The organism is Sphaerotilus natans (genome assembly GCF_900156335.1).
Classification (GTDB): Bacteria; Pseudomonadota; Gammaproteobacteria; order Burkholderiales; family Burkholderiaceae_C; genus Sphaerotilus; species Sphaerotilus natans.
In genome coordinates this window covers 1-46056 of record NZ_FTMZ01000031.1, presented here as the reverse complement: position 1 = coordinate 46056, position 46056 = coordinate 1, and the positions used below count along the sequence as shown (strand labels likewise).

Here is a 46056-nt window from a genome sequence, read left to right as displayed (position 1 = left end):
ACCAGCACATGCACTTCACCGAGCTGCGCCGCCGCAGTCACGGTGTTCAGCGTCGCGCCCTTGATGGACGCGTTGTCGTGTTCGGCAATGACGAGTGCAGCCATCTCAGATCACCTTCGCTTCGTTCTTCAGCTTGGCGACCAGCGTCGCCACATCCGCCACCTTGATGCCCGCGCTGCGCTTGGCCGGCTCGGCCACCTGCAGCGTCTTGATGCGCGGCGCCACGTCCACGCCCAGCGCCTCCGGCTTGACCGTCTCCAGCGGCTTCTTCTTCGCCTTCATGATGTTCGGCAGCGTCACGTACCGCGGCTCGTTCAGGCGCAGGTCGGTCGTCAGGATCGCCGGCAGCGCCACCGACACCGTCTCCAGACCGCCGTCCACCTCGCGCGTCACCACGGCGCGGCTATCCGCCACCTCGACCTTCGACGCAAACGTCGCCTGCGGCAGGTCCGCCAGCGCCGCCAGCATCTGCCCGGTCTGGTTGCAGTCGTCGTCGATCGCCTGCTTGCCCAGAATCACCAGGCCCGGCTGCTCCTTGTCGACCAGCGCCTTCAGCAGCTTGGCCACCGCCAGCGGCTGCAGCTCGGCGTCCGTCTCGACCAGGATGCCGCGGTCGGCACCGATCGCCATCGCCGTGCGCAGCGTCTCCTGGCACTGGCTCACGCCGCACGACACCGCCACGATCTCCGTGACGATGCCCTTCTCCTTCAGCCGCACCGCTTCCTCGACGGCAATCTCGTCGAACGGGTTCATGCTCATCTTCACGTTGGCGATGTCCACGCCGGTGCCATCACTCTTCACGCGGACCTTGACGTTGTAGTCAACGACCCGCTTCACAGGAACCAATGCTTTCATGAGCTGTCTCGAGATCGAGTGAGGGGAAACGCCGGATCAGGCGTTCAGGATGCTGACCGCGCGGGTGTTCAGATAGGCATCCATGGCTTCCGGACCGCCTTCCGTGCCGTACCCGGATTCCTTGATGCCACCAAAGGGCATTTCCGCCGAGGCCTGTGCGCCCATGTTGATCCACAGCATGCCCACCTCGACATGCCGGGTCAGCAGATCGGCGTTTCTCAGGCTGCGGGTAAATGCGTAGCCTGCCAGGCCATAAGGCAATCGATTGGCTTCAGTGATCGCGTCCTGCAAGTCATCAAACGACTGGATCAAAGCGAGGGGACCGAAAGGCTCCTCGTTGAACGCGCGGGCGTCTCCAGGCACGTCAGCCAGGACCGTAGGCAACCAGAAATTGCCCTGTTCACCGAGGCGATCTCCGCCGGTGAGCAGGCGCGCACCTCGCGTCACGGCATCGCGGGTGAGTTCGGCCATGGCCTGTTGCCGACGCACGTTGGCAAGCGGTCCCATCTGGGTGTCAGGGGCCATTCCTGCGCCCACACGCAACTGGCTTGCCTGCCGGGCCATCTCGGCCGCGAAATCATCGACCACACGCCGATGCACCAGGAAGCGTGTCGGGGAGATGCAGACCTGCCCCGCATTGCGGAACTTGTTCTGCACCGAGGTCCGCACGGCCAGATCAAGATCGGCGTCATCGCAGACGATCACAGGGGCATGGCCACCCAACTCCATGGTCGTGCGCTTCATGTGCTGCCCCGCGAGCGCCGCCAGATGCTTGCCCACCGCCGTCGATCCTGTGAACGTGATCTTGCGAATGACAGGATGAGGAATCAGATACCCGGAAATCTCGGCAGGATCGCCATAGACCAGTCCCAGCACCCCGGCAGGAAGGCCTGCATCCGCGAAAGCCCGGATCAGCGCCGCCGGACTGGCTGGCGTTTCCTCGGGCCCTTTGACCAGAACAGAGCATCCAGCCGCCAAGGCGGCACTCACCTTGCGAACCACCTGGTTGATCGGAAAGTTCCAGGGCGTGAAAGCCACCACCGGCCCGACAGGATCCTTGATGACCATCTGACGGATCGCCAGGTTGTGTCGAGAGGGCACCAGCCGGCCGTAGATTCGAAGTCCCTCGTCGGCGAACCAGTCGATGATGTCAGCTGCGGCAGCCGTCTCGGCCTTGGCCTCGGTCAGTGGCTTGCCTTGCTCCCGGGTCATCAGCGTGCTGATGAATTCAGCACGCTCGCGCAGCAAGGCCGCAGCCCGGTGCATGATGCCCGCGCGCGCAATCGGCGTCATGTGGCGCCAATGCTCGAAGCCGATCTGCGCAGCGGCAACCGCTTCGTCCAGATCGGATTTCTCGGCACAGGCCACCTGCCCGATGCCCTGACCTGTTGCAGGATCCAGAACGGGGCGGGTCCGGCCCAGTGCACCCTCGCGCCACTGGCCCAGAATGAAATGTCGAATGTCGTGATCACGCATGTCGGGCTCTCCTGAAGAGGGCATGGCGGTCAGTCAGGATGCCGACAGGTCGGCGGAGGCCAGACAGTCGCTGAACAGGCCGGTTCGCCCGGACTGCGCGACTGCCCTCTTCCAGTCATGGTTCACGCGCTGACTTCGATAGGTCACGAGGTCCGCGATCGAGATCATCACCAGGCCGTGCAGGCTGGCAAAAAGCTCGAGCTCAGGCCGGCGAGCCATCGTGCCATCGTCATTGACAATCTCAGCCAGCACCCCTCCAGGTCGCAACCCGGCCAGCCGGGTCAGATCGACCGACGCCTCGGTATGACCGGGACGGTGCAGCACGCCGCCCGGCACGGATCTCAGCGGAAAGACATGGCCCGGTCGGCTGAAGTCGGAGGGCTGCGCCGACGGATCCACCAGTGCGCGGATGGTCGCCGCGCGATCTGCCGCCGAAATGCCGGTCGTGGTGCCATGCCGGTAATCGACCGTGATGGTATAGGCCGTGCGCATCAAGTCGGTGTTGTGCTCGACCATCAACGGCAATCCCAGGTGATCGAGCCGAGCACCCGGCAGACCGACGCACAGCATCCCGCTGGTGTAGCGGACCATGAAGGCGATGGACTGCGGGGTCGCATATTCCGCGGCGAGGATCAGATCCCCTTCGTTCTCGCGGCCTTCATCGTCGACCACCACCACCATCTCGCCGCGTGAAAGTGCAGCCAGTGCATCTTCGATACGGTGCAAGGTCATTGTCTGTCTCCTGAGTTGAGCAGTCCTGCTGTGGCTGCTGTCGTCAGGATCTAGCGAGTGTCATGCCAACGGGACGTGAAAAATAAAATCAATATGAATCAAGTACTTGAAATCAATCCGTTCGCCATGCCAGACATTTCTGCGACACCTGGGGTGTCGCAGCAGCACTGTCCATTGCGACACAGGCTCAATGCGATCGATCCGGCCGATGCATGCTGAACTGGTTGAGACGCCGATGCAGCGTCGCCCGCGACACGCCCAGGCGCAGCGCGGCAGCCGACACATTCCAGCCGGTCTGCTCCATCAACGCCAGAAGAGACGTTCCATCGGAAACCTGCCGTGCAGCGGCAGGTTTCGCCTTCATGGGCGACGATTGGCGATCCGGCGTGAACTCGAGAAGGGATGCAGGCAAGGACTCCGTGCCGATCACTGATGCCTCATTGAGGGCCACCATGAACTTGGCGACATGCTGAAGTTCGCGCATGTTGCCGGGCCAGTGATGTCGGGTCAGAACGTCCAGCGCGGCCATCGACAAGGGCCTGCACTCGACGCCAGCATCGGCTGCGGCCTGGGTGAACGTGCTGTCGATGAGTGCCTCCAGATCCGTGCGAGCACGCAGCGCTGGCAGGGTGAGCGTGGCACCGCTCAGCCGGTAGTAGAGATCCTCGCGAAACTGTCCGGCCTGTACCAGCGACTTCAGATCATGCAGTGTCGCGGAAATCAGGGCAAAGCGAACCTTGACCGGCTCGGTCGCGCCGACAGGAACGAACTCGCCTTCCGACAGGACCTGCAGCAGTCGCCCTTGCAGGCTCAGTGGCATGTCTCCGATTTCATCGAGGAACAGGGTACCGCCGTGGGCGCCCAGCAGGCGTCCTGGCGAACCCTGCCGGGAGGCGCCCGTGAAGGCGCCCGCCCGATGTCCGAAAAGTTCGCTTTCGATCAGATCAGGCGGCAATGCAGCGCAATTGACGGTCACGAAATGTCCAGACCGATGCGGACCGGCCTGGTGCAGGGTGCGAGCCAGCTGGGTCTTGCCGCTGCCACTCTCGCCCTGAAGCAGCAGAGGCAGAGAGCGTGCGTGCAGCCGCTGCGCGATGCGAAGACGCTCGCGGACCGTCTCGTCGAGGCCGACCAGGTCCTGCAGCGACGGGGACTGGCCATCGTCTGCACGATCCTGTGCGGACACCGGCGCGCGCGGTGTCCGGGACGGCAGCGGCTCGCTGGCCATCCGCTTGGCAGACCAGCGACGGACAGGCTCCATCAGGCGCGCATGAAACCGACCGCCCTGCCGGTCGCGCAGCGGCGCCACCTCATGCAAGAGCCGGTCGATGTCGCCCACATCGATGACCGAGGTCAGGCGCCTGCCCAGCAGGCTGCGGGAAACATCATCATGCCCGGCACAGCCCAGCAGCTGGGACGCAAGTGGGGTTCCGTCGATGATGCAGCCACGCTCATCGATGGCGAGGCGCGCTTCCGTGGCGGTGTCGCAGAAATCGTCATGGCGCGACAGCCTCAGGATCCGAACTCGCGCGTGGCGCCGATCGAACAGGACATTCTCGATGCGGCGTGCCGAGCTGGCCACCATCTGGCGAATGATGCCCTGCAAGGCGTGGTCGGTGCTGCGCATCGCGGTCACGTTCAGGACCCCGAGGAGATGTCCCTGAGCGCCAAAGATGGGGGCCACGGTGCAGCTCAAGCCTGCCAGCCGAGAGGCGAAATGCTCCCCCATCACGATCGACAACGGCTTTCGCTCACGCAGGCAGAGCCCGACTCCCGTCGTGCCCTGCTTCTCCTCGCTCCAGATGGATCCGGGCAGTACCCTGAGAGACGTGCAGGTGTCGATCACCGTGGAGCTGCTGCGAAAGTTCATCACGGTGCCCTGGGCATCCGACAGCATCACCACCTGGGCGTGATCGCTCAAGTTCAGATAGAGGCGATCGATTTCGGCGGACGACACCTCCCCCATTTCGTCGATCCGTTCACGGCGCTCCTGCAGCTCTGCGTGCGTGAGCACGTCCGGATCGGGAATCCGATCCGGATCCAGTCCGTGATCAACGACGCTGCGCATCCAGGAAGCACGCAGTCCGGCGTCCAGCGGAGGAACGGCGACCGATCGGCGTCCTTCCAGCGCCGCCATGACAGCATGCGCGTGACTGTCCTTCACCACTGCTGACACTCCTTTTTCCATGACAGCACAACGAAGCGCAGGGTAAGAGCAGCGCCGAAGACCTGCCTATGGTGACAACCCGGCATGACAGGCACTCGCCGCTGGACCGAGGTGTCGCACGGGCCGGCACGAATGCGACACCCCTGTGTCGCAAGACACGGGCATGAGACAGACCGAATCCAGCACAAGTTGTTGATTCACAAGGTTTCTTGTCGTTGGCATGGTCTTGGCGTGATGAAGGCAGGAACCAGCAGATCAACAAGTTCCAGCACATCAGACCTGTGCTGCGACAAGGAGACAGAAACATGTGCACACCCCTTGCAGAGGAGGCGTCACGCCTCGACCTCGGCGCCGACCTGAAGACGGCGATGCGCCGCCTGGCAGGGTCCGTGTCCATCGTCACCAGCCGCGACGAGGAGGGTCAGCCTCATGGCATGGCGGCATCGGCCGTGATGCCGGTGTCGATAGATCCTCCTTCCATGCTGGTTGCGGTCAATCGCAGTGCCGGACTGCATGCCGTGCTGCAGCACAGCGGGCGCTACTGCATCAATCTGCTGGCCGATGACCAGCATGCACTGCTCGAGCCCTTTTCCCAGAGCACGCTGCGCGCCCAGCGTTTCCGTTCGGGGCCGTGGCGCGACGCCTGGTCAGAGCGTGCCTCGCCCCTGCCCTGGCTGGAAGGTGCGAGTGCGGTGATCGCGTGCATCGTCGATCAGGCGGTGGACTACGGATCGCACACGCTCTTCATCGGACGAGTCACCGACGTGCGCGTCGATCCGGCGCCGGTCGAGCTGCATCCGCCCCTGGTCTGGCTGGCTGGACACCGTGCCCGGCTGGACCTGCACAGCAGCTGAGCACGTCTCACATCACCGGCTCCGATTCCCGATTCATCCACCTGCGCCGGCACAGGCGCGCTCACCCCTCGAGGAGACACTGATCATGAAACTTGGTCTGTTTGGCATGCCCCTGCATCCGCCCAGCCGTCCTGCCGCAGAGACTTATGCGGAAGACGCGGACAAGGTGATCCATGCGGATGAACTCGGCTTCGACGAGGTCTGGTTCGGCGAGCACATGTCGTGCACGACCGAGCCCATCGCCTCGCCGCTGATGTTCATGGCCTCGCTGATCCAGCGCACTCGCCAGATCCGCTTCGGCACCGGCGTCATCGCGCTGCCCAACCATCATCCGGCGGTGGTGGCGGCTGAAGTGGCCCAGTTCGATCACATGAGTCAAGGCCGCCTGATGTTTGGCATCGGCCCGGGCGGTCTGGCCAGTGACATGGAGTTGTTCGATGTTCTCGACAACGCCTACCGCACCGAACGGATGATGGAGTCGATCGACACGATCATCCGGCTGTGGCGCCAGGACCCGCCCTACAACATCGAGGGCAAACACTGGAAGATAAAGTTGTCGCAGACCGTGATGCCGGAACTCGGCGTGGGCTACATCCCCAAGCCCTACCAACTGCCGCACCCGCCCATCATGATGACGGCGATGTCGCCGTTCTCGGACAGCGTCAAGACGGCCGGCATGCGCGGATGGGGGCCGATGAGCGCCAACTTCTGTCCGGAGTATGTGATCGCCAGCCACTGGAAGAAGTACCAGGAAGGCTGTGAACTGGCCCGGCGCCAGCCCGATGGCGACAACTGGCGCGTGGCCCGCAACATCGTGATTGCCCGCAGCGACGCAGAAGCGCGCGACCGGGTGATGGACCCCGAAGGCAGCAACTACTACTACTTCGAATACCTGTGGAAGGTTCTGCTGGCGGTGAACTACACCGCCGTGATGAAGGATGACCCAAAGCAGCCGGACGCCGACGTCACGATCGAGCAGCTCATCGACAGCATGGTGATCTACGGATCGCCCGAGACCGTCACGGAGAAGCTGTTGGCCTTCCGCGAGCGCACCGGACCGTTCGGCGGCTTGCTGATGGCCTCGATGGATGGAGCCGGCGTCAACCGCGCCCGTGAATGGGAAAGCATGACGCTGCTGGCCCGCGAGGTGATGCCCAGGATTCGCGAGGCACTGGCCCGCTGAGGTCGCCGGCCCGGACGACGACCTGACCAAGAACACCGTGCCGCAGCGGGTAATCACGCCCGCAGCGGACACCATGCAGGAGACAACGGACATGTCCGCAAGCACCATGGTCCGATCACGCCACTTCGGCGCGATCGGCGCCCTCACCCTCGCCGCCAGCCTGACCACCAGCCTGCCGGCCTCGGCCGCCACCGGCCCCGGCTACGACGACCCGACCAACTGGCCCCAGTACCACCGCAGCCACAACGCCTGGCGCTTCAGCCCGCTCGACCAGATCAACAAGCGCAACGTCCAGCGCATGCGCATGGCCTGGGTGCACCAGCCCGGCGCCATCACCCAGGGTCTGCAGGCCACGCCCATCGTGGTCGATGGCGTGATGTACACCATTGCCGCCGACAACAACGTCTTCGCCCTGAACGCCGCCACCGGTGAGGTGCTGTGGCGCTATACGCCCAAGCTCGACCCGGTCGTCAAGGAAGTCTTCTACGCATCGGCCAGCCGCGGCGTGACCGTCGGGCGCGGCAAGGTCTACATCGGATCGCTCGACGGCCGTTTCATCGCGCTTGACCAGAAGACCGGCAAGGAGTTGTGGAGCACCCAGCTCACCAACATGCGCGCCGAGGGCGGCGCGCTGTTCTCCTCGCCGCCGCAGCTCGCCGGCAACGTCCTGTTCGGTGGAACGACCGGCGGTGACCAGCCCATCATCGGCAAGATCTACGCCGTCAACGCCGACACCGGGGAGCGGACCTGGACCTTCGAGATCCCGCGCGACGACCCGAAGAGCTGGCCCGGCGACAGCCGCCAGCGCGGCGGCGGCTCGGCCTGGCTGCCGGGCACCTACGACCCCTCGACCGACACCATCTACATCGGCACCAGCAACGCCGCGCCCGACTTCAACCGCGAAGACCGCCTGGGCGACAACCTCTACACCGCCACGCTGCTGGCCCTGGACCCGAAGACCGGCCGCATCAAGTGGCACCGCCAGGAAGTGCCCAACGACACCTGGGACTTCGACGCGGCCTATGAAGCGCTGCTGGTGCCGCGCGGCAGCGGCAAGACCGCGCTCGTCCACCTGAACAAGAACGGCTTCGTCTACGTCATGGACAAGGACGACGGCGCGATGGTGAACGCTTGGCAGTACACCGAGAACATGAACTGGGCCAAGGGGGTGGACGTCAAGACCGGCCTGCCGATCGAGCCCAACTATCCCGAGACGGGCAAGACCAAGCTGCACTGCCCGAACCTGCTGGGCGCACGGAGCTGGAACCACGGCGCCTACAACCCCGGCACCCGGCTGTGGTATTCGCACGGCATGGAGGTCTGCAACCACGTCACCAGCGCCAAGCAGGAGCCGGTGGCGGGCATCAGCGCCCTGACGCTCGGCTTGTCCGACATCCGTCTGGTGGACCCACCCGGCAAGAAGGCCGATGGCTGGCTGGGCGCCTTCGATCCGCTCACCGGCAAGCAGGCCTGGAAGGTGCGCTTCGAGATGCCGCCGCTCAGCTCGGTGCTGGCCACGGGTGGCGGCCTGGTCATCACCGGCGACATGCGCGGCGTGCTCTACGCCTTCGACGCCGACAACGGCAAGGAACTGTGGCGCTTCAACGCGGGCTCCGGCGCCCGCGGCGGCCCGATCAGCTACGCAGTCAACGGCAAGCAGTACATCGCCATTCCGACCGGCCTGGGCTCGCACGCCCCCGGCTTCCTGACCGGCGCCTTCCCGCAGATCCGCGATCTGCCGGGCGGCTCGGCGCTGATGGTCTTCACGGTGGATTGAGTGATGCGCGCAGCGACTCTCCGCCAGAGCTTGGCGACGCTGTTGCTGGCGGCGGCAGGGGCAGCCGCCCATGCCGCCGCGCCCTTCGACCTGGACGACGTCGGGCGCATCGACGCCGGCAAGCGCCGCTTTGGCAGCACCTGCGCGGCTTACTGCCACGGCTCGGAGGGCGTGGGCGGCCGGGCGCCCGGCTTCAAGGGCAACACGCGCTTCCTGCCCGATGAGGCCTACCAGATCATCAGCGAGGGCCGGCGCGGGCAAGGTGTCATGCCTCCCTGGGGCAAGGTCTACACACCCGAGCAGATCTGGGAGCTGGTGGCCTATCTGCAGCACCTGTCGCGGCAGCCGGCCCCCTGAAACAGCACGCAAGAACAGCACGCAAGAAGGCCACAAGGTAGAACGATGCCACTGGACGATCAGACATTCACCCTGCTGAAGGACAGCGTTCAACGCTTCATCCGCGACCGGCTGGTGCCCGCCGAGAACCACGTCGAGGAACACGACGAGGTACCCGCCGACATCGTCGACGACATGAAGGATCTGGGGCTGTTCGGCATCTCGATTCCCGAGGAGTACGGCGGCATCGGTCTGTCGATGGCGCAGGAATGCGAGGTGGCCTACGCGCTGGGGCAGACCGCGCTGGCGTTCCGTTCCGTCGTGGGCACTAACATCGGGATCGGCTCGCAAGGCATCCTGATGGATGGCACCGACGCGCAGAAGGACGCCTATCTGCCGCGCATCGCCAGCGGCGAGCTGATCATCTCGTTCGCGCTGACCGAACCCGATGCGGGCTCCGACGCCGCTTCGCTGAAGACCCGCGGCGTGCGCGACGGCGACGACTATGTGCTCACCGGCAGCAAGCGCTACATCACCAACGCCACCCGCGCCGGAGCCTTCACGCTGATGGTCCGCACCGACGGCCCCGGTGCAGGCGGCATCTCTGCGTTCATCGTGCCGGCCGACAGCCCGGGGCTGACGCTGGGCAAGCCGGACAAGAAGATGGGTCAGCGCGGCACCAAGACCTGCGACGTCAACCTTGACGGCGTGCGCGTGCCGGCGGCCAACATCATCGGCGGCGTGCCGGGGCGCGGGTTCAAGACAGCCATGAAGGTGCTGGACCGCGGGCGCCTGCACGTCTCCGCGCTCGCCTGCGGCATGGCGCAGCGCATCCTGCAGGAAAGCATCGCCTACGCGCAGCAGCGCAAGCAGTTCGGCCAGCGCATCGGCGACTTCCAGCTCGTCCAGGCCATGCTCGCCGACAGCCAGGCCGAGCTGCTGGCCGGCTGGGCGATGGTGCAGGCCACGGCGCGCCGCTACGACGACCGGGCCGCCGGCCGCCACGACCCGGACGTCGGCATGCACGCCTCCTGCACCAAGCTCTTCACGACCGAGATGGTCGGGCGCGTGGCCGACCGTGGCGTGCAGATCCACGGCGGCGCGGGCTACATCAACGAGTACAAGGTCGAGCGTTTCTACCGCGATGTTCGCCTGCTGCGGCTGTACGAGGGCACCACCCAGATCCAGCAGCTCATCATCGGCAAGCACCTGATGCGCCAGGACTGAACCGAGATGCCGAACACCTCCACATCCCTCTCGGGTGGCGCGCTCGGCGGCCTGCGCGTCCTCGATCTCACCCGCGTGCTCGCCGGCCCCTGGTGCACCCAGGCCCTGGCCGACCTGGGCGCGGACGTCATCAAGATCGAGCGCCCCGGCGCCGGCGACGACACCCGCCACTGGGGCCCGCCCTACGCCAAGGATGCGACCGGCCAGGACACGCGCGAGGCGGCCTACTTCCTCGCCGTGAACCGCAACAAGCGCTCGGTCACGCTGGACATCGCCAGCCCTGAGGGCCAGGCCCTGATCCGCCAGTTGGTGCCGCAGTGCGACGTGCTGGTCGAGAACTACAAGGTCGGCGACATGGCTCGCTACGGGCTGGACTACGACAGCCTGCGCCAGATCCATCCCGGCCTGGTCTACTGTTCGATCACCGGCTTCGGCCAGACCGGACCGTACGCGCCCCGCCCGGGCTACGACTTCATCGTGCAGGGCATGGGTGGCTTCATGAGCGTCACAGGCGAGCGCGACGGAATGCCGGGCGGTGGGCCGCAGAAAGCCGGCGTGGCCATCGCCGATCTGGCGACCGGCGCCCATGCCGCCATCGCGATCCTGGCGGCGCTGCGCCACCGCGACCGCACTGGCCAAGGGCAGTATCTCGACATCAGCCTGCTTGACGTGCAGGTCTCGTTGATGGCCAACATGGCGAGCAATTACCTGGCGACCGAGCGTGCGCCGGCACGATGGGGCAATGCGCACCCGAACATCGTGCCCTACCAGGTCTTCAAGGCCGCTGACGGCTGGGTCATCGTGGCCTGTGGCAACGACCACCAGTTCGGCAAACTGGTCGATGCAGGCGGGCGACGCGAACTGGCCAGCGATCCACGCTTCGCCACCAATCCGGCACGCGTGCGTCATCGGGAGGAACTGGTGGCTCAGCTCGAACCCATGATGCTCGAACGCACTCGCGACGCCTGGATCGCGGTGCTGGAGGAGGTCGGCGTGCCCTGCGGCCCGATCAACGATCTGGCCGATGTCTTTGCCGATCCGCAGGTCATCGCCCGAGCGATGAGGCTGGACCTGCCGCATCCGACCGCCGGCCAGGTCAGCGTGGCCGCCAGCGCGCTGAAGCTGTCGGTCACGCCGGTGAGCTATCGCAGCGCGCCGCCGCTGCTGGGACAGCACACGGACGAGGTGCTGAAGGAACTGGCGGCCCTGACGGATGGGGATCTGCAGATTCTGAAATCTCGCGCGGTCATCTGATCACGGTGACCGCAGGCAACGCTTCGGTCTCGAAGACGACTGATTTCTGCGAAAGGAGTCCTTCATGAATCGCATGGAAGGGGGTTGCCTGTGCGGCGACGTGCGCTATCTCTGCACGACAGAGCCTGTCGTCGTGGCACTGTGCCACTGCACGCACTGCCAGCGCCAGTCCGGATCGGCTTTTTCCGTCAACGTCGGCGTCCCCAAAGGCAGCCTGCAACTGGTGTCAGGATCAACGCAGGTCTACCCTGACATCGGCCACAGTGGCCAGCCGGTGTATCGACATTTTTGCGGCCGATGCGGCTCCCCCATCTTCTCCGATGTCGTCTCCCGCCCTGGCCTGGACTGGTTGAAGGCCGGAACGCTCGACGATTCGACGGGGATTCATCCCACGCTGTCACTGTGGTGCGACTCTGCCCAGGACTGGTTCAGTCCCCCGGAGGGCATGACGATGTTCGCCCAAGGCCCGACCCCGTTGTGATGTTCATGGGCGCAGTACCCTGCGCGCATCATCTGATGCCCGGAAAAAACGATGTGCGGCCCGCCACCTGCAGGACCTGTTGTTCTCTTTCGGAACAGATCGGCACGGAGGGATAACCCGATGTTTTGGGCTGCGGCGGAGACCTCTAACGTGAGGTCATGTGATGCCTGGGTGCATCACGGAAGACACGAACCTCGTCCACCTTTCCACCGCCAGCATGAACGCTCCTCTCCATCCCTATTCGTCCGCACCGGATCATGACGGTCTGCTCGAGCGCCTCGAACAGGCCCTGATCGCCGGCCGGCTTGACCGGCGCGGCTTCATGAGGGCGGCGATGGCCGCCGGCCTGGCCTCGGCAGGCCTGCCGGCTCTGGCCGATGAGCTCGACACCATCCGAGCCAACCAGAACGAGCGTGCAGCGCGGCTCGAGAAGTCCTACGACTACATCGTCATCGGCACCGGCAGCGCCGGCTCGGCTCTGGTGGGCCGACTGGCCGCGGCCCGTCGCGGCGCCAGCATCCTGGTGCTGGAGGCTGGCGGCTGGGACAGCGCCTCGGCGGTCATGGATCCGGGGGTGTGGTTCACCAACCTGGGCACGGAGCGCGACTGGGGGGATGTGGCCATCGCCTCGCCGAGCACGAACGGGCGCGCCATCCCCGAGCACATGGGCCGGGTCGTGGGTGGGGGCAGCAGCATCAACGCCACCATCTGGGCTCGCCCCTTCAAGGCCGATCTCGATCACTGGGCGGCCGAGAGCGGTGACACCGCCTGGGGCTACGAGCATGGCCTGGGCATCTACCGACGCATGGAGAACTGGCAGGGCGCGCCCAGCGCACGCTACCGCGGCCAGGGTGGTCCGGTGTGGTGCCAGCCGGCCAAGGATCCGCATCCGGTGGCGCAAGCCATGCTCGCGGCCTGCCGCAGCCTCGGCCTGCCGGTGCTCGATGACCAGAACGGTGCCCGCGAGGAAAGCGCCGGGGGCTTTGCGCTGATGAACCAGATCATCCGCGAGGGTCGCCGGCAGAGCATGGCGCGCGCCTACCTGTATCCGGTGCTGTCGCAGCCGAACGTGACGCTGCTGGTCGATACCCATGTCGATCGACTGACCTTCGCCGGAACCCGGACCACCGGGGTCGAGATCCGCCGCAAGGGCGAGACGCATCGCATCGAAGCTCGCCAGGAAGTCATCGTCTGCGCGGGGGGCATCAACACGCCCAAGCTGCTGATGCTCAGCGGCATCGGTCCGGAGGCGCAGCTGCGCCAGCACGGCATCCGCACGCTGGTGAATGCCCCCGATGTCGGCCAGCACTTCCAGGACCACCTGCTGCACGGCGGCTGCCTCTGGGAGCCGCACGAGCATGTGCCGCACCGCAACAGCGGCGCCAACGTCGCCGGTTTCGTCAAGAGCCAGGCCACGCTGGCAGCGCCTGACGTGAACCTGGTCCAGATCGAACTGCCCTATGCCAGCGATGTGGTGGGCAAGCAGTTCAACCCGCCCAAGACCTCCTGGGCCCTGTGCGCCGGTCTGGTCGCGCCCAAGAGCCGCGGCGAGATCCGGCTGCGCTCGGCCGATCCGGCAGACCGGCCGATCGTCGATGCGCGCTTCCTCAGCCACCCGGACGATGTCAAGGCGCTGGCCCACGGCATCGAGCTGGCGCGCGAGATCGGCAACTCGCCGGCGATGAAGAGCTGGGTCAAGCGCGAGGTGGCTCCCGCCCGCAAGCTCGCAGGCCAGGAGATGGCGGACTTCGTGCGCAATGGCGCCACCACCTACTTCCACCAGTCGGGCACCTGCCGCATGGGCCGCGACAGCCAGGCCGTGGTCGATGCACGGCTGCGCGTCAACGGCGTGCAGAACCTGCGCATCGCCGACAGCTCGATCGCTCCGAGCATCCCGCGCGTGGCCACGATGGCCACCTGCGTGCTGATCGGCGAGCGCATGGCCGAGATCCTGGCGTCGGCCACCTGACGGCTCTCCCCGCTTCCCTCCCCCACCGCTTTTTTCTCGAGAGATTCTCACCATGCAAGCCCAGATCCTGATCGACAACGAACAGCGCGCCGCCCTCAGCGGCAAGACCTTCGAGCGCCGTCACCCTGTCAGCGACGAGGTGGTGACCCAAGTGGCCGCCGGTGGCGTGGCCGATGCGCTGGCGGCCGTGGAATCCGCCAGCCTCGCCTACCGCAGCTGGCGCCAGAGCGCGCCCTCCGAGCGCCGTCGCCTGCTGCTGAAGGCCGCGGACGCCCTGGAGGCTCGCACGCCCCAGTTCATCGAGGCGATGGCCGCCGAGGTCGGCGCACCGGCGCTGTGGGCCGGCTTCAACGTGATGCTGGCAGCCAACGTCTTCCGCGAGGCCGCCTCCCTGGCCACCCAGATCCAGGGCGAGACCCTGCCGACCGACAAGCCCGGTGCCCTGTCGATGACGGTGCGCCAGCCGGTGGGCGTGGTCCTGAGCATCGTGCCCTGGAACGGTCCGGTGGTTCTGGCTGCGCGTGCCATCGCCTATCCGCTGGTGTGCGGCAACACGGTGGTCTTCCGCGCTTCGGAAGCCAGCCCGCGCACGCATGCCCTGGTGGCCGAGGCGCTGGTGGAGGCGGGCTTCCCCGCCGGCACGCTCAACCTGCTGGTCAACGCGCCTCAGGATGCCCCGGAAGTGATCGACACGCTGATTGCCCACAAGGCGGTGCGCCGCATCAACTTCACCGGCTCGACCCGGGTGGGTCGCATCATCGCGCAGAAGGCCGCGACGCAGCTCAAGCGCTGCCTGCTCGAGCTCGGCGGCAAGTCGCCGCTGGTGGTGCTCGATGATGCCGACATCGACGAAGCGGTCAAGGCGGCCGTCTTCGGCTCCTTCCTCTACCAGGGGCAGATCTGCATGTCGACCGAGCGCATCATCGTCGATGCCGCGATCGCCGACGAGTTCGTGGCCCGCTTCGCCGCCAAGGCCAGTGCGCTGTCCTGCGGCGATCCGCGCACCAACCCCGCGTGCGTCATCGGGCCGATGGTCTCGCGCGACTCGGGCCCGCGCCTGAACGCGCTGCTGGACGACGCGCTGGCCAAGGGCGCACGTCTGGCCTGCGGCGGCCGCGCCGAGGGCGCGGTCATGCCGGCCACCATCGTCGATCATGTGACGCCCGAGATGCGCATCTACGACGAGGAGACCTTCGGCCCGGTCACCACCGTGGTGCGGGTGAGCGGCGTGGAGCAGGCGGTCGAGGTCGCCAACGACACCGCCTATGGTCTGTCTTCGGGTGTGTTCGGCCGCGACGTGTCGCGGGCACTCTCGGTGGCCATGCGCATCGACACCGGTGCGTGCCATGTCAACGGCTCGACCGTCCAGAACGAGGCGCAGGCCCCCTACGGCGGCACCAAGGACAGCGGCTATGGCCGCTTCGACGGCCGCGCCGTGATCGACGAGTTCACCGAACTGAAGTGGATCACGATCGAGCCGTCGGTGCAGCAGTACCCGGTCTGATCGCCGGGCAGCAGGCTCAGATGACGATGGCCTGCCGATCCTGCACCGAGACGATGTCGGCGTGCAGGATGCCCTCGGCCATCAGCGCCTTGAGTGCGGGCACCAGTCGGGCGAAGGTGACGGTGCCGGTGTGCTGCTCGAAAGCCGCTGCATCGGCCCAGCGCTCGATCATCACCAGCTGGTCGGCATCGATGCGGGCCTCATAGCGCAGGCAGCCGGGCTCCTGCAGGGCGGTGCCCTGCATCTCGGCCAGGAAGGCACGCGCCTGGGCCTGCGTGCCCTCGCGCAGCGTGCCGGTGGCGACGATCAGCAGCTCAGGTGCGGCGTGGTCAGGACGGCTGGACATCGTCGGCCTCCTCCTTGAACAGGCGACCGCTGCCAGCCCAGTCCGAGGCGGCGACATCCTCGAAGATCACGTAGACCCACTTCGGGTCGGTGCCGGTGTGGCGCTGGATGCTCTCGGTGATGTCGGCAGCCACTGCCTTCTTGGCGCGGGCGTCCTTGCCATCAAACCAGGTCACTCGAACGACGGGCATGAAATTCTCCTTGGGTTGCGAAAAGGCGGAAAGGCCAGAACGAAGCATAGGGATCCCGCCACCCGTGATGAAGCCCGTTTCAGGCAACGTTGAGTATCCCTTGCGGATACCCTGAGCCGCCCGATCGCGGCGATGATGAGCGGCCTGCACCCGCCCGATGTCTGCCATGAACCCCGTCGATCCCCTGTCGTGTCTACCCACCTTCGTCGCGGTGGTGCGCGCCGGCAGCTTCACGCTGGCCGCGGAGCGACTGGGCCTGACCAAGTCGGCAGTGGGCAAGCGCATCGCCAGGCTGGAGGCGCATCTGGGCCTGCCGCTGCTGCAGCGCGCAGGCCGGCGCCTGCACCTGACCGACGAGGGACGCAGCTACTTCGAGACCTGCTCGGCACTGCTCGAGCAGCTCGCCGCCACCGAGGCCGAACTCTCGCCGCGCGCTCGCGCCCTCAAGGGCCGGGTGCGGCTGGACATGCCGGTGGCCTTCGGCCGACGCATCGTGCTGCCTCATCTGCTCGCGCTGACGCAGCAGCACCCCGAGCTGCTGCTGACCATGCGCCTGGATGACGCCACCGTCGCCCTGCCCAGCGACGAGGTCGACATCGCCATCCGCTTCGGAGCGCTGGACGACAGCATGCAGCGGGTGGCACGCCGGATCAGCCGGCAGACCCGGCTGATCTGTGCCTCGCCCGACTACCTGGCGCGTCACGGTCGGCCCACGCATCCCGCCGAGCTCGAGGGTCATCGCTGCATCGTGGGCACCAGCGGCGGCCCGCCAGGCTCATGGATCCTGCGGGAGGATGGCAACGAGTTCCGATTCACGCCCCTGGCCAGCCACCAGTTCAATGACGGCGAGGCGCTGATCGACGCCGCGCTGGCCGGCTTCGGCCTGTGCCAGATGCCCTCGTCGCTGCTGCACCGGCACATCGACCGCGGCGAGCTGGTGCCGGTGCTCGAGCGCTTCACCGGCACGCCGGTCGACGTGCATGTGCTGTGGGCTCGGCAGGCCACCCGCAGCCCGCGGGTGCGCTTCATCGTGGACCAGCTGGTCGCGCTGGGCGAGCGCGGCCTGCTCGACGGCCGCGATCAGTCGCCCGTGATGCGGGTGGGCGCATCATCGGCGAAGAGCTCCACCATCAGCTGACGCAGCCACAGGCTGGCGGGATCACGGTTGAAGCGTGCGTGCCAGAACATGTTGATGGCGATCTCGGGCAGCGCGACCGGGTGAGGTGAGGTCGCCAGCCCGAAGGGCTCGACGCAGCGCTGCGCGAAGCGCGCCGGCACGGTGGCGATCAGGTCGGTGCTCTGCAGGATGTGGCCGACCGCGATGAAGTGCGGCACCGCCAGGCGCATGCGGCGCCGAATCCCGGCGGCCGCCATCAGCGCATCGATCTCGCCATGTCCGGTGTTGGCCGCGACCACGCGCACATGCTCGAGCGCGAGGAACTGCTCCAGCGTCATCGGCGACCGCGCCACCGGATGGTCGCGCCGGAACATGCACACGTACCGGTGACGGAACAGCCGGCGCTGAAAGAAGCCTGCCTGCAGCTGCGGCAGCAGTCCGACAGCCAGATCGACCGCGCCGGACTCCATGTCGTCGCGCAGGTTGCTGGCGTTCGGACGCAAGGTGCTGATCTGGATGTGGGGCGCACGGTGCAGCAGCGCCTCCATCAGCGGCGGCATGAAATACATCTCGCCGATGTCGGTCACCACCAGCTGGAAGGTGCGGGTGCTGGTGAGGGGGTCGAAGGTTTCGCGGCGGAACAGCGCCGTCTGGATCGCATTGAGCGCATAGGCCACCGGTTCGGCCAGATGCAGCGCATGCGGCGTGGGCTCCATGCCGCGCGAGGTGCGCACGAACAGCTCGTCGCCCAGCAGCAGCCTCAGCCGCTTCAGGCAGTTGCTGACACCGGGCTGGGTCAGGCCCAGCTTGTCGGCCGCCGCGGAGACGCTGCGGTCGCGCAGCAGCTGGTGAAACACCACCAGCAGGTTCAGATCGATGTCGCGCAGTTCCACGAGGCCGGTTCTCCGTCACATGCATCACTGAACGTGATGCATTGAATCATCTCCAGTTTATCGACTTATATCAGTGCACTGAACAGAATTCGCGGCAATTCAGCTCAATCTCACGGCAACATCATGGAACTGGTCATCCAGCCGCTCGGCAAGAGCGTGCCCGTCAAGCATGGAGACAACCTGCTCGACGTGCTGCGAGCGCATGACGTGCCGGTCTCGTACAGCTGCATGTCAGGCCGCTGCGGCACTTGCCACTGCAAGGTGATCTCGGGACAGTTCCTCGGGGGCTCGCCCGAGACCGGCCGGCCGGCGCCTGACCGCGCCGAGCAGGTGCTGGCCTGCCAGGCGGTGATCACCGGCAACTGCACCATCGAGCTGCCCGAGGTCGACGAAGTCGTCGTGCATCCGGCGCGCATCGTCAAGGGCACGGTCACCGCAATCGAGGACGCCACCCACGACATCCGCCGGCTGCGCATCCGCCTGGCCAAGCCGCTGGAGTTCTCTCCGGGCCAGTACGTGACCGTGCAGTTCACGCCGGAGCACATCCGTCCCTACTCGATGGCGGGACTGGCCGAGGACGGCGAGATGGAACTGCACATTCGGCGCGTGCCTGGCGGTCGGGTCACCCAGCATGTGTTCGAGCAGCTCGCTGAAGGCGCGGCACTGCGCATCAGCGGACCGCTGGGCACCGCCTACCTGCGCCGCAAGCACACCGGACCGATGCTGTGCGTCGGCGGTGGCACCGGGCTGGCGCCGGTGCTGTCCATCGTGCGCGGTGCACTGCAGGCCGGCATGGACAACCCCATCCATCTGTACTTCGGCGTGCGCAGCGAGGCCGATCTGTACGACATCGAACGCTTGCGCGCGCTGGCCGAAGCCCATCCCCAGATCCGACTGCACATCGTCGTGGCCACCGGCACCGACATGCCGGGGCTGCACTCGGGTCTGGTGACCGACGCGATCGAGCAGGATCTGCCCGAACTCGACGGCTGGCGTGCCTACCTCTGCGGGGCCCCCGCGATGGTGGACGCGCTGCAGATGCTGCTGCTGCGCAAGGGCCTGCCCGCCGAGCACATCCACGCCGACGCCTTCTACCCGAGCGGTGTCTGAACCCGGCCGCCATTCCCTCCGTTTCATGCCCTCAGCCGCACATGCCCGTGCAGGAGACACACCCATGAGCCAACCTGTCACCGTGTTCCCCAAGGACCCGAAGTGGTCCGGGGACGGATCCAGCCGCGTGCCCTTCTGGGCCTACACCCGCGAAGACCTCTACCAGCGAGAACTCGAGCGCCTCTTCTACTCGGGCCACTGGTGCTACGTCGGTCTGGAGGCCGAGATTCCCGAGCCGGGCGACTTCAAGCGCACCGTGATCGGCGAGCGCTCCGTCGTCATGGTCCGGGACCCGGACGGCGGCGTCAACGTGGTCGAGAACGTCTGCGCCCACCGCGGCATGCGCTTCTGCCGCAAGCGCAACGGCAATGCCAAGGACTTCTTCTGCCCCTACCACCAGTGGAACTACAGCCTCAAGGGTGACCTGCAGGGTGTGCCGTTCCGACGTGGCGTCAAGCAGGACGGCAAGGTCAACGGCGGCATGCCCAAGGACTTCAAGCTCGACGAGCATGGCCTGACCAAGCTGAAGGTCGCCACCCGCGGCGGCGTGGTGTTCGCCTCGTTCGATCACGACGTGGAGCCGCTGGAGGAATTCCTCGGCCCGACCATCCTGCACTACTTCGACCGGGTCTTCAGTGGGCGCAAGCTCAAGGTGCTGGGCTACCGCCGCCAGCGCATCCCGGGCAACTGGAAGCTGATGCAGGAGAACATCAAGGACCCCTACCACCCGGGTCTGTTGCACACCTGGTTCTCGACCTTCGGGCTCTGGCGCGCCGACAACAAGTCGGAACTGAAGATGGATGCCAAGTTCCGCCACGCCGCGATGATCTCGACGCGCGGCCAAGGTGGCAAGAACGCCGAGGTCGTCTCGGGCGTGGACAGCTTCAAGGAGGCGATGACGGTCAACGACCCGCGCCTGCTCGACATCGTGCCCGAGCCCTGGTGGAACGGCCCGACCGCCGTGATGACCACGATCTTCCCGAGCGTGATCATCCAGCAGCAGGTCAACAGCGTCTCGACCCGCCACATCCAGCCCAACGGCCACGGCTCGTTCGACTTCGTCTGGACGCACTTCGGCTTCGAGGACGACACGCCCGAGATGGAGCAGCGTCGCCTGATCCAGGCCAACCTCTTCGGCCCGGCCGGCTTCGTCTCCGCCGATGACGGCGAGGTGATCGAGTGGTCCCAGGAGGGCTTCGAGCAGAACCCGGCCCACCGTACCGTGCTCGAGATGGGCGGCTACGACATCGCCGACAGCGACCACATGGTCACCGAGACGCTGATCCGCGGCATGTATGCCTACTGGCGCCAGGTGATGGGGGAGTGAACATCATGACGATCGAGATCGACTTCAAGACCTTCTTCGAGCTGCAGTCGCTCTACAGCGACTACGCCATGGCCTGCGATTCGGCCGACTGGGAGCATTGGCCGGACTTCTTCGTCGAGGACGGCACCTACCGGCTGCAGCCGCGCGAGAACTTCGAGCAGGGCCTGCCGCTGTGCCTTCTGGCCCTGGAGAGCCGCGCCATGATCCGCGACCGGGTCTACGGCGTGAAGGAGACCATGTACCACGACCCGTACTACCAGCGCCACATCGTCGGCCTGCCGCGCGTGCTGTCGGTGGAGCGGGACGCGGCCGGGGGCGAGCGCATCCTGAGCGAGGCCAACTATGCCGTCATCCGCACCAAGATCGACGGCGAGTCCACCGTGTTCAATGCCGGCTACTACCGGGACCTGATCGTGCGCACCCCCGAGGGCCTGAAGCTGCAGTCGCGGCTGTGCGTCTATGACAGCGAGATGATCGCCAACTCGATCATCTACCCCATCTGAGGAGACCGGACCATGAGCGAGAACTGGATCGTGGCCGCGGCCCGTGACGATGTCCCCGAAGGTGACGTGATCGGCGTGCGGGTGGACGGGCGAGAGATCGCCCTCTATGAGGTGGAGGGAGAAATCCATGCCTCCGACAACCTCTGCACCCATGGCGCGGCCCGCATGAGCGACGGCTTCCTGGAAGGCCGCGAGATCGAATGCCCGCTGCACCAGGGCCGCTTCGATGTCTGCACCGGCCGCGCGCTGTGCGCGCCCCTGACCGCCGACCTGCGCATCTACCCGGTGCGCATCGAGGGCGGACAGGTCCTGCTGCGGCTGGACTGAGCGCACGCCCTCACCCTTCCCTCACCACACGCAGAACGCCCGGGCAACGAACCCGGGCCACGAGGAGGCAACCATGCGCCAGATCGACATTCACCAGGCGGCCGATGCCGCGAGCTTCAACGCCTTCCACGGCCGCATCCTGCTGTGGTGCGCGCTGATCGTCATCTTCGATGGCTATGACCTGGCGGTGGCCGGCATCGCGATGCCGGCGATCATGAAGGACATGGGGGTCAGTGCCACCCAGGCCGGACTGATGGCCAGCTCGGCGCTGTTCGGCATGATGTTTGGCGCCATCGTGCTGGGCACGCTGTCGGACCGCATCGGCCGGCGCCGGGTCATCGCGCTGTGCATCGTGCTGTTCAGCGTCTTCACGGCGGCTGCCGGGCTGACGCACGATCCGATCCTGTTCAGCCTGATGCGCTTCCTGGCGGGGCTGGGCATCGGCGGCGTCATGCCCAACGTGATCGCGCAGATGAGCGAATACGCGCCGCGCCGCCTGCGCGCCACGCTGGTGACGGTGATGTTCAGCGGCTACTCGATCGGCGGCATGCTGGCCGCGCTGCTGGGCAAGATGATGCTGGAAAGCCTGGGCTGGCCCTCGGTGTTCCTGGCTGCGCTGGCGCCGGTCCTGCTGGCGCCGCTCATCCTGCGCGGGTTGCCGGAATCCATGACCTACCTGCAGCGCACCGGGCAGACCGAGGCGCTGCGATCCGTGCTGACGAAGCTGCGCCCCGACCTGAACGTCGGTCCGGACGACACCTTCGTGCTGCCGGAGCGCCAGGATGTGGCCCGCGCGCCAGTCGCGGCCCTGTTCACGCACGGTCGCGCACGGAGCACGGTGATGTTCTGGGCCAGCTGCTTCATGTGCCTGTTCATGGTGTATGCGCTCAGCACCTGGCTGGCCAAGCTGATGGCCTCGGCCGGCTACAGCCTGGGCTCGGCCCTGACCTTCGTGCTGGTGCTGAACTTCGGCGCCATGCTCGGTGCCGTGGGCGGAGGCTGGCTGTCCGATCGTTTCCCGATCCAGCGCGTGCTGGTGATCATGTACCTGCTGGCGGCCGGCTCGATCGCCGTGCTCGGCCAGGCCCTGCCGTCCTGGGCCCTGTTCCTGACCGTGGGCCTGGCCGGCGCCTCCACCATCGGCACCCAGATCGTCACCAATGCCTATGTCAGCCAGTTCTACCCGATGGCGATCCGATCGACCGGGCTGGGCTGGGCGCTGGGCATCGGCCGCACCGGCGCCATCCTGGCCCCGGTGCTGATCGGCGCCCTGGTGGGCATGAACCTGCCGCTGCAGAGCAATTTCCTGGCGATCGCCCTGCCCGCCCTGATCGCCGCCGCCACCATCGCGCTGGTCGATCCACGGCGCTCGGCGGCCCACCCGTCCTGATCTGTCCTGACCCTTGACCGGAAACACGACCCCATGACCGCCGACGATTCGAACCGCTTCGACACCCTGGGCCGGCTGGAAGACCTGCCGCAGGACTACCGCGACGAGCTCACCGCCCAGAACCTGGTCCCGCTGTGGCCCAGCCTGCGCGCGGTGCTGCCGCCGCATGTGCCCACCCGGCGCACCCGCGTCACGCACTGGCCCTATGCACCGCTGCGCAAGCTGCTGCTGCGCGCCGGCGAGCTCACGCCGATCGAGAAGGCCGAGCGGCGCGTGCTGGTGCTGGCCAACCCCGGCCACGGCCTGGAGAAGATGCAGGCCAGCGCCGCCATGTACCTGGGCATGCAGCTGCTGCTGCCGGGCGAGCTGGCACCGGCCCACCGCCACACGCCGAATGCGGTGCGCATGGTGGTCGAAGGCGAAGGCGCCTGGACCCTGGTCGATGGCGAGAAATGCCCGATGCAGCGCGGCGACCTGATCCTGACGCCCACCGGCCTGTGGCACGAACACGGCCATGACGGACAGGATCCGGTGATCTGGCTCGATGTGCTTGATCTGCCGCTGATCTACTACACCGAGACCTCCTACCACGAGGAAGGCCCGAGCCAGCCGGCCCGGCCCGCCACCGGCGACCGGGCCTACGCCCGCGGTGGCGTGGTGCCCACCACCGTCTTCCAGCGCTCGGAGCGCCGCTACCCGATGCTGCGCTACGCCTGGAGCGATGCCCGCGCCGCCCTGGAATCGCTGGCCGACAGCCAGCCCGACCTGGAGTGCGTGCAGATCACCTATGTCAACCCGGAGACCGGCCAGGATGCGGAAAACATCCTGGGCTTCCACGCGCTGATGCTGCGTCCCGGCCAGACCCTGCGCATTCCGGCCATGTCGCCTGCCCAGGTCCTGCACCAGATCGATGGGGCCACTGAAGTGAGCGTGAGCGACCAGCGCATCGACCTGGCCGAAGCCGGTACCTGCGCCATTCCGGGCTACACGGCCATCACGCTGACCAATGCCAGCGCACAAGCCCCGTCTTTCCTGTTCATCGCCGACGAAAGTCCGCTGCACCGCAAGCTCGGCGTGCACGAGATCCGTCAGGACCGTGCCTGAGCATCATCCCCGTTTCCAACCCTGCCTCGACCCTGCCATGACGACCTATCTCTTTGCCCCGCCCGCGATCGAGTCCCTCGAGATCCAGGGCCGTGACGAGCGTTTCCCGGTGCGCCGGCTCTTCTTCGTCGGCCGCAACTATCACGCCCATGCGGTCGAGATGGGCCGCCCGGTCGACAAGAGCGTCGAGCGTCCGTTCTACTTCACCAAGTCGCGCGACACGCTGCTGGCCAGCGGCCAGACCATGGCCTATCCGGCCGAGACGGCCAACTTCCATTTCGAGATGGAGCTGGTGGTCGCCATCGGCCAGCCGGGCTTTCGCGTGCCGGCCGAACAGGCGCACCAGATCATCTACGGCTATGCCGCCGGTCTGGACATGACCCGGCGTGATCTGCAGCTGGTGGCCCGCGACAAGGGCCGCCCCTGGGATCTCGGCAAGGACGTCGAACAGTCTTCGGTGTGCAGCCCCATCGTGCCGATGCCCGAGCAGGTGATCGAGCGCGGTCGCATCAGCCTGGCCGTCGACGGCCAGACCAAGCAGGATTCGGATGTGGATCGCCTCATCTGGAACGTGCGCGAGATCATTGCGGACCTGTCGCTGTTCTACCATCTGCAGCCGGGTGACCTGATCTACACCGGCACGCCCGAAGGCGTCGGCGCAGTGAAGCCGGGCGAGCGCATCACCGGTACGGTCGAGGGCGTCGCCGACATCGTGCTCGACATCGGTCCGACCGTCTGAGTCTTTTCCCATGCAGCTCTACAGCTTCTTCCGCAGCGGCACCTCCCACCGGCTGCGCATCGCGCTCGGCCTGAAAAGCCTGTCGCCCGACTATGTGGCCGTCGACCTGCGCCGCGAGGAGCATCTGCAGCCGGCCTACCGCGCGATCAACCCGCAGGGGCTGGTGCCGGCGCTGCAGCTCGACGACGGCGAAGTGCTCACCCAGTCGCCGGCCATTCTCGAATGGCTCGAAGAGCGCTACCCCGAGCCCGCGCTGCTGCCAGCCGACGCGCTGGGGCGCGCTCGGGTGCGCGCACTGGCAGCGCTGGTCGGCTGCGACATCCATCCGATCAACAACCGCCGCATCCTGGAGCACCTGCGCCATGCCTGCAAGTTGCCCGAGGACGAGATCCAGCGCTGGTGCGCCACCTGGATCACCGCGGGCTTCGATGCCTACGAGGCGCTGCTGGCCGGTGACCCTCAGCGCAGCGCGGACTTCAGCTTCGGCGACCGCCCGACGCTGGCCGACGTCTACCTGATTCCTCAGGTGGAGAGCGCCCGGCGCTTCCAGGTCGACCTGGCGCGCTGGCCGCTCATCAGCCGCATCGATGCGGCCTGCGCCCGCATCGACGCCTTCCAGCAGGCAGCGCCCGCCCGACAGCCCGACGCGGCCTGAGCCATGAACGCACGCGCCGCGAGCCCCTTCTTCTCGAGCCGGGAGGATCGGCTCGAACTGGCGCGTCGTCGCTACTTCGATGACGGCATCACGCCCGTCGGAGTGGTCAGCGAGGCGATCTTCCACTCCTGGACCCGCTGCCAGCGCCTGCACAGCACGCCGACAGGACAGGTCGAGTTCCAGCCGGTGACCCCCAGTCGAACGCATCTGGCGCTGCAGAAGAACCGCGCACTGGTCGAGGCCTGGCGGCACGAGCTCTCGCACATCGAGTCGATCATCGGCATGACCTCCTGTGCCGCGATGCTGACCGATCCGTCCGGCGTGCTGATCGCCTCGAGCTGCGCCGGGCGTTCGCACGAGCGGATCATGCCGATCGCCACCCGCCTCGGCGTGGATCTGTCGGAAGAGGCGGTGGGCACGACCGCACCTGGGGTGGTCGCACGCACCGGTCAGCCCATGTGCGTGATCGCGGGCGAGCATTTCTTCGAAGAGGTGCGCCGCATGCACTGCGCAGCCGCTCCGATCCGCGACCACCTGGGCAGACTGGCCGGCGTGCTCGATCTCTCCAGCGAGGAGCTGCCCTTCGGCTTCGATGCAACCTCGGTGGTGAGCCTGCTGGCCCGGGCCCTGGAGAACCGCATCCTGACCCAGTCCGCGCAGGAAGTGCTGATGATCGCGCTGCAGATCACACCGTCGTTGCTGTCCTCGCCGATGGCAGGACTGGTGGGCATCTCAGGCGAAGGTCGAATCCTGTGGTGCAACGGCGCAGCAGTCAGCCTGCTCGGACTGCCCACGCTCGAGATCCGGGATCTCGGCCTTGATGTGGAAAGCCGCATCGGCCTGCCGGTCGAACGTCTGCTGCACCGTGCCGGTTCCGATCACTTCCAGCTCAGGCTGCCCAGTGGCCTGGCGGTCTGGGCACGGGTCAGTGCCCCGCCCTCGGAAAGCATGGGGCCGGTGTTCACCGTGCCGGCACCGCAGGTCGATCCTGCGACACGGACACCCCCGAGCGAGGCGCCTGCCGCGGTGTGCGCCCCTCCGCCCCCCACCCTGGCACCGCGCAGCCTGCGCACGATCGACCAGGAAATCATCCGCACCACGCTGCAGGACTGTGGCGGCAACGTGTCCGAGGCCGCGCGCAGGCTCGGTGTCTCACGCGGCCTGATCTACCGGCGCGCCCGGCAGATCGACGCGACCGCCCTCAGCGATCCAGGAAAGCGCGCAGATCCCGGACAAAGCGCATCGGGTTCTTGAACATCAGGAAATGATCGCCCTGTTCGGCCTGGCTGTAGACCTGCAGCGAGGCCCCAGGAATGACCGACGCCATCCAGCGCTGGCTGGGCAGGTTGTTGCTGTACTCGCCCGAGAAGATCGTGGTGGGCACATCGATCTTGTGGCGCAGCACATCCTGCCAGTCGTTCGTGGCGTGGTCGAACAGCACCTTGGCCGCGAAGCCCGGATCGGTGCGCACGAACTCCGCAGCAAAGGCCTGCGAGTTGACATAGGCCGGCGCATCGTTGGCCATGGCGCGCTGGAGCACCTTGGTGTCGATGATCTTCGGATCCGGCGCGGCACCCGCCGTGAAGACCGCCTTCAGATGCTCGGCCGAGGTGGTCATGGCCCCGGCCTGGCGGCGCTGCGCCTCGCTCCAGTCCGAATGCGCATAGATCGAGACCGGCTCGTCGACGAAGACCAGCTTGCGCATGCCCTGGGTGCCGAACAGGTCGATGCGGCTCCAGAGCACCGCGGCCCCCATCGACCAGCCCACATAGTCCGCTGACTTCAGCCCCAGATGGTCGGTGAATTCCTGAAGGTCGGCGGCAAAGCGCGAGATGCGCACGCCATGATCGACGTGCTGCGACAGCCCCTGGTTGCGCGGATCAAGCACCAGCACGCGGTAGTGCTTGCCGAGCAGGTGCAGCAGGTTGATGTATTGCGCACCATGGGCCGACCAGCCGGGAATGAAGATCACCGGGCGGCCCGATCCGATCTCCCAGTAGGCCAGTTCCGCCCCGTCGCGGGTGGTGAAACGGTTGATCTGCAGGCCCTGGACCTCCGAGAGACGCTCAGGCAGGCCCTCGATCCGGTTCGGGAAGGTGTAGTCGCGGCCCAGGACCTCGAGGGCCGGCGCAGCCAGCGCACTGCCGGAGGCCAGCCAGAGCGCCAGAGCCCAGCGGGCCATATGTCGTCGTGTCTGCATGAAGCGCTTTCTGAGACAGGATCAGAGATCAGACCTGCACCCAGGCCGGTGCCACGACCGGACCCCGACCCAGGAAGAAGCCGAACTGGATGTTCATCATGCCGACCGGTTCGAGGAAGCGGCTGTTGCGCAGCGCACCGGCGTCCACCGCCTCGAAGCCGAGCGTGGCGACCAGGGCACGGACCTGCGCCTTGGCCGAGGCATCATCGGCCGCGACGAAGACCTGCAGCGTGTGCGCGGTGCGGGCCTCGGGCGCCAGCAACTGGGCAAAGATGGTGTTGAAGGCCTTGACCACCTGCGCCTCGGGCACGGCCGCCTGGATGACTTCGGCTGCCGAGGTGGTGGTGCCCAGCTGCAGACCCTGGAAATCGGCCGTCAGCGGGTTGCTGATGTCCACCAGCACCTTGCCCTGCAGCGAGCCCAGGCTGGCAAGCGTGCCGGCGATGGCGTCATAGGGCAGGGCCAGCACCACCACCGAGGCCACGCGCACGGCTTCAGCCGGCGAGGCGCTGCGCACACGGTGGCCCAGCTCGGCGGCAAGCGCCTCGCCCTTGGCGGCATCGCGGGTGCCCAGAACCACATCCACGCCTTGGGCGGCCATCGCCTTCACCAGCGCCGAGCCCATGTTGCCACTGCCAATCACTGCGATCGTCATGTCGTTTCCGTTCATGTTCAAGAGGTATCGAGACAGGAATCCAGTGTGAATGGCGATCTATTAGAGATAAATGGACAATCGGGTTCGACATTCAAAACACAGAGTGGGCAATGGACCGATTCACCAGCATGCAGGTCTTCGTGAAGGCAGTCGATCTGGGCTCGTTCCGCGCCGCAGCCGACGCGCTCGGGCTGTCGGCCCAAGGGGTCGGCAAGCATGTCCAGGCGCTCGAGCATCATCTGGGAATGCCACTGCTGGTGCGGACCACCCGACGCCAGAGCCTGACCGACTTCGGCCACGACTACCTGGAGCGCGCTCGCCTGATCCTGGCGGAGCTGGCGGATGCCGAACAGCTGGCCGCGCAGCGCCGGGGCGTGCCCAGCGGGCGGCTGCGCATCAACGCGCCGGTGAGCTTCGGCGTGCATGCACTCTCGCCCCGGCTGCCCGAGTACATGCGCACGCACCCACAAGTCGCTGTGGAACTGACACTGGCCAATCGCACCGTCGATCTGGTGGAGGAAGGCCTGGATGTGGCCTTCCGCGTCGGCGTTCTGCTCGACAGCGGTCTGGTGGCACGAGCGCTGGCACCCTACCGATTGGCGGTCTGTGCCGCACCGGCCTACTTGGCGGGACGAGCCCCGCTGCACACGCCCTGGGATCTGGCGCTGCACGACTGCCTGGGCTTTGCGCACAGCGAGCTGCTGACGCACTGGAGCTTCGACGGCCCCGACGGTGCACATGTGAAGGTGGCCGTGAGCTCGCGCCACCGCTTCGACCAGGGTGAGGCGCTGCTGCATGCGGCCCTGGCTGGCCTGGGCATCGTGCTGCAGCCGATGGAGCTGCTCGCCCCCGCATTGGCTGAGGGACGCCTGGTGGAGCTGCTACAAGGCTGGCGCGTACCGACCCGGCCACTGCATCTGGTGCACGCTGGCGGGCGGCACATCACCCCAGCGTTGCGCAGCTTCATCGACTTCGCGGTGAAGGCTTTTGGACACGACGGCGCATGAGCCCGACTGTCGCAGATCAGTGGCGGATGGACGTGATCAGCCCCGCTTGAGCGACACAGCGAACCTCAGCAGCTCCGCATCCGTTGCGTCACCCGGCCACAAAACGCTTGCCAGCCACCGATTGAAGGTGCTGCCCGCAATGCGGCTGTCGATGCCGTCCTTTCGCCAGGCCTTGGCCACCGGAATGGCCACGTGTGGCAGTCGCTCTATCTCGAAGCGAGAGACGTAGGCATCTTGCTCGGAGACACCCATCGCCAGAAATCGTGTGCGTGCCATCGTGGCCTGGTGTTGGTTCCAGTCCTCCCTGAGCTGTCTCAACCGCTCTTCCATGCTGAGCTCAGGACCGGGATGGATGGGCAGACGGGTTTCAGGCGCGACAGGAGATGCTGCTGCAGCGGATACTGAGCTTACCGTGCCCTCGCTTGTGCGCTCGCGTGCTGGCAAGCCCGGATACTTTTTCTTCACGGCCGTGCGCAGATAGGCCGCAGGCGACTTCAGCGGTGGAAGAGCCGCGTTCTGCATCCGTTCAGTGACGTGATCGAGTGCAGCACGAAGCAGCGTTTCATCCGTCGCAGCGTAGAAATCTTGCGCATCCCTGGGCTTGAAACCAAGGCTCACGAGCTGTTCGACAAGTGCCAAGTCCAGCACGCAGGCCAGAGGCGCTTGGGAGGATCCGCTGTCAGCAGGCTGTTCTCCCTTGGGAAGGATCTTGAACTGCAGCTCATCGACCTTGCGCCCCCGTTTGTGTTCAACGACTTCCATCCGGAAGTCCTCGCTGAGGGTGTCCAGCTCAGCCAGCGCTTTCTTGATCGTGTCGCGGTGAAGTATACGGTAGTCGACCTTGACGATGTCGCTGCGCCCCGTCAGGACGGATGCCCACCACAGCACGTCCTCGCGCATCGTCAGTCGCGTTGGCGATGAAAGGTAGCGCGCGCCCAGCTCGTACAGCACGGAAGCCGCGTAGCTACGCATCTGCGAGCTGATCTCGAGGAGGATGCGCGTGTAGTGCGCAGGCCGGATCAGGTGTTCCCGGATCGGATCGGGATAGGTCCACGAAATATGACACGGCCGCCCGCGGCCTGGATCGTCGATCGAGACCGTTCCAAGCAGCTGTGTCGAGGTCCATCTGCGCGTGCCACCCACACTGGTGTGCCACTCGATTGTGGTGGCTTGCATGTCACGAATGTGCGACTTCAGGATCTCGGTGTTGTTCGAGTTGAAGCGTGCGTCCTTGATGAGTTCAGCCAGTGGCAGACAGTAGGTTGGCTTGTCGACACCTTGCCTTTGTGCGTGAAACAGGAAGACGTTGTAGATGCGGCGCGACAGCAGCGTCAGCTTCCCGCGCTTAGGACGGATAGCGATGGCTTCGTTGGCCTTGGCGACGGCCTGCGCCTTCTCTTTCGGATCGGTTGCGTCATGCACAGTCCCATCAGCCAAGCTTGGGTTGCCACAGTCGGTCTGATGCACGAGATCAAAGGAGCGTTGCAAAGGTAGGCGCTCTAGCTTGTCGGCGAACTGTGAGCTTGTCAATTCACATCTCTCTTTCGCCATTGCCTGGCGGCGGCGGTGTGGTTCAAAGGCCATGTCACATGACGGAGTCTTTTGTTCACATCAACAACGTGAGGATCCCCATGGGGACTCCTCTTGATAGATTGAAATACAAGATTTGAATACTTGAAGATTTGAAGGGCCAAAAAACGTTTTAGATCAACGACTTACGTGTCTTTTGTGGAGTGGATATGGGATTCTCGCGGAGAGTCTGTGGGAGACTCACTGAGAGCTTCTGGGGATCTTGGGTGCCTTTGCGGAGAGCTTCTGGGGAAGTTCCGGAGTGGATATGGGGATCTGGGTTGTCCGAAGCGGTGGTCCGTGAGGCCGGTCACTTGCTTCCGTTTGGAACCACTCCGGCGGCCGTCCTGGCTCACCCGGGATCCCCATAAAGTCTCCTGGAAAAGTGTGGTCCCCAAATTGTCTCACCGCTTTCCAAATCTTGTTGCGCTGATGCATTGAAACGAGGGTGGAAAAAAGTAGACTGTCCGGGAAGCAACAAGACTGCCCTCATGACCTCCCCCAAAGTCGCTCGAACCCTGTCCGCAGAGGCTGGCAACCAGGTTGCCAGCGACCCTCGCCTCCCTGTGTCTCCTCGTCATCTGATCGACATGCAGCGCATTCATGCGATCTCTGCGCGTGCCTCGAGCATGGTCGAGCAGATCCGAGGACGGCTGCTTGCGCCGGAGTCGCGCAAGGTGGCGCCGGTGTTCTCGACGGCTCAAGTCGCGGCGCTGTGCGGTGTGGACAAGCCGCATGTGAACTACCGTGTCAACAAGGGTGACCTGCCGTCAGGCAAGCTCACGCCCAACGGAGGCAAGCGGGAGTTCTCTCTGACCGAGGCCCGTATCTGGGCCCGGACCTACCGCAAGGACAAGATGCGGCCGCGTGGTCAGCCGGCGCTGTGCATTGCGGTGGCGAACTTCAAGGGTGGCGTCTCGAAGACCACCAGCGCGATGATCCTGGCTCAGGGCCTGAGCATGCGGGGTCACCGGGTGCTGGCCATCGACATCGATCCGCAAGGCTCGCTGACCACCCTGCATGGCATCCTGCCCGAGACCGAGGTCAGCGAGGACATGACCATCGCGCCGCTGTGCCATGGCGCCAGCGACGACATCACCCCGGCGATCCGATCGACCTACTGGGATGGCATCGATCTGGTGGCGGCTGCGCCGTTTCTCTTCTCGGCCGAGTTCGCGCTGCCGGCTCGCCAGATGAGCGACTCGTCCGTGCGTTTCTGGGATGTGCTGAACCAGGGGCTGGAGTCGGTCCGCGATCTGTATGACGTCATCATCATCGACACCCCGCCCTCGCTGTCCTATGTGACGATCAACGGTCTGTGGGCGGCGGACGGCGTTGTGGTGCCGGTGCCGCCGTCCGGGCTCGACTTCGCCAGTTCGGCGCAGTTCTGGGCGCTGTTGTCGGACCTGGGCGCCAGCCTGGACGAGCAGGAGCCGGAAGACGCCCGCAAGGCGTTCGACTTCCTGCACATCCTGCTGAGTCGGGTGGATCACACCGACACCGCCTCGCCTGCGGTGCGTCAGTGGATCCAGGCGACCTATGGCGAGTATGTGCTGCCGGTCGAGATCCCGAAGACCTCGGTCACCAGCAACAAGGCGGCTGAGTTCGCGACGGTCTACGACATCCAGAAGTACGAAGGTGCGGTCAAGACCTACAAGCGTGCGCTCGATGCCTATGACCGCTTCGTCGATCTGGTCGAGGAGTCGCTGGTCGAGGCCTGGCGCGCGCGCCGCACGGCGGTCTGATTCCACTGTGGCAACCTGGTTGCCAGTCAGCCAGTCAGTTAGCAAGAGAACAACGACATGAGCACGAAGTCGAAGCTGCAGTCCGTCACCGACAGCCTGCGGGCACTCACGGGCAACTCTCCCCTCCTTCCTGCGGCTGCGCCCATCGGGCCGCGGCAGGACGATGCACCGGCCGTGCCGGCTGCGCAGCCGGCCCCGGCGGGGACTCAGTTTCCGCCCGTGGTGCCCCGCAGCGTGCCGCGCACCGGTCCGGGCCAGATGCTGCAGTTCCGCGGCCAGATGCTGGCGACCGAGAGCGAGATCAGCCGCCTCAAGGAACAACTGAGCGCTTACGACGGTGCGGCGGTCACGCGTCGGCTGGACACGGCGCAGATCGCGCCCAGCCGCTGGGCCAACCGACACGCGGACGCCTTTGCCAATCCGGCCTTCCAGAGCCTGAAGCGCGACATCCAGCAGGCCGGCGGCAATGTCCAGCCCATCCTGGTCCGGCCGCTTGTGGATCAGCCGAACCGCTATGAGCTGGTCTTCGGGCATCGGCGTCACCGCGCCTGCGCCGAGCTGGGTCTGCCGGTGCTGGCGACCGTGGAAACGCAAGCGCTGTCGGATGCGGACCTGTTCGCGATGATGGACCGCGAGAACCGCGAGCGTGCGGACCTGTCGCCCTACGAGCAGGGGATGATGTACCGGCGTGCGCTGGATCAGGGGCTGTACCCGTCGAACCGCCGCCTGGCCGATGCGCTGGGGGTGTCGCACACCTGGGTTGCGAACGTGCTGCTGGTGGCCGATCTGCCGACGGCCGTGATCGATTGCTTTGCCTCGCCGACGACGATCACGCACCGGCATGCCAAGACGCTGACGGCGGCCCTGGATGCCGACCCCAAGGGCGTGCTGCGCCGGGCCGAGCGCCTGCGTCTGCAAGAGCGCGTGCTCGGGGCGGCGGCGGTGGTGGCCGAGCTGGTCGGCACGACGGCGGATGAGGTGCGATCAGCAGGTCAGCTGCTCCGAGGTGACGGGCGACCGACGGGGCGCTGGAGCCAGGACCGTGACGGTCGCATGTACATCCAGATCGATGCCAGCGCCCTGGGCGGCGCGATGACGCCGGAAGCCCTGGCGGCAGCCGTGGCCCGTCTGCTCGATCCCGCCTGACGGCCTGCTGCCGGTCCGAATCACAAAAATCAGAATCAGGGTCAACCCTTGACCCTGGTCTCACCCATGCCGATCAAGAAATCCGACCTCTATTCCAAGCTCTGGGCCTCCTGCGATGAACTGCGCGGGGGCATGGATGCCAGCCAGTACAAGGACTATGTGCTGGTGCTGCTGTTCATCAAGTACATCAGCGACAAGTACGCCGGCGAGCCTTTCGCGCCGATCCAGATCCCGGACGGTGCCAGCTTTGCCGACATGGTGGCGCTCAAGGGCCGCAGTGACATCGGGGACCAGATCAACAAGCGCATCGTGCGTCCGCTGGAGGAGGCCAACGGCCTGCGCATCAAGGCCGATTTCAATGACGACGCGCTGCTGGGGGCGGGGAAGGAGAAGGTCGACAAGCTCACCAACCTGATCGGCATCTTCGAGTCGGGTGATCTGGATTTCAGCCAGCACCGTGCCGACGGCGACGACATCCTGGGCGATGCCTACGAGTACCTGATGCGGCACTTCGCCACCGAGAGCGGCAAGAGCAAGGGGCAGTTCTATACGCCGGCCGAGGTGAGCCGGGTGATGGCGCAGCTGCTGGGCATCGCTCACGCCCGCACCAGCCCAGACACGACGGTGTACGACCCGACCTGCGGCTCAGGCTCGCTGCTGCTGAAGGTGGCCGAGGCGGCGCCGACCGGGCTGAGCCTCTACGGCCAGGAGAAGGAGGAGGCCACCAGCGGCCTGGCGCGGATGAACATGATCCTGCACGACAACCCCGGTGCGGTGATCGAGCAGGGCAACACGCTGGCCGATCCGAAGTTCCTGGACGGCGAGAAGCTCAAGACCTTCGACTATGTGGTGGCCAATCCGCCGTTCTCGGACAAGCGCTGGAGCACCGGCCTGACGCCGTCGCAGGACGCCTTCGGCCGCTTCGACGGCTTCGTGGTGCCGCCGGACAAGCAGGGCGACTACGCCTACCTGCTGCACATCCTGCGCTCGCTGAAGTCCACCGGGCGCGCGGCCTGCATCCTGCCGCACGGCGTGCTGTTCCGGGGCCATGCCGAGGCGGAAATCCGCAAGCGCCTGGTGCAGCGCGGGCTGATCCTGGCGATCATCGGACTGCCGGCCAACCTGTTCTATGGCACCGGCATCCCGGCGTGCATTCTGGTGCTCGACAAGGCCCAGGCCACGGAGCGCCGGGGCATCTTCATGATCGATGCCGCCCAGGGCTTCATGAAGGACGGCCCGAAGAACCGCCTGCGCGAGCGCGACATCCACCGCATCGTCGATGCGTTCACGACGCTGGACGCGTCGGATCCGCGCTATGCCCGGTGGATCGGGTTCGACGAGATCGAGAAGAACGACTTCAACCTGAACCTGCCGCGCTACATCGACAGCAGCACGCCCGAGGACCCGCAGGACATCGACGCGCACCTGCGCGGGGGCATTCCTGAGGCGGATGTGGCGGCGCTGGGGCGCTACTGGGCGGTGTGTCCGCAGCTGCGCGATGCCCTGTTCCGGCCGCGCCGGGCGGGCTATCTGGACCTGACGGTGGCGCCGGCGGCGATCAAGACGACGATCCACCAGCACGCCGAGTTCCAGGCCTTCACCCAGGCGATGGCGGGCCATTTCGAGGCCTGGCGGGTGTCGATGGCGCCCCGGCTCAAGGACCTGGCGCCGGGCTTCCAGCCCAAGGCGCTGATCCGCGACCTGGCGGAGGATCTGCTGGCGCACTACCGCCAGCAGCCGGCCGCGCAGGCGCTGATCGACCCCTATGCGGTCTTCCAGCACCTGATGGACTATTGGGCCGAGACGATGCAGGACGACGCCTACCTGATCGACGAAGCCGGCTGGACGGCCGAGCCGCGCCGCGTGCTGGAGACCAAGAAGACCAAGGATGGGTCGCCGGGCAAGACGGTGGACCGGGGCTGGGCCTGCGATCTGGTGCCCAAGGCGCTGCTGGTGCAGCAGCACTTCGCGGCGTCGCAGGCCGCGCTGGACGGGCTGGCCGCCGAGCTGGAGGCGGCGCAGGCCGCGCAGGCGGAGCTGGAGGAGGAGCACGGCGGCGAGGACGCGGCGCTGGGCAGCCTCGACAAGATCAACGACAAGGAAGTGAAGACGCGCCTGCGCGAGATCGGGCGCGACCCGGAGGCGGCCGAGGAGCTGGCGGTGCTGCGGCAGTGGCTGACGCTGTCGGAAAAGGCGGGGGCGCTGAAGAAGAAGCTCAAGACGCAGGAGGCGGCGCTGGACGCCCAGGCGCTGGCGCGCTACGCCACGCTGACCGCCGACGAGGTGAAGGCCCTGGTGGTGGACCACAAGTGGATGGCCGCGCTGGGCCGCGCGGTGCACTGCGAGCTGGATCGGGTGAGCCAGGCGCTGACCGGCCGCGTCAAGGAACTGGCCGAGCGCTACGGCCGCACGATGCCCGAGCTGACGCAGCAGGTGACCGACCTGGAAGCCCGGGTGGCGGAGCATCTGGCGAAGATGGGGTTTGTATGACCATGTCTCAGCAGGCCAACGACACCTCGCGAAATCCTGGGTGGACCAGTACTGCATTGTCGCAATTAAGCAGTGTTGTCCGTGGCGCGTCACCCCGACCCGCAGGAGATCCAAAGTATTTCAACGGCGATTTCATACCTTGGTTAACGGTTGCGGCTCTGACCAACATCCCGGAATCCAAGACCATCGTATTCGAGACGGCCGGGAAGTTGACTGAAGCTGGCGCTCAATTCAGTAGGACTTTGACGCCCGGCACGGTAATTATCGCGAACAGCGGTGCGACGCTTGGAGTCGCAAAGATTCTCGGTATTCGATGCTGCGCAAACGACGGTATTGCGGCACTTCTCGACTTGTGCTCCGATGTTGATGCTCGATACATCGTCTATCAAATTAACAGTCAAACCGATCGACTCCGCACGGTGGTTGCCACGGGCAATGGTCAGCCGAACCTGAACACGGGCCTTATCGGTGCAATTGAAATTGATCTTCCATGCAAGGATGAACAGTCTGCAATTGCCGACGCCCTCACCGACGCCGACGCCCTGATCGACTCGCTGGAGCAACTGCTGGCCAAGAAGCGCCAGATCAAGCAAGGGGCCATGCAGGAGCTGCTGACGGGGAAGCGGCGGCTGCCGGGGTTTGATGGCGCGTGGTCGTTCGAGGAGTTGCGTAACTTGGTCCAAACTCCAGTGACAGATGGTCCCCACACAACGCCTGTCTTCGTAGATTCCGGGGTGCCGTTCTTGTCGGTCAACAACCTTGTTGGCAATCGCATTGATCTAACGGACCTACGTTTCATTACGAGGGAAGACGATCAGATATTCGCCAAGAAATGCAAGCCACAGCGAGGTGATGTGCTTCTCGGAAAAGCAGCATCGGTCGGTAAAGTGGCCATCGTCGAAGAAGACTTTGACTTCAATATATGGTCCCCGATTGCACTGATTCGCGCTGGTTCTAGTGTGGTCTCAAAGTTTTTGTACTACCAATTGCAGAGTCGATCTGTCCTCACACAAATCGCTGTGCTGACAAACTCATCATCCCAAGGAAATATAGGAATGGGTGATATTGAAAAGCTGCAAATCACCGTTCCATGCGTTGATGAGCAAAGTGCTATCGCCCAAGTTCTCTCCGACATGGACGCTGATATTGCCGCCGTCGATGACCGGCTGACCAAGGCGCGGGCGATGAAGCAGGCGATGGCGCAGGTGTTGCTGACCGGGCGGGTGCGGCTGGTGTGAGCCGGAGTTCAAGACCATGAGAATCCACCAGTTGGTGCTGCGCAATTTCCGGCGCTATGAGCGGGCGAGTGTCCAGTTCCATCCGCGGTTCACGGTGCTGATCGGCAACAACGGCGCCGGCAAGACCACGGTGCTGGATGCGTTGGCGATGCTGCTCAACACCTACTTCCAGGGCGCCCGGCTGCCCACCGGCGGCGGCACGATCAAGGCCGACGACGCCCGGGCGGTGTACCGGAACAAGCACGGCCAGGTCTTCCGCGAACGCATGGACGAGGTGGCGCTGGAGGCCACGGCCGAGGTGGCGGGCGCCGCGTTGACCTGGCGGCGCGAGATCGGCGACCGGGGCGGCCAGGCGAAGAACCTCGTCCAGCTGGGCGCCGAAGGGCGCGCGCAGATCAAGGCCGGCGGCAGCCCGGATCTGCCCTTGCTGCTCTACTACGGCGCCGGTCGCCTGTGGACCCAGCACGACAACGTGGAGACCAGCGGCCCGACCTCGCAGCTCGACGCCTACCGCTACTGCCTGGACCCGAAGTCCGATCACAAGGCCTTCGAGCGGTGGTTCAAGAAGCTCGCCTTCAGCGCCTTGCAGCGCGGGGAGGCCAGCCCGGCCCTGCGCGCCGTTCAGGGCGCGGTCCAGGCCTGCATTCCTGGGGCGCAGGACTTCTTCCATGACACCGAGTACGACGAGCTCACCCTCCGGCTGGACAAAGAGGGGCTGATGCCCTTCAACAGCCTGAGCGATGGCTACCGCAACATGGTGGGCATGGTGGCCGACATCGCCCACCGGGCCTCGCGCCTCAACCCGCAGCATGGCGCCGAGGCGGCCCGTCGGACCGCCGGGGTCGTCCTCATCGACGAGATCGACCTGCACCTGCATCCCAAGTGGCAGCGCCGCGTGGTGGCCGATCTGCAGCGCGCCTTCCCGAACCTGCAGTTCATCGCCACCACCCATTCCCCGTTCATCCTGCAGTCCTTGCTGCCCGGCGAGGTGATCGACCTGGACCGGCAGCCTCTTCTGGCCACGACCGAGACCGTGCCGGTGGCCGGCCTGGCGGCGCCCGGACCCGGCGGCCCGTTCAGCCACCGCTCGATCGAGGACATTGCCGAAACCGTCATGGGCATCGACCTGCCGCAGCGCAGCGAACGCCGGGCGCAGATGCACGAGGCCGCCAAAGCCTACTACCTCGCGCTGAACCAGCCTCGCCCCACGGATCCCGAGGCGCTGGAGGCCTTGAAAGCCCGACTGGACGCCTTGTCAGCCCCCTTCAGCGATGAAGTGGCCTATCACGCCTTCCTGGAGATGGAGCGGCTCGCCGCCGGTCTGGGCCCGTCCCGCGCCATCAGCGAGAACCCCTGATGCGACCGATTGATCGCGGGGCCTGTCCGCAGGACGAACAGGGGCAGGCCGTCCGGTTCACGGCCTACCCGCAGGCCCGACGTGAACTGATTCGCCGGCTGGGCGAATACTGCTCCTACTGCGAGATGCACCTGGATGCCTCGCTGGCCGTGGAGCATGTGCGGCCCAAGAAGCCCCCCGGCGCCACGGACGTGCTGCCCGAGCGGGCGCTGGCCTGGGACAACTTTCTGCTGGCCTGCACCAACTGCAATGCCACCAAGGGCGACACCGACGTGGTGCTGGCGGACTACCTCTGGCCGGACCGCGATGACACCTTTCACGCCTTGCAGTACCGCATCGGCGGACAGGTGGACAGCGCCGCCGGCCAGGACAAGGTCCGGGCGGATCGGCTGATCGACCTGGTGGGGCTGCGCAAGATGCCCGACACCCCCGAGGCCGCCGACCGGCGCTGGCTCAATCGCCGCGAAGCCTGGGACATGGCCGAGCGGGCCCGGCAGCGTCTCATGACGTGCCCGCAGGCGGCTCGCGAGTTGATGCGCGAACAGATTGTCGAGACCGCCAAAGCCAAGGGCTTCTGGAGCGTGTGGATGACAGTCTTTCACGGCGATCCGGACATGACGGCGCGCTTGATCGCGGCATCCCCCGGCACCCGATGGTGATCGGGCCGACGGACCGGACGCGGTCCGTTTCATTGACTTTTATTGATGAACCGATAAATTATCACCGTCGTGATAACGGACGGTAAAAGCCATGATCGCCTTCCACCGCACCGCCCTGGCCCAGGAGATGGTGACCGCCTTGCAGGGGCGCAGCCTGCTGGGCGATGCCCACAACGGCCTGTTCCTGGCCGCGCCACGCCGCACCGGCAAGTCCACCTTTCTTCAGGGCGATCTGCGCCCGGCGCTGCAGGCCGCCGGCGTCGAGGTGGTCTACGTGGACCTGTGGGCGGATGCCCGGCGTGATCCCGGTTTGCTGATCGCCGATGCCATTGCCCGGGCGCTGCATCCGCAGCTCGGCGTGGTGGCGCGCCTGGCGCGCAATGCCGGACTGGACAAGGTGAAGCTGGGCGGCCTGGAGGTGGACACCAGCAAGATCGGGCGCATCGACGGCCTGACGCTCACCGAGGCGCTGCGCCTGCTGCACGAGAACGCCGCGCAACCGGTGGCGCTGATCATCGACGAGGCCCAGCACGCCCTGACCAGCGAGGCCGGCGAGGCGGCGATGACCGCGCTGAAGTCCGCCCGCGACCAGCTCAACCAGCCCGGCACGGTCAACCTGATGCTGGTGATGTCGGGCTCCGACCGCGACAAGCTGCTGCGCCTGGTCAACACCGCCGGCGCCCCGTTCTACGGCTCGACCATCCAGCGCATGCCCCCGCTGGGGCCGGACTTCATCGCCCATGTCGCCGGCCTGATCGAGGCCCAGCGGCCCTCGCTCGCGCCGGTCGATCAGGCCCTGCTGCAACAGGCCTTCGACGCCTTCGGCCACCGGCCGCAGTTCTTCATGGCCGCGCTCGGGCAGGTGCTCAGCCCGCTGGCGGGGCTGCAGGGGCGCTTCGAGGCCGGCCTGCTCGAAGCAGCCCAGGAGCGCCAGCAGCAGGACGAGGCGCAGATGGAATCGGACTACCTGGGGCTGAAACCGACCGAGCAGGCGGTGCTGTGGCGCATGCTCGAGCAGGGCCCGCGCTATCGCCCGTATGGCGCCGAGGCCCTGCGCTTCTACGCCGAGAAGACCGGCCACGCGGTGACCGCGGCCAAGGCCCAGCGTGCCCTGGAGTCCTTGCGCCAGCGCATGCCCGCGCTGGTCTGGAAATCCGCCCGGGGCGAATACGCGGTGGAGGATGCCGCGATGCACCGCTGGTTCGAGCAGCGCCGCCAGGCCCGCCAGTGGCCGCCCGCCACGCCCCAGGGCCTGCTGCCGCTGGACGACGACTGACGCGATCCGGCCGAAGACCACGATCCGAGAAGATCACGAGGAGCCCAGGGAGGGAGCCGCCATGCATCACGACCGTCACACCAGCATCAGCAAGCCCGAGCGGGCCACCCAAGACCGGGTGATCGATCTCTTCACCCGCCAGCTCGGCTACCGCTTCCTCGGCGACTGGTCAAAGCGTCCGGGCAACCACTGCGTCGAGGAGGATCTGCTGACGGCCAGCCTGGCGCGCCGTGGCCACCGCCCCGCACAGATCAGCGCCGCGCTGCACCGGCTGCGCGCCGAGACGCTGCTGCCCGAGGGGCGCACGCTCTACGCCGCCAACCAGGCGGTCTATCAGCTGTTGCGCTACGGCATCGCGGTCAAGGTCGCCGCCGGCCAGCCCAGCGAGACGGTGCATCTGGTGGACTGGGCCCATCCCGAGGCCAACGACTTCGCCCTGGCCGAGGAGGTGACGCTCAGGAACGGCGGCCACGAGCGCCGGCCCGATCTGGTGCTCTACCTCAACGGCATCGCCGTGGGCGTGCTGGAGCTGAAGAACAGCCGCGTCGGCCTGGGCGAGGGCATTCGCCAGAGCCTGTCCAACCAGAGCCCCGAGTTCAACGCCTGGTTCTTCACCACGATGCAGCTGGTGATGGCCGGCAACGACACCGAGGGCCTGCGCTACGGCACCCTCGGTACCCCGGAAAAGCACTTCCTGACCTGGAAGGAAGACGAAGCTGACCACGCCGGCTACAAGCTCGACAAGTACCTGCGCAAGCTCTGCGACAAGGCACGGCTGCTGGAGCTGATGCACGACTTCGTGCTGTTCGACGGCGGGGTGAAGAAGCTGCCGCGGGTGCACCAGTACTTCGGCATCAAGGCCGCCCAGGCGCATGTGCGCCAGCAGCGCGGCGGCATCATCTGGCACACGCAAGGGGCGGGCAAGAGCATCCTGATGGTGCTGCTGGCGCGCTGGATCCTGGAGAGCCGCCCGGCCGCCCGGGTGGTCGTCATCACCGACCGCGACGAACTGGACCGCCAGATCGAGCGCGTGTTCACCGACGCCGGCGAGACCATCCGCCGCAGTCGCAGCGGCCGCGATCTGCTGGACCAGCTCGCCGAGCCCAACCCGCGGCTGCTGTGCTCGCTGGTGCACAAGTTCGGACGCCGCGACGTGGACGACCTCGACGTCTTCCTGCGGGATCTGACCGAACGGCCTCGGCCGGTGCATGGCGAGATCATCGTCTTCGTCGATGAGTGCCACCGCACGCAGGGCGGCAAGCTGCACCGGCTGATGAAGGCCATGATGCCCGGCGCGCTGTTCATCGGCTTCACCGGCACACCGCTGCTCAAGGCCGATGCCCAGACCAGCCGGGAGGTGTTCGGCGGCTACATCCACACCTACAAGTTCGCCGAGGCCGTCGAGGACGGCGTGGTGCTCGATCTGGTCTACGAAGCGCGCGACATCGACCAGAAGCTGCTCAGCACCGCGCAGATCGACCAGTGGTTCGAGGCACGGACCCGGGGACTGAACGACTGGCAGAAGGACGAGCTGAAGAAGCACTGGGGCACGATGCAGAAGGTGCTCAGCGCCCGCGCGCGCATGGATCGGGTGGTGGCCGACATCGTGTTCGACTTCGCGGTCCGGCCGCGACTGTCGAGCGAGCGGGGCAACGCCATCCTGGTGGCCAGCAGCATCCACGAGGCCTGCAAGTACTTCGAGCTCTTCGGCCGAACGATGTTTCGGGGCCGCTGTGCGGTGGTGACGTCCTACAACCCCCAGGCGTCCGACGTGAGCAAGGAGGAGACCGGCGCCCACACCGAGACCGACCGCCAGTTCGTGCACCGCACCTACACCGAGCTGCTCAGGGCGGTGCCCCCGAGTCCGGGCATGACCCGCACCGAGACCTACGAGCAACAGGTCAAGGCCCTCTTCATCAAGTCGCCGGCGCAGATGAAGCTGCTGATCGTGGTGGACAAGCTGCTGACCGGCTTCGATGCGCCCCCCTGCACCTGTCTCTACATCGACAAGTCGATGCAGGACCACGGCCTGTTCCAGGCCATCTGCCGCACCAACCGGCTCGACGGCGAGGACAAGGACTTCGGCCACATCGTCGATTACAAGGACCTGTTCAAGAAGGTGGAGAAAGCGATCGCCGTCTACACCGCCGAGGTCGACCACGGCACTGGCGGCACCGACCCGCAGATCCTGGTCAAGGACCGGCTTGAGGCCGGCCGCGAGCGGCTGGACGATGCGATCGAGGCCCTGGCCCTGCTGTGCGAGCCCGTGCATCCTCCGAAGGACGACCTGGCGCACATCCGCCACTTCTGTGGCAACACCGAGATCGCCGATGACCTGAAGGTGCGTGAGCCCTACCGCATGGCGCTTTACAAGGCGGTGGTGGCGCTGGTGCGCGCCTACGCCAACCTGGCTGATGATCTGGAGGCGGCGGGCTACACGCCCGCGCAGATCGTGCAGATCAAGGCGCTGCAGAAGCATTACCTGGACCTGCGCGAGATGATCCGCCACGCCGCGGGCGAGACGCTGGACCTCAAGCCCTTCGAGGCGGACATGCGCCACCTCATCGACACCTACATCGAGGCCCAGGCGCCGCGCAAGATCTCGCCCTTCGATGGCATCGGGCTGCTGGACCTGATCGTGCGCACCGGCATCAGCGACGCGATCGCCGAGCGGCTTGCCGGGCTTCAGGGCCACCGCGAGGCGATTGCCGAGACGATCGAGAACAACGTCCGCAGCAAGATCCTGAAGGAGCAGCTCACCGATCCGGCCTATTTCGAGACGATGTCCGCGCTGCTCGACGAAATCATTCGTCTGCGCAAGGCGCGAGCGATCGAGTACGAGGACTACCTGGCGCGCATTGCCGACGTGGCCCGCCAAGTCAGCACAGGCCAGGCTGACGACACGCCGGCGCAGCTCGCCACCTCTGGGCAGCAGGCGCTGTACAGCAATCTGAAAGCGCTCCTTGATCCGAATGCCGTGTGCGAGCCTGCCGGACCGTTGACACCCGAGCCGGATGCCGCTCTGGAGAAGGCGTTGCAGCTCGACGCCACCATCAAGGCACGGCGACCCGATGGCTGGCGGGGCGTGAAAGCCAAGGAGCAGATGGTCAAGCAGGCGATGTTCGAGGTGCTGCGCGACGTGAAGGCGGTGACGGTGCTGTTCCCCATCGTCGTGGCCCAGAAGGAGTACTGATGCAGGACACGCTGGATCTGGCGGGGCTGCAGGTCGAGGTGACACGCAAGGCGATCCGGCATGTGCACCTGAGCGTGCTGCCGCCCGATGGCCGGGTGCGTGTGGCCGCGCCACACGGCACCGCCCTGGAGACGCTGAGGCTGTTCGTCATTTCGAGGCTGGTCTGGATCCGTGCGCAACAGCGCAAGATGCAGGCGCAGGAACGCGAGACGCCCCGCGATTTCCTGGGCAAGGAGAGTCACTATCTGTGGGGCAAGCGCTATCTGCTCGACGTGCGCCATGCCGATGCCGCACCTGCGGTGAACCTGACGCCGCGACAGCTGCAGCTTCAGATCCGTCCGGGGACGACGCCTGCCCGGTGTGCCGAGGTGCTGGAGGCCTGGTACCGGCAGCAGGTGAGGGCGGCTCTGCCGGCGCTGTTGGAGCGCTGGGAGCCGCGTCTGGGCGTGAAAGCGGGTCGGGTGTTCGTGCAACGCATGAAAACCAAGTGGGGCAGCTGCACGCCGGCCACGGGATCCATCCGGCTGAACACCGATCTGGCCAGGAAGCCGCCCGAGTGTCTGGAGTACATCATCGTGCACGAGCTGACCCATCTGATCGTGCCCACGCATGACGCCCGCTTCAGCACGGTCCTGGATCAGCACCTGCCCCACTGGCGCCAGGTGCGGGAGCGGCTGAACCGGCTGCCGGTGCGTCACGAGGTCTGGGAGGATAGACGTGCCACGGCAGACATGCCTTGAGGACGGCGGTGAGGCAGAGCATGGCAACCATCCTGAACCCAACGAGTCCCGGCGATTCACCGCCGTTCAGAGAATCCACCGATCACCAAAGGGCCAGCAAGGCCAAAGAGAAGCAGATGACAAAGCAGCAGGCCCAGGGCACCCCGAAGGGGAAGGGATCTTTCTGTGTGCCGCAAGCCGCCGTTGAGGCGCTGCTCGACGCCCAGGCGAACGCCTACGAGATCTGCACGTACCTGACGCTGGCCAAGTACACCGAAGAAAGCGGGCGCTACTCGCCGGCCAGCGTCAGCGCAGTGAACAAAGCCACCGGGGCCAACAAGCTGAAGAGCGGGCCTGTGGATCGGGCCATCGTGCGGCTGAAGCAGATCCGAGCCAAGACCGTGAAGCAGGTTTCCAACGGGTATAGCGGCAGGAGTCACGCCATGGTCGAGCAGCCAGTAGATCTCGGGCCGATCCTGTTTGATCGTGATACCTGGCATCAGCAGACCGGCGAGGTCTTGCCGGATGGGCCGACCCCACGTGGCCTGGTGCGGTATGTCCTGCCCGACTTCTGCGAGGAAAAGGACAGTCGGGTCTGGTTCGGTAACAACTTGGTCGGCGGGATTGGTGGATTCAATCAGCCGCTGAAGGCGCTGAAGAACGCTGGAGATGTCGCAGCGCGGCTGTTGCTGGCCATGTACGCGGTCAATGACATGGAGCTGTGGGGCGGTGTGTGCCCGATCGGTTCTTGTCACGGGCCGTGGCGGCACTACAAACCCGTGGCCGATGACGTGAACCTGCATGGTCGGGCGCGGCTGATACGGGCCAAGGCCAAAAGCCTGGTCGCGTCGCTCGACCACCGGATCAGTGGCGGAAGCGCGGAAGCCTATTGGGATGCGCGGCACGCTCTAAACTGAAGTGCAACACCGCAATGAAATCAACAGGTTGAGCCGATGGGACAAGAGTATTCAAGCCTGAGTATCGAGGAGCGCACGCAGCTTGGGCTGCTGGCCTCGCAGAAGCTGACCCAGCGTCAGATTGCCCTGCAACTCGGTCGCTCGGCCTCGACCATCAGCCGGGAACTGGCGCGCAATCAACACCCGAAACGGGGCTACCTGGCCGCTGGCGCCCAGCAGCAGGCCAGTCAACGCCGGGCGCAGGCCAAGGCCGGCGTGCGCAAGCTCGGCGCCCAGTTCGACACCCCGCTGGGCAAGTTCGTGCGCCACGAACTCCAGCGCGCCTTGTCGCCCGAACAGATCGCTGGCAGGCTCAAGCGCATGCACCCC

Annotated in this window: 41 protein-coding genes and 1 pseudogene; 31 read left to right on the top strand and 11 right to left on the bottom strand. The window is 66.1% G+C overall.

Translation table 11 applies throughout. The annotated features are described in order from the left end of the window. The 5 genes and pseudogenes from BW996_RS21470 to BW996_RS19735 form a co-directional block, all read right to left on the bottom strand. A pseudogene (locus BW996_RS21470) lies at positions 1–104 on the bottom strand (electron transfer flavoprotein subunit alpha/FixB family protein); the annotation flags it as partial. Position 105: 1 nt separating this feature from the next. Continuing rightward, positions 106–855, bottom strand: a complete 750-nt coding sequence (locus BW996_RS19750; protein WP_076459066.1) for an electron transfer flavoprotein subunit beta/FixA family protein — start codon at positions 853–855, stop codon at positions 106–108. A 36-nt stretch (positions 856–891) separates the two neighbouring features. Continuing rightward, on the bottom strand, positions 892–2331 hold the full coding sequence (locus tag BW996_RS19745) for an NAD-dependent succinate-semialdehyde dehydrogenase (RefSeq protein ID WP_037482982.1): 1440 nt from the start codon (positions 2329–2331) through the stop codon (positions 892–894). 33 nt (positions 2332–2364) lie between these two features. Further along, the gene (gene ribB, locus BW996_RS19740) at positions 2365–3063 is read right to left on the bottom strand and encodes a 3,4-dihydroxy-2-butanone-4-phosphate synthase (RefSeq protein WP_081838166.1); all 699 of its coding nucleotides are present in this window, start codon (positions 3061–3063) and stop codon (positions 2365–2367) included. Between the two features lie 187 nt (positions 3064–3250). After that, on the bottom strand, positions 3251–5230 hold the full coding sequence (locus BW996_RS19735) for a sigma-54-dependent Fis family transcriptional regulator (protein WP_162177984.1): 1980 nt from the start codon (positions 5228–5230) through the stop codon (positions 3251–3253). Positions 5231–5445: 215 nt separating this feature from the next. Between BW996_RS19735 and BW996_RS19730 the strand changes: the two genes are divergently transcribed. The 9 genes from BW996_RS19730 (at position 5446) to BW996_RS19690 (ending at position 15815) form a co-directional block, all read left to right on the top strand. Then, a complete protein-coding gene (locus tag BW996_RS19730) occupies positions 5446–6084 on the top strand; it encodes a flavin reductase family protein (protein WP_139330966.1) in 639 nt (212 codons plus the stop codon). Between the two features lie 85 nt (positions 6085–6169). Further along, entirely contained in the window at positions 6170–7267 is a 1098-nt protein-coding gene (locus tag BW996_RS19725; protein WP_037482980.1) for an LLM class flavin-dependent oxidoreductase, read from the top strand. 91 nt (positions 7268–7358) lie between these two features. Further along, the gene (locus BW996_RS19720; protein WP_241461997.1) at positions 7359–9044 is read left to right on the top strand and encodes a pyrroloquinoline quinone-dependent dehydrogenase; all 1686 of its coding nucleotides are present in this window, start codon (positions 7359–7361) and stop codon (positions 9042–9044) included. Between the two features lie 3 nt (positions 9045–9047). Further along, a complete protein-coding gene (locus BW996_RS19715; protein ID WP_037482977.1) occupies positions 9048–9401 on the top strand; it encodes a c-type cytochrome in 354 nt (117 codons plus the stop codon). Between the two features lie 45 nt (positions 9402–9446). Beyond that, positions 9447–10607 (top strand): acyl-CoA dehydrogenase family protein, encoded by a 1161-nt coding sequence (locus BW996_RS19710; RefSeq protein ID WP_037482975.1) that lies wholly within the window; start codon positions 9447–9449, stop codon positions 10605–10607. Between the two features lie 6 nt (positions 10608–10613). Continuing rightward, on the top strand, positions 10614–11861 hold the full coding sequence (locus BW996_RS19705; RefSeq protein WP_037482974.1) for a CaiB/BaiF CoA transferase family protein: 1248 nt from the start codon (positions 10614–10616) through the stop codon (positions 11859–11861). A 64-nt stretch (positions 11862–11925) separates the two neighbouring features. Further along, the gene (locus BW996_RS19700; RefSeq protein ID WP_076459065.1) at positions 11926–12342 is read left to right on the top strand and encodes a GFA family protein; all 417 of its coding nucleotides are present in this window, start codon (positions 11926–11928) and stop codon (positions 12340–12342) included. Positions 12343–12559: 217 nt separating this feature from the next. Then, on the top strand, positions 12560–14311 hold the full coding sequence (locus BW996_RS19695) for a GMC family oxidoreductase (protein ID WP_037482972.1): 1752 nt from the start codon (positions 12560–12562) through the stop codon (positions 14309–14311). A 52-nt stretch (positions 14312–14363) separates the two neighbouring features. Further along, entirely contained in the window at positions 14364–15815 is a 1452-nt protein-coding gene (locus BW996_RS19690) for an aldehyde dehydrogenase (protein WP_037482970.1), read from the top strand. Positions 15816–15831: 16 nt separating this feature from the next. Here the strand turns inward: BW996_RS19690 and BW996_RS19685 are convergent, their stop codons facing one another. Further along, positions 15832–16161 (bottom strand): putative quinol monooxygenase, encoded by a 330-nt coding sequence (locus BW996_RS19685; protein WP_051632026.1) that lies wholly within the window; start codon positions 16159–16161, stop codon positions 15832–15834. Beyond that, a complete protein-coding gene (locus tag BW996_RS19680) occupies positions 16145–16351 on the bottom strand; it encodes a tautomerase family protein (protein ID WP_037482968.1) in 207 nt (68 codons plus the stop codon). Before BW996_RS19680 ends, BW996_RS19685 begins: the two co-directional genes overlap by 17 nt. A gap of 166 nt (positions 16352–16517) precedes the next feature. On the opposite strand from BW996_RS19680, the gene BW996_RS19675 reads away from it, so the two are divergent. After that, positions 16518–17489: a LysR family transcriptional regulator gene (locus BW996_RS19675; protein WP_076459064.1), complete on the top strand. Its 972-nt coding sequence runs from the start codon at positions 16518–16520 to the stop codon at positions 17487–17489. Here the strand turns inward: BW996_RS19675 and BW996_RS19670 are convergent. Further along, entirely contained in the window at positions 17432–18361 is a 930-nt protein-coding gene (locus tag BW996_RS19670; protein ID WP_037482965.1) for a LysR family transcriptional regulator, read from the bottom strand. The genes BW996_RS19675 and BW996_RS19670 overlap by 58 nt on opposite strands. Before the next feature lie 123 nt (positions 18362–18484). On the opposite strand from BW996_RS19670, the gene BW996_RS19665 reads away from it, so the two are divergent. The 9 genes from BW996_RS19665 to BW996_RS19625 all read left to right on the top strand — a co-directional run bounded on the left by BW996_RS19665 (position 18485) and on the right by BW996_RS19625 (position 26770). Continuing rightward, positions 18485–19471 carry an FAD-binding oxidoreductase gene (locus tag BW996_RS19665; RefSeq protein ID WP_037482963.1) on the top strand — a complete coding sequence of 329 codons (987 nt, stop codon included), beginning with the start codon at positions 18485–18487 and terminating at the stop codon, positions 19469–19471. 64 nt (positions 19472–19535) lie between these two features. Then, complete coding sequence (locus tag BW996_RS19660) at positions 19536–20798, top strand: aromatic ring-hydroxylating dioxygenase subunit alpha (RefSeq protein ID WP_037482961.1); 1263 nt, start codon at positions 19536–19538, stop codon at positions 20796–20798. A gap of 5 nt (positions 20799–20803) precedes the next feature. After that, positions 20804–21301 carry an aromatic-ring-hydroxylating dioxygenase subunit beta gene (locus BW996_RS19655; protein WP_037482990.1) on the top strand — a complete coding sequence of 166 codons (498 nt, stop codon included), beginning with the start codon at positions 20804–20806 and terminating at the stop codon, positions 21299–21301. A gap of 12 nt (positions 21302–21313) precedes the next feature. Continuing rightward, positions 21314–21628, top strand: coding sequence for a non-heme iron oxygenase ferredoxin subunit (locus tag BW996_RS19650; RefSeq protein ID WP_037482959.1), 315 nt, complete (start codon positions 21314–21316; stop codon positions 21626–21628). 73 nt (positions 21629–21701) lie between these two features. Further along, positions 21702–23018 carry an MFS transporter gene (locus tag BW996_RS19645; protein WP_037482957.1) on the top strand — a complete coding sequence of 439 codons (1317 nt, stop codon included), beginning with the start codon at positions 21702–21704 and terminating at the stop codon, positions 23016–23018. Between the two features lie 33 nt (positions 23019–23051). Continuing rightward, the gene (locus BW996_RS19640) at positions 23052–24122 is read left to right on the top strand and encodes a cupin domain-containing protein (protein WP_037482955.1); all 1071 of its coding nucleotides are present in this window, start codon (positions 23052–23054) and stop codon (positions 24120–24122) included. Between the two features lie 37 nt (positions 24123–24159). Further along, the gene (locus BW996_RS19635) at positions 24160–24861 is read left to right on the top strand and encodes a fumarylacetoacetate hydrolase family protein (RefSeq protein ID WP_037482954.1); all 702 of its coding nucleotides are present in this window, start codon (positions 24160–24162) and stop codon (positions 24859–24861) included. A 10-nt stretch (positions 24862–24871) separates the two neighbouring features. Further along, the gene (gene maiA, locus BW996_RS19630; protein ID WP_037482950.1) at positions 24872–25516 is read left to right on the top strand and encodes a maleylacetoacetate isomerase; all 645 of its coding nucleotides are present in this window, start codon (positions 24872–24874) and stop codon (positions 25514–25516) included. A 3-nt stretch (positions 25517–25519) separates the two neighbouring features. Continuing rightward, the gene (locus BW996_RS19625) at positions 25520–26770 is read left to right on the top strand and encodes a helix-turn-helix domain-containing protein (protein WP_051632025.1); all 1251 of its coding nucleotides are present in this window, start codon (positions 25520–25522) and stop codon (positions 26768–26770) included. On the opposite strand, the gene BW996_RS19620 is transcribed toward BW996_RS19625, so the two are convergent. Further along, the gene (locus BW996_RS19620) at positions 26718–27698 is read right to left on the bottom strand and encodes an alpha/beta fold hydrolase (RefSeq protein ID WP_241461996.1); all 981 of its coding nucleotides are present in this window, start codon (positions 27696–27698) and stop codon (positions 26718–26720) included. The genes BW996_RS19625 and BW996_RS19620 overlap by 53 nt on opposite strands. A 46-nt stretch (positions 27699–27744) precedes the next feature. Continuing rightward, positions 27745–28371 (bottom strand): NADPH-dependent F420 reductase, encoded by a 627-nt coding sequence (locus tag BW996_RS19615; RefSeq protein WP_037482947.1) that lies wholly within the window; start codon positions 28369–28371, stop codon positions 27745–27747. A 110-nt stretch (positions 28372–28481) separates the two neighbouring features. On the opposite strand from BW996_RS19615, the gene BW996_RS19610 reads away from it, so the two are divergent. Next, positions 28482–29378 carry a LysR family transcriptional regulator gene (locus BW996_RS19610; protein ID WP_037482945.1) on the top strand — a complete coding sequence of 299 codons (897 nt, stop codon included), beginning with the start codon at positions 28482–28484 and terminating at the stop codon, positions 29376–29378. A 36-nt stretch (positions 29379–29414) separates the two neighbouring features. Here the strand turns inward: BW996_RS19610 and BW996_RS19605 are convergent, their stop codons facing one another. Further along, complete coding sequence (locus BW996_RS19605) at positions 29415–30962, bottom strand: replication initiation protein (RefSeq protein WP_241461995.1); 1548 nt, start codon at positions 30960–30962, stop codon at positions 29415–29417. A 551-nt stretch (positions 30963–31513) separates the two neighbouring features. Between BW996_RS19605 and BW996_RS19600 the strand changes: the two genes are divergently transcribed. The 11 genes from BW996_RS19600 to BW996_RS19550 form a co-directional block, all read left to right on the top strand. Next, positions 31514–32692, top strand: coding sequence for an AAA family ATPase (locus BW996_RS19600; RefSeq protein ID WP_241461994.1), 1179 nt, complete (start codon positions 31514–31516; stop codon positions 32690–32692). A gap of 57 nt (positions 32693–32749) precedes the next feature. Continuing rightward, positions 32750–33838 carry a ParB/RepB/Spo0J family partition protein gene (locus BW996_RS19595; RefSeq protein WP_139330965.1) on the top strand — a complete coding sequence of 363 codons (1089 nt, stop codon included), beginning with the start codon at positions 32750–32752 and terminating at the stop codon, positions 33836–33838. A gap of 66 nt (positions 33839–33904) precedes the next feature. After that, the gene (locus BW996_RS19590) at positions 33905–36328 is read left to right on the top strand and encodes a type I restriction-modification system subunit M (RefSeq protein WP_037482944.1); all 2424 of its coding nucleotides are present in this window, start codon (positions 33905–33907) and stop codon (positions 36326–36328) included. Continuing rightward, complete coding sequence (locus BW996_RS19585) at positions 36325–37566, top strand: restriction endonuclease subunit S (RefSeq protein ID WP_139330964.1); 1242 nt, start codon at positions 36325–36327, stop codon at positions 37564–37566. Before BW996_RS19590 ends, BW996_RS19585 begins: the two co-directional genes overlap by 4 nt. Positions 37567–37582: 16 nt before the next feature. Further along, positions 37583–38923: an AAA family ATPase gene (locus tag BW996_RS19580; protein ID WP_037482938.1), complete on the top strand. Its 1341-nt coding sequence runs from the start codon at positions 37583–37585 to the stop codon at positions 38921–38923. Then, positions 38923–39582, top strand: coding sequence for an HNH endonuclease (locus tag BW996_RS19575; RefSeq protein WP_051632022.1), 660 nt, complete (start codon positions 38923–38925; stop codon positions 39580–39582). The genes BW996_RS19580 and BW996_RS19575 overlap by 1 nt, the downstream gene beginning before the upstream one ends. Positions 39583–39673: 91 nt before the next feature. Next, positions 39674–40858 (top strand): ATP-binding protein, encoded by a 1185-nt coding sequence (locus BW996_RS19570; protein ID WP_037482934.1) that lies wholly within the window; start codon positions 39674–39676, stop codon positions 40856–40858. Positions 40859–40919: 61 nt separating this feature from the next. After that, entirely contained in the window at positions 40920–44051 is a 3132-nt protein-coding gene (locus BW996_RS19565) for a type I restriction endonuclease subunit R (protein ID WP_037482931.1), read from the top strand. Continuing rightward, positions 44051–44791 (top strand): M48 family metallopeptidase, encoded by a 741-nt coding sequence (locus BW996_RS19560; RefSeq protein WP_037482928.1) that lies wholly within the window; start codon positions 44051–44053, stop codon positions 44789–44791. The genes BW996_RS19565 and BW996_RS19560 overlap by 1 nt, the downstream gene beginning before the upstream one ends. Before the next feature lie 20 nt (positions 44792–44811). After that, on the top strand, positions 44812–45687 hold the full coding sequence (locus BW996_RS19555) for a hypothetical protein (protein WP_139330963.1): 876 nt from the start codon (positions 44812–44814) through the stop codon (positions 45685–45687). A gap of 36 nt (positions 45688–45723) precedes the next feature. Then, positions 45724–46056: helix-turn-helix domain-containing protein (locus tag BW996_RS19550; protein ID WP_139330962.1), on the top strand; the 333-nt coding region annotated here is incomplete at its 3' end.

Coding starts and splice junctions, on each gene's coding strand:
- BW996_RS19750 (WP_076459066.1), bottom strand. CDS start 855: ATGAAAGCATTGGTTCCTGTGAAGCGGGTCGTTGACTACAACGTCAAG.
- BW996_RS19745 (WP_037482982.1), bottom strand. CDS start 2,331: ATGCGTGATCACGACATTCGACATTTCATTCTGGGCCAGTGGCGCGAG.
- ribB (WP_081838166.1), bottom strand. CDS start 3,063: ATGACCTTGCACCGTATCGAAGATGCACTGGCTGCACTTTCACGCGGC.
- BW996_RS19725 (WP_037482980.1), top strand. CDS start 6,170: ATGAAACTTGGTCTGTTTGGCATGCCCCTGCATCCGCCCAGCCGTCCT.
- BW996_RS19720 (WP_241461997.1), top strand. CDS start 7,359: ATGTCCGCAAGCACCATGGTCCGATCACGCCACTTCGGCGCGATCGGC.
- BW996_RS19715 (WP_037482977.1), top strand. CDS start 9,048: ATGCGCGCAGCGACTCTCCGCCAGAGCTTGGCGACGCTGTTGCTGGCG.
- BW996_RS19710 (WP_037482975.1), top strand. CDS start 9,447: ATGCCACTGGACGATCAGACATTCACCCTGCTGAAGGACAGCGTTCAA.
- BW996_RS19705 (WP_037482974.1), top strand. CDS start 10,614: ATGCCGAACACCTCCACATCCCTCTCGGGTGGCGCGCTCGGCGGCCTG.
- BW996_RS19700 (WP_076459065.1), top strand. CDS start 11,926: ATGAATCGCATGGAAGGGGGTTGCCTGTGCGGCGACGTGCGCTATCTC.
- BW996_RS19695 (WP_037482972.1), top strand. CDS start 12,560: ATGAACGCTCCTCTCCATCCCTATTCGTCCGCACCGGATCATGACGGT.
- BW996_RS19690 (WP_037482970.1), top strand. CDS start 14,364: ATGCAAGCCCAGATCCTGATCGACAACGAACAGCGCGCCGCCCTCAGC.
- BW996_RS19685 (WP_051632026.1), bottom strand. CDS start 16,161: ATGTCCAGCCGTCCTGACCACGCCGCACCTGAGCTGCTGATCGTCGCC.
- BW996_RS19680 (WP_037482968.1), bottom strand. CDS start 16,351: ATGCCCGTCGTTCGAGTGACCTGGTTTGATGGCAAGGACGCCCGCGCC.
- BW996_RS19675 (WP_076459064.1), top strand. CDS start 16,518: ATGAACCCCGTCGATCCCCTGTCGTGTCTACCCACCTTCGTCGCGGTG.
- BW996_RS19665 (WP_037482963.1), top strand. CDS start 18,485: ATGGAACTGGTCATCCAGCCGCTCGGCAAGAGCGTGCCCGTCAAGCAT.
- BW996_RS19660 (WP_037482961.1), top strand. CDS start 19,536: ATGAGCCAACCTGTCACCGTGTTCCCCAAGGACCCGAAGTGGTCCGGG.
- BW996_RS19655 (WP_037482990.1), top strand. CDS start 20,804: ATGACGATCGAGATCGACTTCAAGACCTTCTTCGAGCTGCAGTCGCTC.
- BW996_RS19650 (WP_037482959.1), top strand. CDS start 21,314: ATGAGCGAGAACTGGATCGTGGCCGCGGCCCGTGACGATGTCCCCGAA.
- BW996_RS19645 (WP_037482957.1), top strand. CDS start 21,702: ATGCGCCAGATCGACATTCACCAGGCGGCCGATGCCGCGAGCTTCAAC.
- BW996_RS19640 (WP_037482955.1), top strand. CDS start 23,052: ATGACCGCCGACGATTCGAACCGCTTCGACACCCTGGGCCGGCTGGAA.
- BW996_RS19635 (WP_037482954.1), top strand. CDS start 24,160: ATGACGACCTATCTCTTTGCCCCGCCCGCGATCGAGTCCCTCGAGATC.
- maiA (WP_037482950.1), top strand. CDS start 24,872: ATGCAGCTCTACAGCTTCTTCCGCAGCGGCACCTCCCACCGGCTGCGC.
- BW996_RS19625 (WP_051632025.1), top strand. CDS start 25,520: ATGAACGCACGCGCCGCGAGCCCCTTCTTCTCGAGCCGGGAGGATCGG.
- BW996_RS19620 (WP_241461996.1), bottom strand. CDS start 27,698: ATGGCCCGCTGGGCTCTGGCGCTCTGGCTGGCCTCCGGCAGTGCGCTG.
- BW996_RS19615 (WP_037482947.1), bottom strand. CDS start 28,371: ATGACGATCGCAGTGATTGGCAGTGGCAACATGGGCTCGGCGCTGGTG.
- BW996_RS19610 (WP_037482945.1), top strand. CDS start 28,482: ATGGACCGATTCACCAGCATGCAGGTCTTCGTGAAGGCAGTCGATCTG.
- BW996_RS19605 (WP_241461995.1), bottom strand. CDS start 30,962: ATGGCCTTTGAACCACACCGCCGCCGCCAGGCAATGGCGAAAGAGAGA.
- BW996_RS19595 (WP_139330965.1), top strand. CDS start 32,750: ATGAGCACGAAGTCGAAGCTGCAGTCCGTCACCGACAGCCTGCGGGCA.
- BW996_RS19590 (WP_037482944.1), top strand. CDS start 33,905: ATGCCGATCAAGAAATCCGACCTCTATTCCAAGCTCTGGGCCTCCTGC.
- BW996_RS19585 (WP_139330964.1), top strand. CDS start 36,325: ATGACCATGTCTCAGCAGGCCAACGACACCTCGCGAAATCCTGGGTGG.
- BW996_RS19580 (WP_037482938.1), top strand. CDS start 37,583: ATGAGAATCCACCAGTTGGTGCTGCGCAATTTCCGGCGCTATGAGCGG.
- BW996_RS19575 (WP_051632022.1), top strand. CDS start 38,923: ATGCGACCGATTGATCGCGGGGCCTGTCCGCAGGACGAACAGGGGCAG.
- BW996_RS19570 (WP_037482934.1), top strand. CDS start 39,674: ATGATCGCCTTCCACCGCACCGCCCTGGCCCAGGAGATGGTGACCGCC.
- BW996_RS19565 (WP_037482931.1), top strand. CDS start 40,920: ATGCATCACGACCGTCACACCAGCATCAGCAAGCCCGAGCGGGCCACC.
- BW996_RS19560 (WP_037482928.1), top strand. CDS start 44,051: ATGCAGGACACGCTGGATCTGGCGGGGCTGCAGGTCGAGGTGACACGC.
- BW996_RS19555 (WP_139330963.1), top strand. CDS start 44,812: ATGGCAACCATCCTGAACCCAACGAGTCCCGGCGATTCACCGCCGTTC.